Below are 42876 nucleotides of genomic sequence, written 5' to 3' on the forward strand. Positions count from 1 at the left end.
TGCCCTCGATCCGATCAAGATCATCGTCGGTGAGGTCACCCCACTGCTCTTTCGCCTTGCCTTTGAACTGCGTCCATTTTCCCTTGATTTGATCCCAGTTCATGTGTTCCTCCTTGCTTGCGCGCCAGCTCGCGTTGTTGAAAGCCACCTTTCAGGAGAAACCGCTCAGGCGATAGGCTCGGTTGATGCCAACAAAAACTGGGTTGCCAATGCCCTTGCTACAAGCCCGGAAGCCTACGCAACGCATCGAGGAGATCGGGAGGACAGCCCGGGGGCTTTGGAACTCGCCTTAATCCGGCAACAGAATCTGAAGCTTTACGTCCGCCGGCCGGGCTTCGACTGCGCGGTCGAAGGCGTTGATGGAATCTTCGAAGGGGAAGGTCGCCGAAATGAGTGGCTTTAGGTCGACCCGGCCCGACCCCATCAGCGCGATTGCCCGCTCATATTGGTGGGCATATCGGAACACAGTCTCGATGCGGACTTCCTTGGTCGAGGCGGTGGCGACATCGAATGCGATCGGCGCCACCGGCAGGCCGACGACCACTACCGCGCCACCGGGCCGCGGCAGATCGAGCAGGGTCTCCCATGCCTTGGACGAGCCCGAGCATTCAAACACCACGTCGGCGCCCCAGCCATCGGTCAGGCGCTTTACCTCCGCCGCCAGGTTCCTGTCGCGGACGTTGATCGGGATCACGCCTTGATAGCCGCCGGCGATGTCGAGCTTGGGTTGGGCGAGATCTGCAACAACGGCGCGGGCGCAGCCGCCGGCGAGCGCCGCGATCGCCACCATCGTGCCGATTGGCCCTGCGCCAATCACCACCGCCGTGTCGCCCGGCGCGATCTTTGCTTTGGCAGCCGCCTGCATGCCGACAGCGAAGGGCTCCACCATGGCGCCTTCGGCGAAGCTGACATTGTCGGGCAGTTTGAAAGTGTAGTTGGCGGGGTGGACGACATAGGGCGTCAGCACGCCGTGGATCGGCGGCGTTGCCCAGAACCTGACCGCTGGATCGATGTTGTAGAGGCCGAGCCGGCTCGCCCGCGAATTGGGATCGGGGATACCCGGCTCCATGCAGACGCGGTCGCCGACCTTCAGATGCTCGACGCGTTCCCCCGTTTCGACGACGGTGCCGGCGGCTTCATGGCCCAAGACCATCGGCGCTTCGACCACGAATGGGCCGATGCGGCCATGCGTATAGTAGTGCACGTCGGAGCCGCAGATGCCCACCGTATGGATCTTGATGCGAACTTCGCCCGGGCCGACGGTCTGTGGCAGATCGATGTCACGCAGCTTGAGTTCGTGCTGGCGTTCAAGGACAAGGGCGCGCACGTTCGTCATCGACGTAGTCTCCTCTAAAGCTTATTGTAGGGGCCTTCGTGACCTTACTTGCACTCGGCGCGTTCATCATAGCCGCTCATTCACAGCTTCAAAATCCAGCTCGGAAAACAGGGGGGTTGCCTGATTCCGACTATTCGTACGAACTTCCCGGCCAAAGGACTTTGAAGGCCGGCCATGCCGCTGCCGAATGCCCTCGGCGGAATGAAATAGTCGTTCGCCCCGAGACTCCCCACTCCCCAGCCTCCAAGCCAGAAGACCGGCATCGGCCAGTCATCAACAGGGGTCCAGCAGGTGCGCGACACCCGACGCTACATGCCATGGAACGCTTGCCCAATCCGCTTCTGGTCGATGCGGCCCACCAGGTGAACGCAAGAAGTTCCCGGTTCGCTTCCCGCCCATAATGCTGCCGGCGGCTATGCGCTTCATTAACGTCATTCTTCATTCGAAGCGCTCAGGCCGGAAGCTGCCGTGCGTAAGACGCCAGGTCATTGCCCGCCGGGGATAAGTTTGCAGCTGGACAATATTGGCCAGCCGGGCGATCCCGGCATTTGGCGTTGCTTCGGCGAGTCAATACTGAGCCTGCGCTTACGTGCCATCCTTCTCGACAAGACCAACGGCTGGACCCGATCGAGTGCAAACGGCTTCAGTTGGTGCTGGTTGTGGCGGTGAACCCGCACTGCTTCTGTTCCATATCGATCTGCTTCGTGATGCGGACGGCGTTCTGTGCGTAGGCCTCCGTCACGGAGCCACTATTCACAGTCTTGTCCTTCAGCGGGCTCACGCCTGCGCAGAGGTGGAAAACATGCGGCTCGCTGGACTTCGCGGCTCCGTTTTCGGGCGCGATCCAGTAGACGACATCCTGACCGGCGGGGTGGCTCGCGTCCCGCGTCGCCGCCGCCACGGCGGCGGTGTCCGTTGCAATCGCCTGCGCCTGAGCGGCGACATCGGGCGAACAGGCCGTGGTGGGCTGCCCCGACTTGATCTGGGCTGCGCATGCGTTCATATCCTGGGTGTACTGTTCGACCGACGGGGGTTTGAAACTGATCCCCATGACCGTCGCGAGCACGGCCAGCGCAGCGCCGACGCCGCCGGCAACCTTCTTGGTCCGCGGATCCATGTTTTTGTCGGTGAGGATCAGGAAAACCAGCGGGAGGAAGGCAATCAGCGTGATGATTGCGCCGAGCTGGTTTTGGAAGAAGAACCTGGCCGCGTCGGATGCACGAGCCGGATCGTGCCTGTTGGCCGCCTTCCATAGCAAGTTGCCGGCGATTGCGAAAATCGCGATGCCGACCAGAAGGCCGATGACCAGCGGCAGGTGTCCCTGGTCGAACTTGTTCTGGCGAAGCAGCATAATTCCGTAGATCTCGCCGCCAATGGCGACGACCCACGAGAGTGCGGCGAAAAGGCGAAGACGTGTGGCGGAGGACTTCTGGCCCTGCGTCGCTTGCCAATCCTTGGTAACGTCTGGCTTGTTGTCGGTCATTGACCAGATCCCCTGATATCGACACTTCTGCCGGCGGCGTTAGACCAGAAGGCCAACCCGCCCTGCGCAGCGTCATTGAACGAGCGTCACCTGCCTCAGCGACACGGCGAAAATGTGAGCGCCACGGCAGGCCTCATCTCCATTCATAATTCATATTGCGCATGAGTGAATCCGTCCATACCCACGCAGGCAGACGCCAATGCGGCGATGGCTTCGTTCTTGTTAATCTCTGGCTCGAACTTGACGCTGCCTTTCCTCGCTTCCCGGCGGCGGTCGCGCCATTCCCGACACCAGCCGAAGCGAAGTGACGAGCCATTTTTAACGAGACAGTTCTAACGAGACAAACATTGCGGCAAGATCGACGCGGATAGCGGCCGTGGTGTTGGCTTGCATGCTGACCTCCAGGTGATGTTTGGCGACTTCGCTCTGGCAGAGCGCTGGTCGCGATTCAGTCGCCGCATGGACGCCAAGCTTGGCCCCGACCATTTGCATTGATAATAATGCAGATTTGCATTGTCTTATCGCGATGAACAGGAATGTTTAACATGACAACGTTGACAGTGACGACAAGGGGACAGGTGACGTTCCGCAAGGACGTGCTGCAACATCTGGGCATCAAACCGGGCGAGAAGATCGAGCTTGATCTGCTGCCCGACGGTCGGGCGGAATTGAGGGCGGCACGGGCAAAGGGGTCGTTCCGGGACCTCCACGGGTTCCTCAGAGGCAAGACGAACGGCCGGGTGCTCAGCATCGAGGAGACCAACGAGGCAATGGCGGAAGCGGGCGCTGTGGCCGGGTCCGGCGAGGAATGAGGGTTACGGCCGACACGAATGTGCTGCTGCGCGCCTATGTCGTCGATGATGAGGGGCAGGCGGCCATTGCTGTCGACCTGCTGGCCAAAGCGGACATCGTGGCCGTGAGCGTGAAGGCCTTGTGCGAGTTCCCAGGGTTCTGGCCCGGCAGTACCAGACAGAGCGCGAAAATTTGCCGCAGCGATCCGGGCGTTGCTGAACACCGCGAATGGTTGTCGTCAACCGGCCGGCGGTTTCCGCGGGGCAAAAGTCGATCGGTGGGTTGCGAAACCGCCGCTGACCAGGTTTGGCAAGTACTGGACGTCAAGCCGCATTTGCGCAGGGCTCGGCGTCCCGGAAGCATCGCCGATGCCTGCGCAGTGACTGCGTCCTTGTTATAGCCAGCATCGCCAACAATCGCCCAGCCTGGCCCGTATGGCTTGCTGGCAACGCTGCGCCAGCGAGTGGCCTCTCGCGCCTTGCTGCGCCAAGACGGTCGGCGAAGGCAGGCCATCCCGGCTCCGATCAAGAGCCCCGCGCCAGCCAGCCCACCAAGGTTGCCGCGATCACCCTTGATGTCGTAGAGCCTACGGTCGGCGGTTAAAATTGGTGGAGAAGAATATATGCCAGAGCACCTGAAACTCGTCTCGACTGCCAAGTCGCATGGCGGCGCCCAGCACGTTTACTCGCATCTCTCCACGAACTGCTCATGCGAAATGACGTTTGCCATTTTCGTGCCTCCGCAGGCACGGGAAAGCCGTTGCCCCGTGGTCTGGTACCTCTCCGGGCTCACCTGCACCCATGCAAATGTGATGGAAAAAGGCGAATACAGACGTATTGCCGCCGAACTTGGCTTGATCGTTGTCTGTCCTGACACCAGTCCGCGTGGTGCCGACATTCCGGACGAAAAGGACAATTGGCAGTTCGGCAGCGGCGCCGGTTTCTACCTCGACGCGACGCAAGAGCCGTATGCCAAGAACTATCGCATGTATTCCTATATCGTCGAGGAGCTGCCAGCCTTGATCGGGCGCGAATTTCCCGCCGATATGGCGCGCCAGTCGATCTTCGGTCATTCAATGGGCGGGCATGGCGCGCTGACGATCGCACTGAACAATCCCGCGCGTTTCAGAAGTTGCTCGGCCTTTGCGCCGATCGTGCAGCCAAGCACAGCCGGCTGGTCGAAGCCGGCTTTCGAAAAATATCTCGGCCTGGATGAGGCCTCGTGGCGGCGCTACGACGCCACTTCGCTCATCGAGGATGGATACCGTTTCCCGGAATTCCTGGTCGATCAGGGAACGTCAGACGGTTTCCTCCAGGAGGGCCTCAGGCCTTGGCTGCTCGAAGACGCCTGCTCCAAGGCAGGCATTCCGTTGAAATTGCGGATGCAGGACGAATACGATCACTCCTATTTTTTCATTTCGACATTCATGCATGACCATATGACGTGGCATGCCGAACGGCTTTCACCAGGGTAGGCCGTAGGAATAGGTCGGCAGTCAGGCGGGCTCGGTGACGACGCCGATACGCCGGTAGACGAATGGTTCGTCATTCGAAGGAACCGTCGCAGCGCGCTGGGCTTCGTCGATCAGCATTGCCATACGCGCATGGATCGGCGATTTCGCGCAAGCCGGGTCGGTCGCGGCGGCATCGCCGGCGATTGCCATCGCCTGGCAGCGGCAGCCGCCCCAGTCGATCTCGCGCCGCTCACAGTTGCGGCAGGGCTCCTGCATCCAGTCCGTGCCTCGAAAGGCATTAAATGCCGGGGAATCGGCCCAGATATCGGCCAGGCTGCGTGATCCAAAACGCTCGAAGCCGAGCGACGGTATGGTCTGGGCGGCATGGCATGGCAGTACGGTGCCGTCCGGCGTCACCATGAAGGCGTCGCGCGCCCAGCCGCCCATGCACGGCTTGGGATAGACGGCGAAATAATCCGGCGTGACGAAATCTATGTTCATGATGCCGGTGAGCCGTTCGCGCGCCGCCGCGACGATCTCCGCCTGGCGGTCGACGGCCGCACGCTCGGGCATCAGTTGATCGCGATTGGTCAGCGCCCAGCCGGCGTACTGCACGTTGGCGATCTCGAGACGCTCCGCACCCAGCGAAAGGGCCAGATCGATGAATTCCGGTACCTCCTCGATATTGTGGCGATGGATCGGCGCGTTGATGGTAAGCGGCAAGCCGGCCGCGCGAGCGCGGCGTGCCGTTTCCAGCTTCTTTTCGTGGCTGCCCCTGTGATTGCCGATGCGCTCGGTGGTCGCCGGCCGTGCGCCTTGAAAGCTCAGTTGCAGATGGTCGAGCCCGGCTTCGGCAAATGCCTCGATGCGGCCATCCGCAATGCCGACGCCGGCGGTGATCAGGTTGGTGTAGACGCCCCGCGCCGAAAGCCCGGCGATCAATTGATCGAGATCGCGACGCAGCGTCGGTTCACCGCCGGACAGATGCACCTGGAGAACGCCAAGGTCGGCCGCCTGCGAGAACAAGTCGAGCCAGCTCTGCGTGTCGAGTTCGCGATTGGCCTTCAGCAACTCGAGCGGATTGGAGCAATAGGGGCATTGCAGCGGGCAGCGATGCGTCAGTTCCGCCAGCATGCCGATCGGGGGGAGAGGGGGCTCGCTCATAGCTTCACCAGCAGCTTGTCCGACCATTCCTGCAGGAAGGCGACGACATCGGCCGCCACAGCCTCCCGTTCGGCATCATAATCTGCGGCAAGGCCGGCAATGATGTCGCCGACCGTGGACCGTCCGTCGCAGCGGCGCAATATGTCGAGGCTGATCTCGTTTGGCCAGAACACCTTTTCGGGCGACAGCACGGCGAACGCCTGGCGCACGGGGTCATGCTGTATGCGCACGTGCTTCGGCAGCGATGGAACCGACTGCAGCGACACCATGGCTCTTTCGCGCAGTGCCATCATTGGGCTGCCTCCGGACGGAAGGCGCCGGGCGGGATATTGCCCGGCTCGCCATAGGCGTGTTGAAGCGCGTCGAGCATGGCCCAGAGTATATCGCATTTGAACACCAGTGCATCGATCGCCTGCTGCTGGCGTTCCGCCGCGTCGGCATGTTCGAGCACATAGGCGAGGGCGAAGTCGGCGTCGCGCGAGGCCTGTTCGGGCCGTCGGGTGAAATAGGCCAGCGTGTCCTCGGTGATATAATCGTATTTGGCCAGCATCGCGGGTACCCGCTCGCCGATGATGAGCGGCGAGAACATCTCGGTCAGCGACGACGCGACCGCCTCCAGCAGGGTCCGGTTCGTGCAAAAGGAGAGGTAAGCGCCAACCGCAAAACGTGTCGCCGGCAGGGCCAGCCTCTCGCTCTTCACCGCGTCGGCATCGAGACCGAGCGAGGTCGCCAGGTGCAACCAGCGCGCAATACCGCCGCTCCAGCCGTCCTCGCCGTCATGATCCTCGATGCGTTTGCGCCAGGCGGCGCGAAACGCCGGATCCTCGGCATGCGCGAGGATCATGGCGTCCTTGCGCGGAATGACCGCCTGATAGCAATAGCGGTTCAGCGCCCAGGCCTGCATCTCGGTCCTCGACAGCGCACCGCTGGTCATCCTGTGATGGAAAGGATGGCGGTTGTGATAGCGCTCGGCACCGACCTGCCGCAGCACGGCTTCGAGCTCTCTGGAGGACAGGCCGTTGCTGGCCGCGTCGTGGAAATCACTCAAAGTTCCATCTCCATCCCGTCGCAGGCCACTTCCCAGCCAGCCGCTTCGACGGCTGCATGCTCGGCAGAATTCTCGTCCAGAACAGGATTGGTGTTGTTGATGTGGACGAAGACACGGCGGCCGATCCTCACATCGGCCAAGCCGGCGATCGACCCCGCGTCTCCCGACATTGCCAGATGCCCCATGCGTGCACCGGTCTTTTGGCCGACGCCGGCAGCAATCATCTCGTCGTCGGTGAAGACCGTGCCGTCGAACAGAAGGCATGCGGCATCGGCCAGACGCGTGCGCAGGGTCGCATCGATGCGGGCGCAGCCGGGGATGTAGAAGACGGAGCCGCGACTGCCGGCACCGGCGATACGGACGCCGATCGTGTCGCCGGCATCGGAGCTGAAATTGGCATCCGGCTGGCCTCTTTCTTCGAGATAGAGGGCTATCTTCCCGGGCACGGGAAAGCTCTCGACAGCCACCCCGGTGTCGTGGCCGTCTGCGTCGCAGATCGACAGCTCTTGCGCCGGCGGCAAGATGCGTCGCGGCACGAGCGCCGGATCGAGGACATTGAAAATCGAATTCGCCTTCAGCGTCGCCAGAACCTGTGTCGTTGCATAGATAGCGAAAGGCTGCCGCTCACGCAGGCTGAGCAGGCCGGCGACATGATCGACATCGGCATTGGTCAGCACCACCGCGCGAATAGGCGTCGAGCGCAGCGGCGCATCGTGCGCGGGCTGCAATTCAGGCGTTGCCGCGATCTGCTGGCGAATGTCGGGCGAGGCGTTGAACAGAACCCACCCGAGGCCATCCGCCGACGCGGCGACACTCGATTGGGTTCGTGAATGCACACCAGCTACCCCGGTGCGAGCCGCACGGCTCAGACGATAATTGCAGTTCCATTGCGGAAAGCCGCCGCCGGCCGCCGATCCGATGATTCTCAAGCGCATGAAAACGCCCGCCCCGCGGCTTCTCTGACCAGCAGCCAATTTGCAGCCGCAAAAAACGGCCCGCCCGCTTTGCGCGCCTCAAACTCTTTCACGAAAATCCCATACGGCAAGGGGATGCGTGCCCCTGTTGCCAGGGACACGCACCTCTGCGGCCTACTTCTTGGGAGTAATTTCAGCAGGCAGATAGCGCGAAATTTCAAAGCCCGCAGCAACCTGGCACATGGTCGGTTTTGTCCAGCTCTTCTTCATAACATTTCTCCTCTTCTACCAGCCCGAAGGGGCCGATCCGGTGGTTAGCCAACCATTGCAGGGCACCGAAGCAATGGCTCGTCCATCACGTTCTCAAAATGGACAAATGAACACAAGGTTTTGAAAGACCGAAAACAAAACTATCGAAAGTAGCTGTAGTCTTCTCTTCAATTGTTCATCGCGTAGGTTTTTCTCCTCCTGACCCTTCCCAACTATTGCGTAATCGGATTGTCGTGCTCGTCGATCAGCGGCACATTGTAACCCAGCAGGAGCTTGGTGATCTCCGCCTGGTTTTCCCTGATCACCCGGTTTAGCGTCCGTTTCCATTCCTGGTCGGACGGACGTACACCCATGGTAATGCGGTAGGACATGCGCGAGCCGGTTTTTTCCTTCAACAGCGGAACAATGGTGACATCGGCTCCGAGTTCCCTGGCATAGTAGCCCGCCATCGGCCCCCACAGGACCGCCGCGTCGATCTTGCCGGCGAGCATGTCCTTGATCATGACCTCCCCCATGGAAGGCGTGACGCGCGTATCCACCGCCAGCGGGTAGATCTTGGCGGTCCGCAGAAGCTTGTTGGCGGCCATGTTGGCGGTTGGCGGCGTGCTTTCGACGACGCCGATTCTCTTGCCGGAAAGTTTCGGGTCTTCGATCGTCTCGATGCCTTCCATGCCGTTGCCTTTGGGGTAGACGAGCACATAGGCGGAGCGGTAGTAGGCGTTGGTGTTCTGCACCAGTTCATCGCCTTGGGCGTAGCCCATGATGATGTCGCATCGATTGGCCCCCAGCGTATTGCGCACAAAGCCGGTGACAGTGGGAAACCACGTGTAGGCGACTGATTTCCGCCCCGTCTTCTTGGCAACCAGTTCAGCCAGCTTGTTTTCGAAGCCTTGGCCGTTCTTGTCGGTAAAGGGCATGTTCGAGGGATCTGCGCAGACGCGCAGAATGTCGGGATCGACCAGTTCGCCCGCAGCGCCAAGCCCGGCATTTTGCGCCAGAACATTCGACGGCAGCAAGGCGAGCGCGCCGAGGATCGGCAGAACGACACGCAGCTTCGATGCAGTGCAGCCGGTCATATCATCCACCCATGCAGGATGCTTCGGCATCCTTGGCTGCCTGAGCCTTGTTTTCGTGCTTCGGCGGCCTGCCGCGGGGTGCCGCGCCATCGGCGCGCGCGCGCAGATAGACGTAGAGATCGTCCAGGTAACAATAGACGTTCTTGTTGTCGCCAAAGGCTGGCATGACGTTTTCCTTGCCGCCGCCGACATTCTTGCGGCCCTCGGCGACGATCGACAGGAACGTGGCGTAATCCATGGTCTTCAGGCTATTAGCCAGGGCAGGCGCATAGCTCGAACCTGTGGCGTCCTGTCCGTGACAGACATGGCAATCTGAGTGATACCGGCGGTACCCGCTGAAGGTGTACCAATCGACGGTTCCGTTTTCGATCTTGTAGGTCGGATTTCCGTCCGCATCTAAATATTTGCCTCCTTCTTGCTTCACCGCCTTGGCTTTCTCCATGCTGTCTTCGGCCCGTACCAGACTTGAGCTGGCCAGAGGCAGCAGGACCAGGGCGAGAGCGGAAACTGCAATGCGAACGATCATTCAGGCTCTTCCTTCGTTTGCCAGAAATCCTGGCTGCCGTCGTGCAGCGGCATTGATCGGAGTTGGGTGCGCGGCGCAATCGAGAGCCCGGTTCCCGGCTTCGGGGTGACCTGGGCTCTCATTTTCGAACCTAGCCGTAAGGCTCTTCCCGGTTATCAGTCCGGGAGGCCGAAGACGGTGAGCTGGCCGCCCAGCGTCGTATAGTCGGCAAGTGCCGCATAACCGCCGACGGCACCCAGACCGGCGGTTCCAACGACCGCGGCCTGATCGCCCTGCGCACGGCCCTGATCAACGGCGCCATGCCAGGCGGCGGCGTTATCGGGCGAAAGCAGCCCACCTGCCAGACCGATACCGGCCCATCCACCGACGCCGGACAGAACGGCGACGTACTGCTTGCCGTCATGCTCGTAGGTCGTGATGTTGCCGATGATGCCGGACGGGGTCTTGAACTTGTAGAGTTCCTTGCCGTCCTTATCGACTGCCTTGATGTAGCCTTCGAGGGTACCGTAGAAGACGACGTCGCCATCCGTCGCCAATGCGCCCGACCACACCGAGAACTGCTCGGGCTTCGACCAGACGATCTCACCCTTGGCTGCATCCCAGGCAATGAAGTTGCCCATGTTACCGTCACCGCCGGGCGCCGCATACATCGACACGGTGGCGCCCACATAGGGCTGACCGGCGGTGTAGCTCACTTTGTAAGGCTCATAGTCCATGCAGACATGGTTGGTCGGCACGTAGAACAACCCGGTCTTCGGCGAGTAGGCGGCCGGCTGCTGGTCCTTGGTTCCAAGCGCGGCCGGGCAGATACCGGTCGAGTTGTTGTCTTCGCCGTTCTGCTGGGTCGAATACTTGGCCACGACCTGCGGGCGGCCATACTGGTCGCTCTTGGGATCCATGTTGACTTCCGTCGCCCAGTTCACTGCCGGATCGTATTTCTTGGCGACGAGAAGTTCGCCGGTGGCGCGATCCATTGTGTAGGCAAAGCCGTTGCGGTCGAAATGCACCAGCACGTCGTGCTTGGCGCCGTTGACCTCCATGCCATCGACGAGAATCATCTCGTTGATGCCGTCATAGTCCCACTCATCATGCGGGGTCATTTGGTAGAGCCATTTGGCAACACCGGTATCCGCATCGCGAGCCATGATTGTCATGGACCAGCGATTGTCACCGGGGCGCTGGACCGGGTTCCAGGTCGAGGGATTGCCGGTGCCGTAATAGACCAGGTTCAGCTTGGGATCATAGGAATACCATCCCCATGTCGTGCCGCCGCCCGTCTTCCACTGTTCGCCTTCCCAGGTGTTCGTGCCGGAATCCTTTCCGACAGGCTTGCCGAGATGGGTCGTCTTCTCGGGATCGAGAAGGGTGTCTGCGTCAGGACCTTCCGAATAGGCTTTCCAGGCGAGCTTGCCGTCTTTCAGATTGTAGGCGGCCAGCCAGCCGCGAACACCGAATTCAGCACCGGAGACGCCGACGAGCACCTTGTCCTTGATGACTACGGGTGCCGACGTGCCGGATTCGCCCTTTCCGCCGTCGGTCTGGTCTCCGTTCTTGACAGACCAGACGACCTTGCCAGTCTTGGCATCGAGCGCGACGACGGTGGTGTCGGCCTGGTTGAGAATGATCTTGCCGTCGCCATAGGCAACACCGCGATTGACCGTGTCGCAGCACATGATCGGAATGACGTTCGTGTCCTGCTTGGGCTCGTATTTCCACAGGATCTTGCCGTCATTCTTGAGGTCCAGAGCATAGACGTTGTTTGGGAAAGGCGTGTGGACATACATCACGTCGCCGATGACCAGCGGCCCGCCTTCGTGACCGCGCAGCACGCCGGTGGAAAAGCTCCATTTGACCTGCAGGTTCTTCACATTGTCGGCAGTGATCTGGTTGAGTTTGGAATAGCGGGTGTTGGCGTAGTCACCCGTCTGCATCGCCCAGTTCTTCGCATCCGATGCGAGCTTTGCAAGGTCTTCATTGGCCGAAGCCGTATAGGCAGCGCCGAGCGATAAAAACGCCGCGGTCGTCAGAATGTAAGTAGTTTTCGCAAGTACACGCATCCAAAATCCTCCCGGGTTCGCAGTGAAGAATCGACCGTCAAGCCCCACAAGGGCTTGCCCAAGCAATTCATGTTGGGAAGTTATTTTCCGGCAGCTGTCACGACCTACCCCGAAGCAGAGGGCACCGTTACCGCCCGCCCCCCTTGGTCTTCGAAAGACTGCCGCCGCTCCCTGATGACGGTGGCGCTCTTGAAGCCGGAAACAGGAAAAAGCTATGTCATCGTAAAAGGCCAGGCAAGCAAAAACCTACGATGGGTCGCTGCGCTGCAATATCGATATGGTGCGATGCAATATTTAGAAACAATTAAAATAAGAACCGCGTGAAAAACTAATAAGAGGATGACCGCCAGCCGCGAGATATATAGCAAACATATTGTTCCCGTATTCTCGAGGTGATACACATTTGACTTTATTTCGGTATATTCTGCGGTGCACCTCCGAGTAAGTATGCGTGCTTATCGCTCGCTGCCGATAGTGAGCGAAGCATGAAATGAACGCATGAAGGAGGGTGCGCAGCGCGTCATGAAGCGGGCTCTTGTCGGTCCATAGGGCATTCCTCCTTTGGTCCTATACGCAGGCCATGGGAGCTTGACTGGCTTTGCGGCACGTCGCCAATTGGAGCGATGATCCCGTCTGGATGCATGGTGTCCAGGCCAACTGGAGGTTCCTCATGATAAGGTCTGTTGGATCTCTCACCTTGCCGGTGGCCTTTGCGACCACGCTGGCTTTTGCGAACTTGGCCAACGCCGCGGGAGACTACCCGACGGCAACGATTGCCGACTACGTGCTCGGCTGCATGCAAACAAATGGCCAGACACGTCAGGCGCTTGAAAGCTGTTCCTGCTCGATCGATGTTATCGCCTCGATCCTTCCTTACGATCACTATGAGAGGGCGGAGACCTTCAAAAGTATGTCGTTGACGACAGGGGAGGCGGCAGGGTTGTTTCGCGAAAGCGCGCCAGCGAAGGCGGCGCGCACGGAACTGAAACGCGCGCAGGCTGAAGCCGACGTACGTTGCTTTTAGTCAGGCGGAACAGGTACGCGTGGCCGTGCGCCTCACAGTCCCGCCGTTGCTATTGGCCATTGGCTGCGAAATACCTTGCAATCCGCATTCGAGCCGTAAGGCGATCAGGCCACACCCGGAAATTTTTGCTGGAACGACCGCAAAAGGTCGCTGATCACCTGTGGATTGCGATGTTGTCGCGGCACTCTTACGTCGAACATGCCGAGCACGTGGGCTGGGCGTTGCGCAAGCACGATGATGCGGTCCGACAGCATCAGTGCCTCGCGCAGATTGTGCGTTACCATCAAGGCGGTCGTAGGCCGCGCTGACCACACGGTCAAAAGCAATTGCCGAAGCCGCTCGGCGGTCTGTTCGTCGAGGGAGGCAAAGGGTTCGTCTAGGAAAAGCACCGCCGGTTCGGTGGCGAAAGCCCTGGCAAGCGCTGCCCTGCGCGCAAGGCCGAGCGAAAGCTCCGCCGGATAGAGCGAGCGCATGCCGGCGAGGCCGAGAGTGTCAAACAGCTCGTCGAGACTCTTCACTCTTAGGCTTTTCGGCAGCGCCAGCCTGACATTCTGCTCCACCGTCCGCCATGGCAGCAAAGTAGGCTCCTGGAACACGGCGGCGATGCGGTTCGAGCCGCCTTGCGGCAGTTGGAAAGAGCCGGAAAAGTCTTTGTCCAGTCCAAGCAGGATGCGCAACGTCGTGGTCTTGCCGCAGCCCGATGGCCCAAGCAGGCAAGCGAATTCGCCCTGCCGGACCTCGAAGGACAGACCCTGAAGCGCCGTGATCGAGACGCCTTGCGCGGACCTGAAGGTCTTTTGGCCGATATCGACCCTAAGCGGGACGACGGCGCCAACGGGTTGCATGTCGTTCAATGGGCTGCACCAGGAGAAGTTCGATGACAAGCATCACCGCCACGAAAGCCAGCGTGTACGCGAGAATGGCGGCGACGTCGAAGAGCTGGAAATAGAGATAGATCTGGAAACCGACACCATTGGAGCGGCCGAGCAGTTCGACCACCAGGACGATCTTCCATATGAGGGCGATGCCGGACCGCGAGGCCGCGGCAAAATAGGGCTGCAGTTGCGGCAACAGGACATGGCGGATGCGCTCGAGTGGGCCGAAGCGGTAGACGGCGGCCATTTCGGCATAACGCGGATCAAACGCCCTGGCGCCTTCGCGCATCGTCACCACGACATTCGGGATCTTGTTCACGGCAACCGCGCCAATCGCCGCCGCCTCGTTGAGGCCGAACCAGATATAGGCGAGCACGATGACCACCAGCGCGGGAATGTTGAGAAACAGGACCACCCATGGACTGAAGAACCGGTCCGCACCGCGGTAGCTGCCGAGGATGACGCCAATGACCGAGCCGATAATCATAGCGACGACGTACGCCGCAGCAACCCGTCCGAGCGTCGCGCCAAGGTGATAAAAAAGGTCGCCGCTCGCCGCTTCCCTGAGCAGCACCTGCCAGACCTGCCCTGGTGAGGGCAAAGCGCGGCTTTGCCACAGATTGGCCGCGAGGCTCCACAGCAGGCAAAGTCCCAGCAGGGAAACCGTTACCGTCAGCGCTGGCGTCAGCGCCGTCGCAAAGCCGGATCGACGCGACTTGTCTTCCGTTGCGGTCATTTCGCGAGTTCCGGCCAGAACGTGCCGGGCGCCATCTCGGGCGCCCTGCCAACCAGCTTCTCGCCGCCTATCGCGGCCAGCACGTGATAGAGTTTGCCCGCATCGGCCGCTTCTTCGGCGACCGGCCGTCTGGGGATGCCCTGGCGATAGCGGTCGCGCAGTTTTTCCAGCTCCTTGCCTTCTGCGCGAATGAGCGGCGCCAGGCGCAGCCATTCATCATCGGATTTGGCCAGCAAGTCCTTGGCCTGCTTGGATGCCTTCAAAAACCCCCGGGCGGCATCCGGATCGTCGCTCGCCCATTGGTCGTGGAAGACGTAGCCGAGTGCCGACACGGGGCCCGAGGCACCAAGCGCTTTCGTCGCGTCATCCGCACCGATCAACCGACGAAAGCCATTGGCCTCGAGCCGGGCGCAGAAATGCCAGAAATTGAGCACGGCATCGAGTTCGCCTTGCATCGCCTTTTCAGAAATCAGCGGCGGCGCGCCAAAGACGACGTCACAGGCTGTCGGCAGGTCGAGGCCGTGCTCGCGTCTGGCCAGCGCCTGGACCAGTAGCCAGCTCTTGTCGAGCGGGCCGCCGGCGACACCGATTTTCTTTCCCTCGAGGTCAGCGAGCCTCCGGATCGGCGATTCCTCCTTCACCATGATTGCCCCTACGGCGGTCGAATAAGGGGCCAATGTAAGGTCGCCGCCCTCGGAGCGCTGGCGCGAGACCCACAGCCAGTCGGTCACGATCATGTCGATCGCGCCGGCCAGCAGCGCGACGTTGGTCGCATCCTCCCCGGCGAAGTAGACAATTTCCAGATCGATCCTGTTGGCCTCGTCGAGCTTGTGGCGTTTCAGCGTATCGAGTTCCCAGCTCACGGTGCCGAACTTCAGGACACCAATTCGGACCTTAGCGGCCGCCAAGACGGCAACCGGCTTTGAGGCGAGGATGGCCCCCAGAGCCGCCAAGCGCAGCATCGTACGCCGCGAAATCATCATGGCGTCTCCTCTTTCAGGGCCGTCGACGAACCAGGAATGTCGATCAAATCGCTCGTTCCTTGCTCGGAACGGCACATTTCCAGCGCACGACCTTGAGACTCGGATGTTCCTGAGACCATTTTGCGATCTCGGCGGGCGCCAGGAACATGCATTGGAACAGAGAGCCGCGGCTCTCGAAATAGAGATGTTCATCTCGGCAATTGCCCGGATTGGCGCTAAGGCACACCGTTAATATGAGATCGACCATGTCCATTTGGCACTTATCATCGCCTGCGCGGCGAACTCTCCAGAGTTCGTGCTTTGGAGTTGCGCGGATTCCTGAAGGTGCCCAAACAGCAAACCGGTTGGAGTGAGGCTACGCGTTCGGCCAATAGGCGTCAATGATGTGGACCGCGTGTCGCTACACACTTCCCGTCGCGCAGTCGGGAAACGAAACAGGACCTTTGTACGATTGACTTCCCTCATCGGCAGTCTAGCTTTTCGAGGTGTGCAGGTCCTGCCAGTCCGGGGAGGAAGGACGAATGGTTCGCTCTCCCGCTTTAAAACGAATGCCGGCGATCAAGGCATCGACACGCGTAAAGTGTCCCGGGCACTCACACGATCAATGAGGAAATGCCATGCGCGCAGTCTTTTTTTTCGCCGCCGTGTCCGTCGCCACCTTTGTCACTGCCCAGTCTCAGGCACAGGATGCCGCGGCGGGTGAGAAGGTCTTCGCCAAATGCAAGGTCTGCCACGTCGCAGACAAGGACCAGAACAAGGTCGGCCCGTCCTTGAACGGCGTTATCGGCCGAACGGCCGGGACGCATCCGGGGTTCAGCTATTCCAAGGCCATGACCGAGGCCGGCAAGTCCGGCGTCAAATGGGACGAAGCCACGCTGACGACCTACCTTCGCGATCCCAGGGCGATGGTCAAAGGAACCAAGATGGCGTTTGTCGGTCTCAAGAAAGACGAGGACATCGCCAACGTCATTGCTTATCTGAAACAATTCTCAAAATAACGCGGTACTGCCGGCCGTTGGACTGCGCTCGGCCGGCGTTGGCTAGGCTTTGCGCATGGGGTCACGCAGCGTCTTGCAGCCTCTGCATCGCGGACGGCAGATCGAACAGGCTGTCGCAAACGAGGTCGGCGCCAAGCTCTTCAACGGGAATTTGGCTGTATCCGCCACGCAGCAGAATGACTGCCATGCCGGCGGCGCGGGCGGCGGCCACGTCGGCGCTGCTGTCTCCGACCATCAGCGTGTCACGAGGTTCGACCTGAAGCAGGTCGAGCGCCAGCAACAGCGCGTCTGGCGCCGGTTTCAAGTATGTCACCGCGTCTCCGCCGACGATCGCGCCGAGATATTCCGTCAGCCGAAAATGCAGCAGGATTTCGCGCGCCGCCAGCTGCGGCTTGTTGGTCACCACGGCCATGGCTATTCCGCTCAAATGCAAGTGCGTGAGAACCTCCCTGACGCCAGGCATCAGCCCCGTGCGGCCGGTCAGATGCCTGCGATACATCGGCGCCATGACGCGGTTGGCCTCATCGAGCGCGCTGCCGAGGAGCGGCGTGCCGGAAGCCGCGAAGGCGCGTTCGACCAGTTTCCTGATGCCGCCGCCGATCATGGCCTTGACCTGATCCAGCCGCAGCGGCGGCAGATCGTGGCCGGCCAGCAATTCGTTGACGGCGGCCGCTATATCAGGTGCCGAATCGACCAGTGTGCCGTCGAGGTCGAACAGGATCGCCTTGGGCGAGCGAAACGGCCTGCCTGCGCCGACGTTCATGCAGCATCCTTCCACTTGATCGAACAGCCGATCGAAGCGATCTGGTCAAGCGGTCCGTCGCCGGTTCGGGCAACCTGCTTCATCGCCTCGAACAGGTCGCGCCTCAGCCTGGGCGATTCGGCGTCGCGTCGCGACGCGTCCAGCCGGCCGCGGTATTGCAGCGTCAACTCGCTGTTGAGCCCGAAGAAATCCGGGGTGCAAACGGCTCCGTAGGCACGCGCCACCGTCTGGTGCTCGTCATGGAGATAGGGGAAAGTGAGACCGTTCGTCCTGGCAAAGAGCTTCATGTTGTCGAAGGAATCATCTGGATAGGCGTCGCTGTCATTGGAGTTGATCGCGACAAAGCCGATGCCTTCGGCCTTGAGGTCATTGGCGTCTCGCACCATGCGTGAAATCACCGCCTTCACATAGGGGCAGTGGTTGCAGATGAAGGCCACCACCAGCCCGTTCGGGCCGGCGTGGCTTAAGATCGAATGCGACGTGCCGTCGACGCCTGGCAAAACGGCGTCGATGGCTCGCCAGCCGAAATCGCAGACAGGTGGGATTGCCGCCAAGTTTTCCTCCGATGAAATGTTTGCCCTCCGATGAAACGGTTTACGCCGCTTTCCGGATCGCCCCGTCGGCCGCCTGCCTGATGGCGCCGATATTGGCGCGATAGGCCGCCTCGGTGCCGCCCTTAAAGATGGCCGAGCCGGCGACCAGCACATTGGCGCCGGCCGCGGTGACCAGCGGAGCGGTTTCGGGCGTGACGCCGCCGTCGATCTCTATGTCGATCGGACGATGGCCGACCAGCGCCTTGACCCGCCTGACCTTGTCGACGACCGCCGCAATGAAGGCCTGGCCGCCGAAGCCCGGATTGACCGTCATCAGAAGCACCAGATCGAGCCGGTCAAGTACATATTCGATGACGCTTTCCGGCGTTGACGGGTTCAGCGACACGCCGGCCTTCTTGCCGAGATTTCTGATTGCCTGCAGCGAACGGTCGAGATGCGGTCCGGCCTCGGCATGCACCGTAATGATGTCGCAGCCGGCATCGGCGAAGGCGCCGAGATAGGCGTCGGCCGGCGCGATCATCAGGTGGCAGTCGAAGACCTTGTCCGTTCGATTGCGGATCGCCTTGACCACCGGCGGACCGAAGGTGATGTTGGGCACGAAATGGCCATCCATCACGTCGAGATGGATCCAGTCGGCACCCGCCCGGACGACCGCTTCGACCTCGTCGCCGAGCCGCGAGAAGTCCGCGGAAAGCACCGAGGGCGCGATGATTGTCTTGCTATCCATGGTCGTCGGCTCCCATTCTGTCGTCCGTTTCCGGTCGCTGCACACCAACCGCCGTCATCTTGTCAGCGCGCCTTCGTCTCCGGTTCGCCTTCGAGCTTACCTTCCGCGAACACGCGGCTGCCGCGAATATCGGATTCCTCGATGGTGATAAGATCGATTTTCGTCAACGCCCGGTCGCGCGATGCGAAAAGCCGGCCGGCCTGGCGAAGCCGCGCCCGGTCGAGGCTATTGCGAACGGAGCGGGCGTTGGAGAAATGCGGCAGCCGCATGCGGATCGGGAGATACTCTTCGAGCGCCTTGGCCGCCGCTTCGCTGAGGCGGTAATTCTGTTCCGCCAGCATGATCTCGGCGATTGATTTGAGTTCGCTGACGCCGTAGTCCGGAAAATCGAGGTGATGGGCGATGCGCGAGCGCATGCCGGGATTGCTGTCGAAGAAGCGGTCCATCTTGTCCTTGTAGCCGGCAAGAATCACAACCAGATCGTCACGGTTGTTTTCCATGCATTGCAGCAGGATTTCGATCGATTCCTGGCCGTAGTCGCGTTCGTTCTCGGGCTTGTAGAGATAGTAGGCCTCGTCGATGAAAAGCACCCCGCCCATGGCGCGCTTGATCACTTCGCGGGTTTTGGGCGCGGTGTGGCCCACATACTGGCCGACGAGATCGTCGCGCGTCACCGCGACCATGTGGCCTTCGCGGACATAGCCGAGACGATGCAGGATTTCGGCCATTCTGAGCGCCACGGTGGTCTTTCCGGTACCGGGATTTCCCGTAAAGTTCATGTGCAGCGTCGGCGCGCCAGAGATCAGCCCGAACTTGCGGCGAAGCCGGTCGACTAGGAGCAGCGCCGCGATCTCGCGGATGCGGGTCTTGATGGGCTTCAGGCCGACGAGTTCGCGGTCGAGCTTGTCCATCACCTCGTCGATGTTGGAGGCCTCGAACTCGGCCTGTAGATCAACCGATTCGCCCTGCGCGGCAGCGCTCTTAGCTATCGCGTCCAGCATGGTTCGCCTAGCTCCGTTCGCCTTCGGGCCTGTCGGTCGCATAAGGCACGATCGAATAGCCCTGACTGCGGCCGTCACGCTCTTGGCGCAGCAGCCGGAACCCGGGTTCATTGGGTGGCCGGTTGACGATGAATGACATGCGCGGTGCTTCCCAGCCCTTGGTCGAATCGAAGGCGGTGACCCGGACATACATGTTGGGCATAGCTTTCCGGCAATTGTCGACTTCAAGCAGGATGCCCGCCGGGTCCCTCAGGTCGAACATCGGGTTGCCGTACATTTCCCAATAGGTGTTTCGCGGATGTGGATCGTCCGTGTACTCGACGCTGACCGCCCAGTGGTTTTTCAGTGCGTATTTGATCTGCGCCGAAATCTGCTCATCGGTTAGCTCGGGCAGGAACGAAAACTGTCCCTGCGTGACCTTGTTTCCGGGATTGGTCATCATGGCGACGGTTCCTTTCGTCTAGAAGCTCGGCGTTGCGGTTGGCACGAAGTCGGCCGTGTCGGTCGATTCGTAGTTGAAGGTGACGTCCTTCCACGTCTCCAGGGCCGCCTTGAGCGGCGTGCACCATCTGGCTGCCTGTTCGAGGATTTTGGTTCCTTCGCGCAGATAGTCGCGGCCCTCGTTGCGGGCGAGGATCATCGCCTCCAACGCGACGCGATTGGCCGTCGCGCCGGCCTGGATGCCGTCCGGATGGCCGATCGTGCCGCCGCCGAACTGCAGGATGACGTCCTCGCCGAGATAATGGATCAACTGGTGCATCTGGCCGGCATGGATGCCGCCGGAGGCGACGGGCATCACCTTGTTGAGCGAGGCCCAGTCCTGATCGAAGAACAGCCCGGTTTCGAGGTTCTGCGGCGTGCGCTCCTCGCGCAGCGTGTCATAAAACCCCTTGATCATAAGCGGGTCGCCTTCCAGCTTGCCGACCACCGTGCCGGCATGGATGTGATCGACGCCGGCCATCCGCATCCATTTGCAGATGACGCGAAAATTCATGCCGTGGTTCTTCTGGCGCGAATAGGTCGAGTTGCCGGCCCGGTGGAGGTGCAGGATCATGTCGTTGCGGCGTGCCCACTTGGCCATCGACTGGATCGCCGTGTAGCCAATGACGAGGTCGATCATGACGATGCAGGAGCCAAGCTGTTTTGCAAATTCGGCGCGCTCGTACATGTCCTCCATCGTGCCGGCGGTGACGTTGAGATAATGGCCCTTGACTTCGCCGGTGGCGGCCGACGCCTTGTTCACAGCCTCCATGCAGTAGAGAAAGCGGTCGCGCCAATGCATGAAGGGCTGTGAGTTGATGTTCTCGTCATCCTTGACGAAGTCGAGGCCACCTTTCAGCGCCTCGTAGACGACGCGGCCGTAGTTGCGGCCGGACAGGCCAAGCTTCGGCTTCGTTGTCGCGCCGAGCAGCGGCCGGCCGAACTTGTCGAGCCGCTCGCGTTCCACCACGATGCCGGTCGCCGGGCCCTGGAAGGTCTTGAGGTAAGCCACCGGGATGCGCATGTCCTCGAGCCGCAGGGCCTTGACGGCCTTGAAGCCGAACACGTTGCCGATGATCGATGCAGTCAGGTTGGCGATGGAGCCGGGCTCGAACAGGTCGAGGTCGTAGGCGATATAGGCGAAGTACTGTTGCTCGATCCTGGTGCCTGGACCTGTGTTCGGCACCGGCTCGGATTTGAATGCCTTGGCGCGGTAGAGCTCGCAGGCGGTCAGCCTGTCGGTCCACACCACGGTCCATGTCGCGGTAGAGGATTCACCGGCGATGGCGGCGGCCGCCTCCTCGTGGTCGACGCCGGGCTGCGGCGTGATCCGAAACATGGCGATCAGGTCGGTCTCCTTGGGCCGGTAGTCCGGCTCCCAGTAGCCCATCTTCTTGTAGGGGATGACGCCCGACCTGTAGCGTTCCTTGCCTTCCTTGAGCGTGCCTGCTGAGGGCATGTCGATCTTGTTCATGGCAGGTCTCCTGTTTGCCGCTCAGGCGGCTTTCGCGGTTGCGATTTGGGGGTCGAGCTTTCCTGCGGCGTAACGTTTCGCCATCTCATCCATGGCGATCACCCTGATCTTCGACGCGTGGCCTGCGGTGCCGAAGCGTTCGAAGCGATCGCGGCAAAGGTCGCGCAGGGCGTCCATGGCGGGTTTCAGGAATTTACGCGGATCGAATTCGCGCGGGTCCTCCGTCGCAACGCGGCGGAACTGCCCGGCCATGGCCATTCGGCAATCGGTGTCGATGTTGACCTTGCGCACGCCGTAGCGGATGCCGCGCTCGATTTCCTCGACCGGGACGCCAAAGGTCTGCGGCATCTCGCCGCCATAGTTGTTGATGATGTCCTGCAGTTCCTGCGGCACGGAGGAAGACCCGTGCATGACCAGATGCGTGTTGGGCAGCTTTTCGTGAATCGCCTCGATCACCTGCATGGCCAGGATGCCGCCGTCAGGCTTGCGGCTGAATTTATAGGCGCCGTGCGAGGTACCGCAGGCGATCGCCAGCGCGTCGACCCGGGTGGCGGTCACGAAGTCGACCGCCTGATCGGGATCGGTCAAAAGCTGGTCATGGGAAAGCGCACCTTCGGCGCCGTGCCCGTCCTCGGCCTCGCCCTGGCCGGTCTCCAGTGAGCCGAGCACGCCGAGCTCGCCTTCGACCGAAGCGCCGACCCAATGCGCCATGCGTGCGACACGTTCGGTGATGGCGACGTTGTAATCGAAGCTCGCCGGTGTCTTGGCATCCGCCATCAGCGATCCGTCCATCATCACCGAGGTGAAGCCGTGGCGGATCGCCGACAGGCAGGTGGCTTCGTTGTTGCCGTGATCCTGATGGATGCAGAGCGGAATGGCCGGATGGATTTCGGTCAACGCCTCCATCATTTTGGCCAGCATGATGTCATTGGCATAGGAACGGGCGCCGCGTGAGGCCTGGATGATAACCGGGGCATCGCAGGCCCTGGCGGCCTCCATGATGGCGAGGCCCTGTTCCATGTTGTTGATGTTGAAAGCCGGCACCCCGTAGCCGTGCTCGGCGGCATGGTCGAGAAGCTGGCGAAGGGTGATGCGGGCCATTGTCGGTTTCTCCTAGATGATGAGCTTCAGCGCCGCTGCCGCGACGGCTTCGGGCGTGATGTCGAAATGCCGGTAGAGGTCCGGGGCAGGGGCGCTGGCGCCGAAACCGGCCATGCCGACGAAAGTGCCGGTGTCGCCGATCCAGCGGTCCCAGCCGAGCCGTGCTGCGGCTTCGATGCCAATGCGGGGCGCCGAGCCGAGGACTACCTTGCGGGTGCCGGCGTCCTGCTCCTCGAAAAGCTCCCAGCACGGCATCGAGACAACCGCGGCGGCGACGCCGTGCCCGGTCTCCAGCCGTTCGGCGGCGGCAACCGCGATCTCGACCTCCGAGCCGGTGGCGATCAGCGTCACCGCGCGCTGCCCGACTGGCTCGCGCAGGATGTAGGCGCCCCGGCTCGACCGGTTCTCGTCGCTGTGTGGCTCGTCGCTAGGTGCTTGGCGCAGCATCGGCAGGTTCTGGCGCGAGAGCACCAGCACGCTCGGCCGCTTCTCGCTTCTCAGCGCCAGTTCCCAGCACTCCGCCGTTTCGATGATGTCGGCCGGGCGGAAGACGTTGAGGTTTGGCGTCGCCCGCAGCATCGCCAGGTGCTCGACCGGCTGGTGGGTCGGGCCGTCCTCGCCGAGACCGATGGAATCATGCGTCATCACATAGATGACACGCTGGCCCATGAGCGCCGAGAGCCGCATCGCGCCGCGCGCGTAGTCGGCGAAGCACAGGAACGTGCCGCCATAAGGCACGAAGCCGCCATGCAGTGCGATGCCGTTCATGGCTGCGGCCATGCCGTGCTCGCGGATTCCATAGTGGATGTAGCGGCCTGCGTAGTCGCCCGGCGCGATGCGGTTCATACCCTTGGTGATCGTCAGGTTCGAATGCGTCAGATCGGCGGAGCCGCCGACGGTCAGTTCGGTTGCGCCATTGATCGCAGCGAGTGCCATTTCCGAGGCTTTTCGCGTTGCAACCTTGGTTGCCTTCCCGACATGCTCCTTGCGGAAAGCGTCGAGTGCTTCGAAGACCGCGTCGGGCAGGGCGCCGGCGACCGCGCTCTCGAAGGCCTGCCGCCGTGGTGAGGCGGCAAGCCGATTCTCCCAGGCGCGGCGTGCCGCTTGACCGCGGCCGGCAATCTCGCGCCAGGCGAAAAGGATATCGTCCGGCACCTCGAACGGCGCGAAGGCCCAGCCGATGTTTTCGCGCGTCGCGGCGATCTCCGCATCGCCCAGCGGCGCGCCATGCGTCTTTTCCGAACCACCCAGATTGGGCGCGCCCTTGCCGATCACCGTGCGGCAGGCGATCAGAGACGGCTGGTCCGATTGCTGCGCCGCTTCGATTGCCGCCGCAACGGTTTCGGTATCGTGGCCGTTCACCGACTGGACATGCCATCCAGCGGCTTTGAACCGCGCCGGCTGGTCCATCGATGTCGACAGGGAAGTGGGCCCGTCGATCGAGATCGCATTGTCGTCCCAAAAGACGATCAGCCGGGAGAGCTTCAGGTGACCGGCAAGATCGATCGCCTCGTGGCTGATGCCTTCCTGCAGGCAGCCGTCGCCGGCGATTGCGTAGGTGAAATGGTCGACGAGATCGGCGCCGTGGCGGGCCGCCAGCATGCGCTCCGCCAGCGCCATGCCGACAGCGGTCGAAATGCCTTGTCCAAGCGGGCCGGTCGTCGTCTCGATGCCAAGCGCATGGCCATATTCCGGATGTCCGGCGGTGCGGCTGCCCAGCTGGCGAAACCGCTGCAATTCTTCGATAGGCATGTCTTCAAAGCCTAGCAGGTAATGCAGCGCATACTGCAGCATCGAGCCGTGCCCGGCTGAGAGCACGAAGCGGTCGCGATCGGGCCAGTTGGGGGCCGACGGATCGATGTTGATGAAGCGGCTGAACAGCACCGTCGCGACATCGGCCATGCCCATCGGCATGCCCGGATGACCGGAATTGGCCTTTTGGACGCTGTCCATCGCCAGTGCGCGAATGGCGTTGGCCATGTCGCGCTCCGAGACGGCGGCGACGGGCTTCAGTGCTGCTGCCTGGCTGTTCATGGCGTCCTCCTCACGACACACGGTTCTTGCGTTCGATCAATTGCAGGATGAGCGGCGTCAGGATCAGCTGCATGGCAAGGTCGAGCTTGTTGCCGGGCACCACTATGGAATTCGGCCGCGACATGAACGAGTCGTGGATCATCGAAAGCAGGTAGGGGAAATCGATGCCGCGGGGATTGGCGAAGCGGATAACCAGCATCGATTCGTCGGGCGTCGGAATCCAGCGCGCGATGAATGGATTGGATGTGTCGACGATCGGCACGCGCTGGAAGTTGATGGCGGTCTGCGAAAACTGCGGGACGATGTAGCGGACATAGTCCGGCATACGGCGCAGGATGACGTCCATCACCGCCTCGGTGGAATAGCCGCGCGTTGCGCGGTCGCGATGGATCTTCTGGATCCATTCGAGATTTATGACCGGCACCACGCCGATCTTGAGATCCGCGTGCCTGGCCAGGTTGATCTTGTCGGTGACGACGCAGCCATGCAGGCCCTCGTAGAAGAGCAGGTCGCTCGGCGGAAATTCGCGCCATTCGGTGAAATGTCCCGGCGGCGTGCCGTACTGCTTCTCCTCATCCTCATCATGGATGTATGTGCGGGTCTTCCCGGTTCCCCGGCGGCCATATTCCTCGAATACCTCTTCGAGGATTGCCAGTTCATTGGCCTCGGCGTGGAAGTGGGTGAAGTTCGGATTGCCCGCCTTTTCCTCCTCGGCCACCTTCGCCTTCATCGTGGCCCGGTCGTAGCGATGGAAAGCATCGCCTTCGATGAAGGCGGCCCCGATGTTCTCGCGCCGGAAGATCAGCTCGAAGATGCGCTTGACAGAGGTGGTGCCTGCGCCCGACGACCCGGTGATGGTAATGATGGGGTGCTTTGCCGACATGGTCTTCAGGCCCTGAAAAGGCCGCGGCGGCTGAACAGCGGCGCGCGCTCGCCGATGGCGCTCGGCTCGGTGTGGTAGCGGGTGATGCGCGCGACTTCCCGCGCCGATCCGAAAACCATGGGCACGCGCTGGTGCAGGCTCTCGGGTTCGATTTCGAGGATGCGGGTCATCGTATCGGTGGCCGCACCGCCCGCCTGTTCGACGAGATAGGCGATCGGGTTTGCCTCATAGACGAGGCGAAGTCGCCCCTGCATGTAGCCCTTGCGCTTGTCGCCTGGATACAGGAATACGCCGCCGCGCATCAATATGCGGTAGCAGTCCGCAACCAGAGAGGCGATCCAGCGCATGTTGAAGTCCTTCTCGCGTGGGCCTTCGGTGCCTTCAAGGCAGTCGTCGATGTAGAGCCGCACCGCCTCGTCCCAATGCCGGTAGTTGGCGGCGTTGATGGCGAACTCCTGGGTTCGCTGCGGGATGATCCGGCTCTCATAGGCCTGGACGAAGGTGCCGAGCCTGGTCGAGAGAACGAAGACATGGGTGCCGCTGCCGAGCGACAGAACCAGCGCCAGCTGCGGGCCGTAGATGAAGAAACCGGCGCCCAGCTGGTTCACGCCCGCTTGCAAAAACGAGGCGGCCGGATTCCTATCCGGCGCGCCAGTTGCAGGGAGGAGCGAGAAGACCGTTCCGATCGACACGTTGGTGTCGATGTTGGATGAGCCATCGAGCGGGTCGATGGCGATGGCAAGAGGCGCTTGCCTGTCGAGCAGCACCGGCTGCTCCAGTTCCTCGGAAGCGTAGAGCGCGACCGGAGCGTGGCGCATGGCGTCGAGGAAGATGTCATCGGCGAAGACATCGAGATCCTTCTGGATGTCTCCGTCAGCATTGGCGCCGCGGGTTCCCGCAAAGGCGGTGCCGAGCACCCCTTGATTGATGGTGTTGCGGATCGTGGTGGCCGCCTGCGTCAGCTGACGGATGGTCGCTACGACGGCGGAGCGCAGTTCGTCCGGCTCGCCAAGATAGGAGTTCAGAAAAGCGTCGAGCGTTGCCGCTGGCATCGTAACCTCCCGATCCAGCCGCCTCTCCTCGGGGTCGGCCGGATTGGGAAAGGAGAACAAACGACGCTGGATAAGTAAAATTCAATAACTTTACTCAGGCAGTAAAAAAATTTTAGTATGCCGTATGAGAAACCTCACGCTCAAGCAGTTCAAGACCGTTCAGGCAATCATCAGCCACGGAAAAATCGTCAGCGCGGCCAAGGTGTTAGGGCTGTCTCCTCCAGCGGTGACGATCCAGTTGCGGCAAGTGGAGGAGGAGTTCCAACTGGCCTTGTTCGACCGGACGTCGGACGGCATGCGTCCCACTGCCGCAGGTCTGGCCTTCGTCGAGACGGCACAGGCCATCGAGGAGCGGCTTCGTCTGCTCGAAGACAAGATGGATGCAATCAAGGGCGTGCGCGCCGGCAGCTTGCGGCTCGGCGTCGTTTCCACGGCCAAATATTTCGCGCCGCGGCTGATGGCCGCCTTCATGAAGGAACATCCAGATATCGACATGCGCCTTGCCATCGGCAACCGCGCCGAGACGATCGACAATCTGAAGAACCACGATATCGATATCGCGCTGATGGGACGCCCGGCCAAGGAAGTCCCGGTGCGTGCTTCGGTCTTCGGCGATCATCCGCTGGTCATCATCGCACCGCCCGACCACCCGCTGGCGTCGGCACGCGACATTTCCAAGGAGCGGATCGCCGAGGAGCATTTCCTCATTCGCGAGCCCGGCTCCGGAACGCGCATCTCACTGGAAATATTCCTGAGCGACGTGCCCGGCCGCATCGACGATCTCGGCGTCGAGATGGACTCGAACGAGACCATCAAGCAGGCGGTGATGGCCGGGCTCGGCATCGCCTTCATCTCTGCCCACACCATCGCTGCCGAAACCGAAGCCGGCCGGCTGGTTATCCTCGACGTTGTCGGCATGCCGATCCGCCGGCAATGGTTTTCGGTGATGCGCAGCGACCACGCGATCTCGCCGGCGATGGCGACCTTCCACGATTTTCTGATGCGCAAGGGCGCGATGTACCTGCCCCTGTTCGGCAAGCTCTATCCGCACGAGGAACTGAACAGTAGAGGTCGCGCGAGTTAGCCTAGTTCAACAAGTTTCGGTCGTAGTAGGGACGTGGCGTGCAAATACAGGAGAACGGCGGTGGCGCTGAGCGGCAGCTTCGACTCGACTAACCCCTAAGGCTCGAATCATTTAGGATGGAAGTCCGAATGGAGCGACGCAACCGCTTGTCCGTATGGCTTAGCTGCGCGTGAGCGGTCGCTAAAGCGATCAAGGCCGAGCGGCCGGAGTCGACCCCTAAGCCGACCGTCGGAAGGCGGGCTGCAAGGTCCGCATCCGGCTGGTCAGCGGGCATCGCCCGAAATGGCTGCCTTTGGAGAGCTGTCTCGGACGAGGGACGGCTTTGCACCTCTTCCGGCACATGGTTCGGCAACCGTTGCTGTTCGTGTGTCAAGTTCCTCCGTCGAGTCCTCGTGGATGTCATCAGCGGCGGCTTGATCCTGCATACGGCAGGCTGGTCAATCCGACTTGCCGAGAGCTTTCAGGATGAATCGGATCTGCTCGCGCAGGCCCGCTTCGGTGTCTTCGCCGTATTGGACGCAGTGCTCGATCAGGATCGGATGGAGGAACTGCGTGAACGCGGTGTGGACGGCACGCGCCGCCGTAGCGGAATCGTCGACATTGAATTCGCCCGATTCGATGCCCTCGCGGATAATGACCCCTAAGGTAGTTACCACGTGCTCGATATGCGCCTTGATGGTCGCCCAGTTCTCCTGCATGGCGGCGACAATCAGGTCGTGCATGCGCCTTTCCTTGACCAGCGTCATCTTCTTGTGATGGTGAACGGCGGTCAGTAGCTGACCCAATTTCTCCCCGGCCGACGCGTTCGTGCGCGCGATTGCGAGGGCGATGTCAGCTACCTCGTTCAAAGCTTTCCCGCAGATGGATTCTTTGATTGCGTCCCTTGAGGGGAAGAAGCGGTAGATGTTTGCCGTGCTCATGCTGAGTTCGGAGGCGATGTCGGCCACCGACGTTTTGTTGTAGCCGATGCGGCGAAAGTGCCCCTCCGCCACCTCCAGGATGCGCGCGCGCACCTCGTCGGGATCAGTTCGCATTCGGAGCGGACGATTCATGGATGTCTCCAGGACTGATGAAACGGATCTGGCGGGCTCGCCCTGGGCGATCATCTGTAAGCGGCAAGATCGTCCGGCTGGCCCTGCATATGTTCAGGCAAAACCGGCGGGCGAGAACTTGAACCGTCTTTTCCGACAACAGTGCCCTATTCGGCAGCCATCGCTGTTTGCAATTCCGGTTCCTCGGTCGAAGCCTCATGGGCCACATCTGCGGTCGGCTTGATCCGGAACCACGCGGCATAGAGAGCGGGAAGGAAGAGCAGGATCAGCACCGTGCCGGCCGCCGTGCCGCCGATCAGCGTATAGGCCATCGATCCCCAGAACACGGAGTGCGTAAGGGGGATGAAAGCCAGCACGGCGGCAAGCGCCGTCAGGATCACCGGCCTCGTGCGTTGCACGGTGGCCTCAATGACGGCGTGATAGTCGTCAAGGCCGGCAGCACGGTTCTCCTTGATTTGTTCGGTCAGGATCAGGGTGTTGCGCATCAGGATGCCGGCCAGCCCTATCAGGCCCAGAATGGCGTTGAACCCGAAGGGCTGGTTGAAGGTGAGCAACATCGGCACGACGCCGACGAGCCCAAGCGGTGCGGTCAGCACGACCATGGCCATCGTCGAGAAGGATCGTACCTGCAGCATGATGACGATCAGCATGGCGGCGATCATGGCCGGGAAGATCTTGCCCAAAGCAGTGTTGGCCTTCTCAGCCTCCTCGATCGATCCCCCCATTTCAATGTTATAGCCGGCCGGAAGGGACGCGATCAGCGGCTGAAGGGCTTTCATGATCTGCTTTGAGACCTCCGGAGGCTGAGTCGCTTCGTTGATATCCGACCGGATCGTGACGACGGGCGTCCGGTCGCGGCGCTTCAGGATCGGCTCTTCAAGACGGATCTCCGAATGACCGATCTGGTCGAGCGGAATCTGGCGGCCGTCCCGGCTCATCAGCGAGAAATCCGCCAGACGCGCCGGATCCAGCCGCTCAGCCCCAGCGCTGCGCGCCACGATGGGGACATTGCGAATGTCCTCGCGGACCTGCGTGACAGGGATGCCGGTGAGGAGGAACTGGAGCTGCTGGCCTACTTCCGCCGGCGAGAGGCCGATGAGGTTCAGTCGATCCTGGTCAGGGATGAAGCGCAGTACGGGCGTGCGGTTGCCCCAGTCGCGGTTGGCCTGCCGCACGTCCGGGACGCCCCGCATGATATCGAGGGCCTTCTCGGAAATGCTATAGAGTTGCGCGGGATCAGGCCCCGTGACCCGGAACTCGACAGGGAACGGCGTATAGGGTCCGAACACAAGCTGCGTGACGCGGACATCGGCTTCCGGCGCGAGCCCCTGCGATACCGCCTCCCGGAGCCGGTGCTTCAGCGCCTCGCGCGCCTCCGCGTCCGGTGTCAGCACGACGATCTTGGCAAAGGCAGGATCAGGCAGTTCCGGTGCCATCGCGAAGAAGAAGCGCGGAGCGCCCTGACCGACGTAGCTCGTCACGATCTTGGCTTCGGGCTGGCCGTCCAGCCAGTGCTCCAGCTTCTCCACTGTGGCGGTCGTCGTCTCGATGCTGGTGCCTTCCGGCAGACGAACCTCGACCAGCACTTCGGGGCGATCGGATGTCGGGAAGAACTGCTGTTTCAGGCTGCCCATGCCGACAACCGAAAGTGCGAAGACGATGCCGACGACACCGCAGGTTACGAACTTGTGGCGCACGGCAAAGATGATGAGCCGGCGAAGGCGCCGATAGTTCGGTGTGTCGTATATGGCGTGAACGCCGCCTTCGACCGGTTTGATCGCGGGCAGCATCTTGACGCCAAGGTAGGGCGTGAAAACCACGGCGACGATCCAGGAGACGACGAGAGCGAACCCTACGACCCAGAAGATATTGCCGGCGTACTCGCCGGCCGTCGAGCGTGCGAAGCCCACGGGCAGGAATCCAGCGATCGTCACGAGCGTTCCCGACAGCATCGGCGCCGCGGTATGGCTCCAGGCATAGGCCGCCGCCTTGATGCGATCCATGCCCTCTTCCATCTTCACCACCATCACCTCGATGGCGATGATGGCGTCGTCCACGAGAAGACCGAGCGCCAGGATGAGGGCGCCGAGCGTGATGCGATCGAAGAACCGGCCGGTCTCCAGCATGATGAGGAACACGGCGGCAAGCGTCAGCGGGACGGCGGCCGCCACGACGATGCCGACGCGCCAGCCCATGCTGAGCAGGCTGATCAGCAGCACGACACCGAGCGCCATCGCGAACTTCAACATGAACTCGTCGACCGCCGAGGTGATGTTGACGGCCTGGTCGGACACCTTGTCGAGCGTTATCCCAAGCGGCAATGTTCGTGCGATGGCCGCCGTCCGGTCCTCCAGCGCCTTGCCGAGCGCGCGACCGTCCCAACCCTCCTGCATAACGGCCGCGAGCATGATGGTGGGCTCGCCCTGGCGTCGGATGAGATAGGTGGGAGGGTCCTCGTAGCCGCGGCGGACCTCGGCAAGGTCGGAAAGCTTCAGCGTCCGCCCCCCGGCAACGATCGGCGTGTCGGCGATAGCCTGGACACTGTCATAAGCGCCGTTGAGCCTGATGAAGACCTGCGGCCCCTGAGTATCGATCGAGCCCGCCGGTGTGACGGTGTTCTGCCGCTGCAATGCGACGATGATATCCTGTGCCGACACGCCCAGCGTTGCCAGCTTGGCATAGGAGAACTCGACGAATATCTGTTCGGGGCGCTCACCGAGGATGTTGATCTTCTTGACGCCGGGCACGTGCAGGAGGTCCTGTCGAATTGCCTCGGCCTGCCTGGCCAGCTCACGCATCGGCATGCCTCTGGCCTTCAGCGCATAAAGGGCGAAGCTCACATCCGAATATTCGTCGTTGACGAAGGGGCCGTAGACGCCGGGCGGCAGGTTGCGGGCTTCATCCCCCAGCTTCTTGCGGGCCTGGTAAAACTCTTCCTGCACGACGGATGGCGGCGTGCTGTCCTTCAGCGTGACCGTCATATAGGCGTAGCCCGGCCGCGTGGTGGTCTCGACCCGATCGTACCAGGTGAGCTCCTGAAGCCGCTTCTCCAACGGCTCGGCGACAAGGTCCTGCATCTCGCGGGCCGTCGCGCCCGGCCATGCCGTCGTGACCGTCAGGGTCTTAATGGTGAAGTTGGGATCCTCCGCCCGCCCGAGCATAAGGAACGCGTAGGCGCCAGCCGCCACGAGCAGGAGGATGAAGAAGAGGGTGACGGCCCGTTCGCGAACGGCGATCGCTGAAAAATTGAGGTTCATCGTCAATTGCTCCCGCTTTCGGAAGCAGACCTGACGCGAGCGCCCTCCTGCAGAAGATGAGCGCCGAGCGAAACGACCGGATCTCCCATGTTCAGCCCGGAGACCACGGCGCTTTCGCTTGTCACACGAACAAGGCCGACAGGTCGGAAGTGTACGGTCGAGGTGGCGCGATCCAGGGCCCAAACGCCTGTCTTGCCGCCATCATCGAGCACGGCTCCGAGCGGCACCTGGACTTCCGGCTGGCTCGCCTGGCTTGTGATCCGGATAGTCACGGTCGCGCCAAGCGGTGCTGCCGCGGCCTCCCCGTCGAGCACATAGCGGGCCTCATAGGTACGGGTCTGGGGATCGGCGGCATCCGACAACTGCCGCAGATGCGCCGTATGGCGCCCATCGGCTGCATAAACGGCGGCCTCGGCCACAGAGCCGATCGCCGGCCGGATCGTTTCGGGAAGCGCGACCACCGCTTCACGAGGGCCGGCCTGGGCGATCCGAACCACTGTCTGACCGGCGGAGACGACCTGTCCCGGCTCGCCGATGGTTTCGACCACAGTTCCATCCGCGTCCGCCACCAGGACGGAATAGGCCGCTTCGTTTTCCGCGACTTTCGCTTCCGCTTCGGCGGCGGCGAGTTGTGCGGTCGCGGTGTCCAACGCGGCCTTCGCCTGCTCGTAGCGCTGCGGAGTTGCTGCCAATTCCTTCTTGACCAGAACGGCATAGCGCTTTTCGTCCGCGCTCGCCTGAACCAGCACAGCGCGTGCCGCGGCGACCGCATTGCGCTTGGCGGTGAGCGCGAGAGCCAGATCGGTGTCGTCGATCCGCAGAAGCGGTTGGCCCGCCTTGACCCGTTCACCGACGTTCACCAGGCGCTCGATGATCTTGCCGGGTACGCGAAAACCAAGATTGCTCTGCACCCGCGCGGCAATCGTGCCCGTGAAACCGCGTTCGGATCCAGCCACTGGCGCCGCCGTCACTAATCTGACGATCGGCGCTTCCTGCCTCGGATCCGCCACTGCGGTTGCCTGCGTGCGAATGGGCAGCGTGACGAATGCGGCCACCCCTAACCCCGCGGCCAGGACGCTGCCCAGCCCAATGACAAGTCGCTTTTTCATGCCCATCGCCTCATGCCGAAATAGAATGCGTTCATTCTCTATGCTGTGTCCTGCGTCGACCGGCAGCGGCCGGCTGCGACCTGCGCGGCGAGTCAGTCCGGTAGCGCGTCGGCGCGCGGATGCTTGTCGGTCCCAGTCGCGACTGTCACCTCCTCGCCGGACCTCGAGAACGCGTAGATAGAGCCCCGGTAGCCCGGCATGGAGAAGGCAACGGAGTCGCGGTCGGCGAGGCCCATGACGACGCGCAGCGGATCGCCTCCGCCCTTGGGCGCGAAGGTGGCGGTGACCTCCAGGAGGTCGCCGTCGATTGGGACGTAATAGACCACCATGTCGAGGTGTCCGTTGTGCAGGATGCCGGCTTCGATTGGGCGTCCGACGGTAGCTTCCTCGGCAAACGCTGGGGTCGCCAGAAACAGCGCGGTCAGGAGCGAAGCGCTCAGGATCTTGCGGATCATTTCGTGTCTCCTTTTTTAGATTGCATTCGCCATCTATATAGCAGATAGATTACGAATGCAATCTAAAAAAAGAGATCGACGATGCGTGTGAGTCGCATACAGGCCGCGGAAAACCGCGAAGCCGCAATCAACGTGGCAAGCCGCCTTTTGCGGGAGCGTGGCTTTGACGGCATCGGCCTCAAGGATCTGATGAAGGGTGCCGGGCTGACCCAAGGCGCCTTTTACAAGCATCGCATCAAAGGAGGACTTGGTGGCACAGGCGTCCAAGCGGGCGATGGAGAGTGCCAACCACCGATGGTCGGCCGCGACCGCGGCAAAATCCGAGGATCGGCTTGGCGCGGTGATCGCGTTCTACCGGGTAGATTCTGACATCTTGATCCGGTGAAACCTTAGTGGTTTTCTGTCCGCTGGTCGGATCCGTGGCGCTGTCGGGAAGACCACCGAGCAGGACGCCCGCCAGAACAACGCGGGTCTCGTTTTCATGCCCATCTGAGTGCGGCCAAGAGCGGAGCGGTTTCTGCGGATCATCTCTCATCTTCTCTTGATAGATTGCGTTCGCCCTCTATATAAGATATAGATTACGAACACACGCTAAAAGGGAGATTACCGATGCGCGTAAGTCGCATTCAGGCTGCGGAAAACCGTGAAACCGTTATCAATGTGGCAAGCCGCCTTTTTCGGGAGCGCGGTTTTGACGGCATCGGCCTTAAGGATCTGATGAAGGGTGCCGGGCTGACCCAAGGCGCTTTTTACAAGCAGTTCGCGTCAAAGGAGGACCTGGCGGCGCAGGCGTCCAAACGGGCGATGGAGAGCGCCACCCACCGATGGTCGGCCGCGACTACGGCAAAACCCGAGGATCCGCTTGGCGCGGTGATCGCGTTCTACCTCAGCATGGACCATCGCGAAGAAAGGATGGACGGCTGCCCGATCGTGGCGCTCGGTTCGGATGCCGCCAGACAGGGCGTGGAAGTGAGAGCGTCGTTCGAAGCCGGGATCAGGGAATATCTTGAGATGTTTGGTAGTTGGGTTGGCGAGGCCGACGGCGAGCGGCCCGGCGACAAGGCCATGGCCATTCTCTCGACAATGGTCGGTGCGGTGCTCCTTTCGCGCGTCGTCAACGACCCCGACCTCGCGCAGGCATTTCTGGATGCGGCGACAGAACAGGTTCGCGAAGCAGCCGGCGCTTGAACGGCGTGCGCAGCGCTGGCGGCGCACCCAAATTGATAGGAAAATAGATGCGACGGATTGTTGTCACAGGCATGGGAGCGGTCACGCCCCTTGCTGCCGATGTCGAAGCGTCCTGGTCGCGTCTCCTGGTCGGCCGCTCGGGCATCCGCAGGCTTGCGGATGATGTGGTGTGCGACCTGCCGGCGAAGGTCGGCGGGGTGGTGCCCTCCACAGAAGAAGATCCGGACGCTGGTTTCGATCCGGAAGCCATCCTTCCGCCGAAGGACCAGCGCAAGGTAGACCGGTTCATTCTCTTTGCGCTGGCCGCGGCACAAGAGGCGCTCGCCCAAGCAAGATGGGTCCCCGTCTCGGAAGCGGATCGCTTGCGCACGGCCACGATCATCGCCTCGGGCGTCGGCGGGTTCCCGGCCATAACCGAGGCGGTGCGCACGGTCGACCGCCGCGGCGTCCGCCGTCTATCACCTTTTACGGTGCCGTCCTTCCTGGTGAACCTCGCGGCAGGCCACGTCTCGATCCGCTATGGCTTCAAAGGTCCGCTCGGTGCACCCGTGACGGCGTGCGCGGCCGGCATTCAGGCGATCGGCGATGCGGCTCGCCTAATCCGCGCCGACGAGGCCGATATTGCCGTGTGCGGCGGGACGGAAGCATGCATGAATCTTGTCAGCCTCGGTGGGTTTGCCGCGGCACGCTCTCTTTCGACGTCCTTCAATCACCGTCCTGATGAGGCCTCCCGACCGTTCGACAAGTCGCGGGACGGCTTCGTCATGGGCGAAGGAGCCGGCATGCTGGTCATCGAGGAATTGAGCCACGCGCTGGCGCGCGGCGCAAGACCGCTGGCCGAGCTTGTCGGCTACGGCACGACGGCGGATGCTCATCACGTCACCTCCGGTCCCGAGGACGGCGACGGTGCGCGCCGGGCCATGGAGATCGCAATCGCCCAAGCAGGGATTTCGCCCCGCGAGGTTCGTCATCTCAACGCCCATGCGACCTCCACGCCGGTGGGCGACCTGGGTGAGATCGAAGCGATCAAGAGCGTGTTCGGGCGCGATTTCGCGATAGCTGTCAGTGCAACGAAATCGGCGACCGGACACCTGCTCGGAGCCGCCGGCGGGCTCGGAGCAATCTTCGCAATCCTGGCGCTCAGGGATCAGATCGCACCGCCGACCCTCAATCTGAGCGCTCCCGATCCGGCCGGCGACGGGATCGACTTCGTCGCAAACCGGGCCCGGCCGATGGCGATGGGCTATGCAATCTCCAATGGCTTCGGCTTCGGAGGCGTTAATGCCAGCGCGCTGTTCCGGCGCTGGACGGATGATCTGGCCGGCGCGAGTGCCGGAGACGCTCATGATTGACGCCTTTCGCTCCGACCTGTCGTGCTTCTCCCACGCCAATCCAAAACGAAGAAAGAAGTGACCTCCATGAACAAGACCAATCTAGGCGTCGCCCTGGTGACGGGGGCATCCAGCGGTATCGGGCACACAACGGCCAAAGCCTTGCAGAACGCGGGCTTTCGCGTGTTCGGAACCAGCCGTCGCGCGGTCGTCGACCGATCCGATGGCGTTACCATGCTGGCCTGTGACGTGACCGATGACACGTCCGTGGCGAAACTTGTCCAGGACGTGCTGGCCGAGACCGGGCGCATCGACCTGCTTGTCAATAATGCCGGCGTTGGCCTGCTTGGTGGCGCGGAGGAGTCCTCGATGGCCCAGGCCAAGTCGTTGTTTGATGTGAACGTCTTTGGCGTTATGCGGGTAACCAAAGCGGTGTTGCCGACAATGCGCCGCCAAGGCAAGGGCAGAATCGTCAATTTGAGCTCGGTGCAGGGGTTCATTCCAGCTCCCTATTTCGCGCTTTATTCGTCGACCAAGCATGCCGTTGAGGGCTACTCCGAATCGCTCGACCACGAACTGCGTCCTTTCGGAATTCGCGTCGTGCTGGTGGAGCCCGCCTATACCCGCACCTCATTTGAAGAAAATCTCGCCAGGCCGGATCAGTTGCTCGATATCTATGACTCTGCGCGCGCCGGCATGAATGCAGCTGTGCGGAAAGCGATGGAAAAAGGCGATGCGCCGGAAGTGGTGGCCAGGACCGTTTTGGCGGCTGCGACCGATCCCGCTCCGAAGGGGCGCTATGCGGCTGGAAAAATGGCGCGCCAGGTCAGTTTCCTGCGCCGTTTCGTCCCCGCATCCGCATTTGACAAGAGCCTGCGAAAGCAACTCGGGCTCCCGGTTTGATGACATCGACGAACACCCGTGAAGATCGGAATCATCGACGCTGGAAACGTCGGCACCACATTGGCGCGGCGCAACCTGACGCGATTGCTCTGCAGAACGCCCTGCGGTCGTTGGCGTTAGATTAGCGCCATGTTATGTTGCGGCGCGAAAGAGCGGGGGCCACGTCCTTTCACACCCGTAAGCGATCTGTATGTGCGACCCCTGCAGACTGGTCGGAATCACGGAAACCTCCCGGGCATGGGGTTCGGGATCGATGGGGACAAGGGGTAATGCTTTACACGCTCGTTATGATGGTCTGTCTGACGGCTGTGCCGCAGACCTGTGAACAACGCGAACAGATGGTGGACGGCCTGGCGATGAATCCCGGGACCGCCTTCATGCAGGCGCAATCGCTGGTCGCCCAGTGGATCGAGACGCATCCCGGTTATTTCGTTCAGCGCTGGCGCGTGCTGCCCGGCCGTGGATCGTGATATCCGCCGCGAGGATCGAATGAGGTTCTATTTCTTCGCGGCGAGCGTTTCCGAGACGGCCTTGGACAATTGATAAAGCCGCTGCTCGATTATCGTCGGCACTTCACAGACGTAGGTCAGTGATTGGACGCGTTCATTGAAAATTCGCGTTGCGAATTTCAGCTGTTCGGTTCGCCGATCGATCTCTTCGGGATCCGCATCGGGCTTTGTCCGCAATGCATCGACCTCGGACGCTTCCTTGCGCAACGCGGCGGCCATTTCGAGCTGCTTGTGGGCGTAGCGGGAAATGCCGGAGATCACCTGCGAGCGCTCGGCGTCCAGGTGGTCGAACATGCCTTGCACCATCATCGCCATTTTGGGTGCACGTTGCTCGGCCGACAAGGAGGCCGCGAAATCCCTGATCTTCTTTTGAGCTTCCGCAATCGGCATCCGGCGAGCCGACACTTCCTCGATCAGGGCGGAGATGGTGGGGTCCTTCGACCAGTCCTTCGCAGCTGAAGGAAGGTCCGGTCCGCTCCAGATCTGGCCGAGCGAGAGTTGCGGCACCTTGCGCTGCATGCAGGGCCAGTCCGGATCGGGGTTGGCTGCCATGGCGTTGACGCCCGGCGCGAGCATGGCAATCACAGCCAGGCTCCGAACATGGATCATTCGCGCCATCAGGCATTTCCTCCCGTGTCCTGTTTGCGGGTCATCAGGCCGCGCGAAGGGTCGTAGGCGATTATGGCGGCGGCAAGGAACAGCAGCGTGCAGCCGGCAACGACGCCCAGCGACAGCCAGTCAACCTGGCCGTAGAAGGCGAAGCGGATCAGTTCGACGGCGTAAGTAAATGGATTGGCGAGGCAGATTTTGTAGAGCAGGGGGCTAGCCTCCTGGATACGCCACAAGGGATAGAGTGCCGGAGAAGCGAAATAGCCGGGAAAGATGACGAAGTTCATGATGCCAGCGAAGTTTTCGAGCTGCTTGATCATTGAGGACAGAAGCATGCCGAGCGCACACAGCATCATGCCTGACAGGAACAGCGCCGGCAGCACGGTGAGATAGCCAAGCGGCGGCGCCTTGACGCCCCAGAACCAGGCAACGATCAGGAACGCGTAAACCTGCGCGATCGACACGGCGACACCGGCGAGCATCTTCGAGATCAGTAAAAACCATCGCGGGAAGGGGCTGACCAGCAGGGTGCGCATGTTGCCCATTTCGCGATCATAGACCATCGACAGCGAAGACTGCATGCCCGAAAACAGCAGAATCATGCCGCACAGGCCGGGCGTGATGTAGACCTCGTAGAGCACGTAGGTCTTGTAGGGCGGGATGATCGATACGCCGAGCACCTGCCGGAATCCGGCGGCAAAAATGAACAGCCAGACGAGCGGCCGAACCAGCGAGGATATAAAGCGCTCGCGCTGATGCAGGAAGCGCAGGCACTCCCGCACGACGATCCCTTTGAGGCAAACGAGGTAGTGGCGGAGCCCAAACTGTTCGAACTTCACCGGCGTGAGGGCGGCGACTTTTGCGGGCATTGCGGGAGCGCTCATGGCGACATCTCCGCGATGCCGCTTGTCTCGATGCGGTTGAGCCTGGAAAAGGCGTCGCGGATCGAACTGGCACCGCTCGTCGCAACGACATCGGCCACCTTACCCTTGGCAACCAGGTCGCCCTGCCGCAGCACGACGACATGGTCGCCGTCTTCGACCTCATCGATCAGATGCGTCGCCCACAGCACACCGATGCCCTCGGTTTCGACGAGTTTGCGGATGGTGGCCAGAATGCCCGCACGCGACTGGATGTCGAGACCGACCGTCGCCTCGTCGAGCAGCAGCAGGGAAGGGCGGTGGAGCAGCGCCCGCGCGATCTCGATGCGCCGCATTTGGCCGCCGGAAAGACTGCGTGCCTTGTCATGCTGACGGCCCTGCATGTTGACTGTATCGAGCAGCGCGGCAATGCGCTGCCGGGCTTGGTGTCCGCCAATGCCATGCAGCGAGGCGTGGTAGGAGAGGTTCTGGTGGACGCTGAGGTCGAGGTCGAGCGTGCGTGCCTGGAATACGATGCCGACACGCCTGAGCGCTTCGCCCGAAGCGCGGCTGACGTCATAGCCGAAGATGCGAATCGATCCGCGGCGGGTGCCGTAAAGATGGCTGATCAGTGAGAACAAAGTTGTCTTGCCGGCCCCATTGAGGCCGAGCAGAACGGTGAAAGTTCCCGGCGCGATCGAGAATGAGACGTCCTGGAGCGCTCGCTTCGGACCATAGGAATGGCTGATGCCGGCAACATCGAGCGCTGGCACCTCCTCTCCAGCTCCGCTTGTCCTCACATGCTGCATGCCGCTGGCTCCTTCGGGGCGCGCTGGTCATCTAGTGCACTTGCAACATCCCCGCGGCAAATATTCATCACGTCGGTCTCCCTGATCATTGCTGCGGTCTAGTGGGGCGATATGGCCACGCCCCAAGGCTGCTGGCCCACCGTGACCGATTGAACCGGCTCGTCCGTCGCCGTGTCGATGAAGGTGATGTCGTTGGAATTGCCGTTGGTGGTGATCAGCGTCTTCTGATCGGGGGTGAAGTCGAGATGCCAGACGCGCTGGCCGACCAGGATGTATTTTTCCACCTCGTAGGTTTCGGTGTTGATGACAGCGACGTGGTTCGCTGGGCCGAGCGCGACATAGGCTTTCTTGCCGTCCGCGCTGATTGCGATGCCGACCGGCTGGATGGTTTCGGGCCGCAGTCCCGCAATCGCGAACTGGATCTTCTTCACCACCTCGCGTTTGAGACTGTCGATGACGCTCACGGTGCCGCCGATTTCGGCACTGACCCAGATCTGGGATCCGTCGGGCTTGAATTGCGCAAAGCGCGGACGCGTGTCGACCAGGACGTTGTCGGTCACCTCATGGCTGCCGGTGTCGATGAAATGCGCCATGCTGGTGGTTTCGGAGGTGTTGACCATGGTTTTGCCATCGGGACTGACGGCCATGCCTTCAGGCTCCACCCCAACGGGAATCTCGGTCATGACCTGCTTGCTCTCGACGTTGATCGCGGTGACGAGATTGTCGTCCTCGTTGGCGACGTAGAGCGTCTTGCCGTCGGGCGAAAGCACGAACAGTTCGGGATCGGGGCCTGATGGCAGCGTGCCAACGATCTGCAGCGTCGCGGTATCGATGATTTCGATCGTATCGTCATCGCTGGCGCACAAATAGATGAACTTGCCGTCATGCGAGATGGTGATACCGCGCGGCCTCTGGCCGACTTCGACGGTCTTCACCACTTGCATCGTCGCCGTGTCGACGACCGTTATCGTATTGTCTTTCTCGTTGGAGACATACACGGTGTAAGCCCACGCCGGATTGGCCATGAAGCCGAGAATGGCGAGTGCGCAAGCTCGTCTCTGCACGAAAATTCCTCCCGATTGGTTCTACTTAAGGACGCATTTCGTTTCCGGCTGATCGACGCCGAGCGTATCGAGCTCGGAGATCTGGTGGAGATAACCCTCCTGTGGCGATGTCGAGACCACGGATTTGGTGTCGCCGAGCAGGATTGGCTGGCGAAGCTGATGGTTCCACTTGCGGAAGGTCAGCTTCTGTCCCTTGAAGGCGGCGACCGAGAAATCGTCCGAGCGGATGTAGTCGCTGATCTTCTTCGGATCGTCGCCATTGGTCCGTGTGCTGGCTTCGCCCACCGCCCGCACCGCCGTCCAGGCCGACATATCCTTGGACAGCATTCGCCGGCCGGTCGTCCTCAGGAAACGGCTTTGCATTTGAATGCCACCCCATTGCTCGCTCGCGGGATGCCAGGACGATGCGACAAGACCGGCCGTGCCAGCGACCAGCCGCGGTGTCCAGGTGCGGTAGGGCACATAGGTTCCGAACACCTCGCTCTCATCGGCGACAAGCACCACGTCATGCTCCGGCAGATCCTGCGTGAACACGGAAATCTGCTGCTGTATCTGCGTGGCGCCGGTGTCGGTGCGGCGCGCCGTGCCAGTGTCTTTGAACTCCTTCTCGGCGACGATCTGACCGCCGAAGCGAGCCGCCGCGCGGCGCAACGCGGCCGCATAGAGATGATCCCGCTCATGCGAACCATAGAGCAGCGCCCAATTCGGCCATTTCTTTACCACGAGATACTGCGCCAGCGCGTCAGCCAGCATGCTTCGTGTCGGCGCCACATGGAAGATGTTTATGCGGCAGTCTTCCTCGCGCAGGCTGTCGTCTGTGGCACCGACATTGAAGACCAGAACGCCCTTGTCGCGGGCGATGTCGGCGATCGACAGCAATTGCCTGGCCGAGAGGTCAGCGACAACATAGCGGTCACCTTTGGCAATCAGATCGTTGAACGCCTGAACCGCGTCGGCGTCCGGCTTGACCTCGGCTATGTCGAGGCTGAATTTCTGGCTGAGGAACTTTCCTGTCGTGTTGTTGTCGCCGATCGCCACATTGGCGCCGGCGACACCTTCGTCGCGTGGCGGCAGGTCCAGCAGGGAAAGCGCCAGTTGCGGCGCGTAGGCCCGCAAATAACCTATTCTGATTTCGGTTATCTTTCTTTCCGGCCTGTCGGCTGCGACCGGTTGCTTGCCCGTCACTTCCTGGGCCATCACGCCTGTAACGTTGGCGGTCTGGAAAAAAAAGCACAAAAAGGCCGCGAGAGTGCCTGGCACCGCGCTCGTCATCGATAAAACTGCCCATTCTTGCACTAAAGTCCGATTGTTCCCGGACCAGCGCGAATTCAAGGTGCCCACAATGAGCTTAGCGGACGCCACAAGATTTATCAAAGCCCCGCAAGTGGACTTACGTGTCTGCTTTAGTCCTATTCCTTTTCGCGGGGTACGGCGATGAATGAGCGTATTGCGGTCTCATCCGCAGCAATGGCGGAATGAGAAACTCTATGGGTCGTCATGGGAGGATTGCCTGATGAAAACGCGCGCCGCTGTCGCCGTTGCCGCCGGAAAGCCGCTGCAGATCATGGAGGTCGACCTCGAAGGTCCCCGCGATGGCGAGGTGCTGGTCGAGATCAAGGCAACCGGCATCTGCCACACTGACGAGTTCACGCTGTCGGGCGCCGACCCGGAAGGCCTGTTTCCGGCGATCCTCGGCCATGAGGGCGCCGGCATCGTCGTCGACGTCGGCAAGGGCGTCTCCTCGGTCAGGAAGGGCGACCATGTCATCCCGCTCTATACGCCGGAATGCCGGCAGTGCCCGTCCTGCCTGTCGCGCAAGACCAATCTGTGCACCGCCATCCG

General features: G+C 61.6%; 46 protein-coding genes and 1 pseudogene. 13 read left to right on the forward strand and 34 right to left on the reverse strand.

What is annotated here, in order from left to right:
• From NKH28_RS30255 to NKH28_RS30265, 3 genes are all read right to left on the reverse strand, one after another.
• Positions 1-103 (reverse strand): CsbD family protein (locus tag NKH28_RS30255; RefSeq protein WP_352981078.1); only part of this gene is annotated, 103 nt, incomplete at its 3' end.
• 186 nt (positions 104-289) lie between these two features.
• Positions 290-1336 carry an NAD(P)-dependent alcohol dehydrogenase gene (locus tag NKH28_RS30260; RefSeq protein WP_352981058.1) on the reverse strand — a complete coding sequence of 349 codons (1047 nt, stop codon included), beginning with the start codon at positions 1334-1336 and terminating at the stop codon, positions 290-292.
• Between the two features lie 643 nt (positions 1337-1979).
• Positions 1980-2819 carry a succinate dehydrogenase/fumarate reductase transmembrane subunit gene (locus NKH28_RS30265; RefSeq protein ID WP_352686130.1) on the reverse strand — a complete coding sequence of 280 codons (840 nt, stop codon included), beginning with the start codon at positions 2817-2819 and terminating at the stop codon, positions 1980-1982.
• A gap of 545 nt (positions 2820-3364) precedes the next feature.
• Between NKH28_RS30265 and NKH28_RS30270 the strand changes: the two genes are divergently transcribed.
• The 3 genes from NKH28_RS30270 (at position 3365) to fghA (ending at position 5085) form a co-directional block, all read left to right on the forward strand.
• On the forward strand, positions 3365-3631 hold the full coding sequence (locus tag NKH28_RS30270; RefSeq protein WP_352981059.1) for an AbrB/MazE/SpoVT family DNA-binding domain-containing protein: 267 nt from the start codon (positions 3365-3367) through the stop codon (positions 3629-3631).
• Positions 3628-4011 (forward strand): PIN domain-containing protein, encoded by a 384-nt coding sequence (locus NKH28_RS30275; protein ID WP_352981060.1) that lies wholly within the window; start codon positions 3628-3630, stop codon positions 4009-4011. The genes NKH28_RS30270 and NKH28_RS30275 overlap by 4 nt, the downstream gene beginning before the upstream one ends.
• A gap of 222 nt (positions 4012-4233) precedes the next feature.
• Positions 4234-5085, forward strand: coding sequence for an S-formylglutathione hydrolase (gene fghA / locus NKH28_RS30280; RefSeq protein WP_352981061.1), 852 nt, complete (start codon positions 4234-4236; stop codon positions 5083-5085).
• Between the two features lie 21 nt (positions 5086-5106).
• On the opposite strand, the gene pqqE is transcribed toward fghA, so the two are convergent.
• From pqqE to NKH28_RS30320, 8 genes are all read right to left on the reverse strand, one after another.
• Complete coding sequence (gene pqqE / locus NKH28_RS30285) at positions 5107-6228, reverse strand: pyrroloquinoline quinone biosynthesis protein PqqE (protein WP_352981062.1); 1122 nt, start codon at positions 6226-6228, stop codon at positions 5107-5109.
• Complete coding sequence (pqqD, locus tag NKH28_RS30290; RefSeq protein ID WP_352474923.1) at positions 6225-6521, reverse strand: pyrroloquinoline quinone biosynthesis peptide chaperone PqqD; 297 nt, start codon at positions 6519-6521, stop codon at positions 6225-6227. Before pqqD ends, pqqE begins: the two co-directional genes overlap by 4 nt.
• On the reverse strand, positions 6518-7276 hold the full coding sequence (pqqC, locus tag NKH28_RS30295; RefSeq protein ID WP_352771226.1) for a pyrroloquinoline-quinone synthase PqqC: 759 nt from the start codon (positions 7274-7276) through the stop codon (positions 6518-6520). Before pqqC ends, pqqD begins: the two co-directional genes overlap by 4 nt.
• Positions 7273-8211: a pyrroloquinoline quinone biosynthesis protein PqqB gene (gene pqqB, locus NKH28_RS30300; RefSeq protein ID WP_352981063.1), complete on the reverse strand. Its 939-nt coding sequence runs from the start codon at positions 8209-8211 to the stop codon at positions 7273-7275. The genes pqqC and pqqB overlap by 4 nt, the downstream gene beginning before the upstream one ends.
• A 153-nt stretch (positions 8212-8364) precedes the next feature.
• Positions 8365-8460: a pyrroloquinoline quinone precursor peptide PqqA gene (locus NKH28_RS30305; RefSeq protein ID WP_101918690.1), complete on the reverse strand. Its 96-nt coding sequence runs from the start codon at positions 8458-8460 to the stop codon at positions 8365-8367.
• 212 nt (positions 8461-8672) lie between these two features.
• Positions 8673-9536 (reverse strand): substrate-binding domain-containing protein, encoded by an 864-nt coding sequence (locus NKH28_RS30310; protein WP_352450664.1) that lies wholly within the window; start codon positions 9534-9536, stop codon positions 8673-8675.
• Between the two features lies 1 nt (position 9537).
• On the reverse strand, positions 9538-10062 hold the full coding sequence (locus NKH28_RS30315; RefSeq protein ID WP_352474919.1) for a c-type cytochrome, methanol metabolism-related: 525 nt from the start codon (positions 10060-10062) through the stop codon (positions 9538-9540).
• Between the two features lie 155 nt (positions 10063-10217).
• The gene (locus NKH28_RS30320) at positions 10218-11993 is read right to left on the reverse strand and encodes a methanol/ethanol family PQQ-dependent dehydrogenase (protein WP_502895714.1); all 1776 of its coding nucleotides are present in this window, start codon (positions 11991-11993) and stop codon (positions 10218-10220) included.
• A 195-nt stretch (positions 11994-12188) separates the two neighbouring features.
• Here NKH28_RS30320 and NKH28_RS30325 point away from each other — a divergent pair, with 195 nt between their 5' ends.
• On the forward strand, positions 12189-12443 hold the full coding sequence (locus NKH28_RS30325) for a hypothetical protein (protein WP_352981064.1): 255 nt from the start codon (positions 12189-12191) through the stop codon (positions 12441-12443).
• 346 nt (positions 12444-12789) lie between these two features.
• Complete coding sequence (locus NKH28_RS30330) at positions 12790-13143, forward strand: hypothetical protein (RefSeq protein ID WP_352775561.1); 354 nt, start codon at positions 12790-12792, stop codon at positions 13141-13143.
• 104 nt (positions 13144-13247) lie between these two features.
• Here the strand turns inward: NKH28_RS30330 and NKH28_RS30335 are convergent, their stop codons facing one another.
• Genes NKH28_RS30335 through NKH28_RS30350 form a run of 4 tightly spaced genes read right to left on the reverse strand, consistent with a single transcriptional unit; the run spans position 13248 to position 15990 of the window.
• The gene (locus NKH28_RS30335) at positions 13248-13988 is read right to left on the reverse strand and encodes an ABC transporter ATP-binding protein (protein WP_352981065.1); all 741 of its coding nucleotides are present in this window, start codon (positions 13986-13988) and stop codon (positions 13248-13250) included.
• On the reverse strand, positions 13957-14754 hold the full coding sequence (locus NKH28_RS30340) for an ABC transporter permease (RefSeq protein ID WP_352981066.1): 798 nt from the start codon (positions 14752-14754) through the stop codon (positions 13957-13959). Before NKH28_RS30340 ends, NKH28_RS30335 begins: the two co-directional genes overlap by 32 nt.
• On the reverse strand, positions 14751-15737 hold the full coding sequence (locus tag NKH28_RS30345; protein WP_352981067.1) for an ABC transporter substrate-binding protein: 987 nt from the start codon (positions 15735-15737) through the stop codon (positions 14751-14753). Before NKH28_RS30345 ends, NKH28_RS30340 begins: the two co-directional genes overlap by 4 nt.
• A 43-nt stretch (positions 15738-15780) precedes the next feature.
• On the reverse strand, positions 15781-15990 hold the full coding sequence (locus NKH28_RS30350) for a hypothetical protein (protein WP_023678830.1): 210 nt from the start codon (positions 15988-15990) through the stop codon (positions 15781-15783).
• 364 nt (positions 15991-16354) lie between these two features.
• On the opposite strand from NKH28_RS30350, the gene NKH28_RS30355 reads away from it, so the two are divergent.
• The gene (locus tag NKH28_RS30355) at positions 16355-16735 is read left to right on the forward strand and encodes a c-type cytochrome (protein ID WP_352981068.1); all 381 of its coding nucleotides are present in this window, start codon (positions 16355-16357) and stop codon (positions 16733-16735) included.
• A gap of 61 nt (positions 16736-16796) precedes the next feature.
• On the opposite strand, the gene gph is transcribed toward NKH28_RS30355, so the two are convergent.
• The 10 genes from gph to NKH28_RS30405 all read right to left on the reverse strand — a co-directional run bounded on the left by gph (position 16797) and on the right by NKH28_RS30405 (position 26804).
• Positions 16797-17498 carry a phosphoglycolate phosphatase gene (gene gph, locus NKH28_RS30360; RefSeq protein ID WP_352981069.1) on the reverse strand — a complete coding sequence of 234 codons (702 nt, stop codon included), beginning with the start codon at positions 17496-17498 and terminating at the stop codon, positions 16797-16799.
• Positions 17495-18052, reverse strand: a complete 558-nt coding sequence (locus tag NKH28_RS30365; RefSeq protein WP_352617338.1) for a thioredoxin family protein — start codon at positions 18050-18052, stop codon at positions 17495-17497. Before NKH28_RS30365 ends, gph begins: the two co-directional genes overlap by 4 nt.
• 40 nt (positions 18053-18092) lie before the next feature.
• Positions 18093-18779, reverse strand: coding sequence for a ribulose-phosphate 3-epimerase (rpe, locus tag NKH28_RS30370; RefSeq protein ID WP_352541879.1), 687 nt, complete (start codon positions 18777-18779; stop codon positions 18093-18095).
• Positions 18780-18841: 62 nt separating this feature from the next.
• Positions 18842-19780, reverse strand: a complete 939-nt coding sequence (cbbX, locus tag NKH28_RS30375) for a CbbX protein (RefSeq protein ID WP_352617335.1) — start codon at positions 19778-19780, stop codon at positions 18842-18844.
• A 7-nt stretch (positions 19781-19787) separates the two neighbouring features.
• On the reverse strand, positions 19788-20222 hold the full coding sequence (locus tag NKH28_RS30380; RefSeq protein WP_352474618.1) for a ribulose bisphosphate carboxylase small subunit: 435 nt from the start codon (positions 20220-20222) through the stop codon (positions 19788-19790).
• Between the two features lie 18 nt (positions 20223-20240).
• Positions 20241-21734, reverse strand: a complete 1494-nt coding sequence (locus tag NKH28_RS30385) for a ribulose-bisphosphate carboxylase large subunit (RefSeq protein WP_084641467.1) — start codon at positions 21732-21734, stop codon at positions 20241-20243.
• A 21-nt stretch (positions 21735-21755) separates the two neighbouring features.
• Positions 21756-22835, reverse strand: coding sequence for a class II fructose-bisphosphate aldolase (gene fba, locus NKH28_RS30390; RefSeq protein ID WP_352771211.1), 1080 nt, complete (start codon positions 22833-22835; stop codon positions 21756-21758).
• A 12-nt stretch (positions 22836-22847) separates the two neighbouring features.
• Positions 22848-24869, reverse strand: a complete 2022-nt coding sequence (tkt, locus tag NKH28_RS30395; protein ID WP_352981070.1) for a transketolase — start codon at positions 24867-24869, stop codon at positions 22848-22850.
• A gap of 10 nt (positions 24870-24879) precedes the next feature.
• Positions 24880-25752 (reverse strand): phosphoribulokinase, encoded by an 873-nt coding sequence (locus NKH28_RS30400; protein WP_023678839.1) that lies wholly within the window; start codon positions 25750-25752, stop codon positions 24880-24882.
• A gap of 5 nt (positions 25753-25757) precedes the next feature.
• Positions 25758-26804, reverse strand: a complete 1047-nt coding sequence (locus NKH28_RS30405) for a class 1 fructose-bisphosphatase (RefSeq protein WP_352981071.1) — start codon at positions 26802-26804, stop codon at positions 25758-25760.
• 124 nt (positions 26805-26928) lie between these two features.
• Between NKH28_RS30405 and NKH28_RS30410 the strand changes: the two genes are divergently transcribed.
• A complete protein-coding gene (locus NKH28_RS30410) occupies positions 26929-27888 on the forward strand; it encodes a LysR family transcriptional regulator (RefSeq protein ID WP_352795826.1) in 960 nt (319 codons plus the stop codon).
• Positions 27889-28325: 437 nt separating this feature from the next.
• On the opposite strand, the gene NKH28_RS30415 is transcribed toward NKH28_RS30410, so the two are convergent.
• The 4 genes from NKH28_RS30415 to NKH28_RS30430 form a co-directional block, all read right to left on the reverse strand.
• On the reverse strand, positions 28326-28940 hold the full coding sequence (locus tag NKH28_RS30415; protein WP_352981072.1) for a TetR/AcrR family transcriptional regulator: 615 nt from the start codon (positions 28938-28940) through the stop codon (positions 28326-28328).
• 146 nt (positions 28941-29086) lie between these two features.
• Complete coding sequence (locus NKH28_RS30420; protein WP_352981073.1) at positions 29087-32197, reverse strand: efflux RND transporter permease subunit; 3111 nt, start codon at positions 32195-32197, stop codon at positions 29087-29089.
• 2 nt (positions 32198-32199) lie between these two features.
• Positions 32200-33306: an efflux RND transporter periplasmic adaptor subunit gene (locus NKH28_RS30425; protein ID WP_352779693.1), complete on the reverse strand. Its 1107-nt coding sequence runs from the start codon at positions 33304-33306 to the stop codon at positions 32200-32202.
• A 92-nt stretch (positions 33307-33398) separates the two neighbouring features.
• Positions 33399-33761, reverse strand: coding sequence for a hypothetical protein (locus NKH28_RS30430; protein ID WP_352981074.1), 363 nt, complete (start codon positions 33759-33761; stop codon positions 33399-33401).
• Between the two features lie 81 nt (positions 33762-33842).
• Between NKH28_RS30430 and NKH28_RS30435 the strand changes: the two are divergent.
• From NKH28_RS30435 to NKH28_RS30455, 5 genes and pseudogenes are all read left to right on the forward strand, one after another.
• Positions 33843-34116: pseudogene (locus tag NKH28_RS30435) on the forward strand (TetR/AcrR family transcriptional regulator); the annotation flags it as partial.
• Between the two features lie 254 nt (positions 34117-34370).
• Positions 34371-34949 (forward strand): TetR/AcrR family transcriptional regulator, encoded by a 579-nt coding sequence (locus NKH28_RS30440; protein ID WP_352503293.1) that lies wholly within the window; start codon positions 34371-34373, stop codon positions 34947-34949.
• Positions 34950-34996: 47 nt separating this feature from the next.
• A complete protein-coding gene (fabF, locus tag NKH28_RS30445; RefSeq protein ID WP_352981075.1) occupies positions 34997-36301 on the forward strand; it encodes a beta-ketoacyl-ACP synthase II in 1305 nt (434 codons plus the stop codon).
• A gap of 66 nt (positions 36302-36367) precedes the next feature.
• Complete coding sequence (locus tag NKH28_RS30450; RefSeq protein WP_352503295.1) at positions 36368-37183, forward strand: oxidoreductase; 816 nt, start codon at positions 36368-36370, stop codon at positions 37181-37183.
• A 269-nt stretch (positions 37184-37452) separates the two neighbouring features.
• Positions 37453-37653 (forward strand): hypothetical protein, encoded by a 201-nt coding sequence (locus NKH28_RS30455; protein WP_352474601.1) that lies wholly within the window; start codon positions 37453-37455, stop codon positions 37651-37653.
• Between the two features lie 27 nt (positions 37654-37680).
• Here the strand turns inward: NKH28_RS30455 and NKH28_RS30460 are convergent, their stop codons facing one another.
• From NKH28_RS30460 to NKH28_RS30480, 5 genes are all read right to left on the reverse strand, one after another.
• Positions 37681-38310 carry a hypothetical protein gene (locus tag NKH28_RS30460; RefSeq protein ID WP_352981076.1) on the reverse strand — a complete coding sequence of 210 codons (630 nt, stop codon included), beginning with the start codon at positions 38308-38310 and terminating at the stop codon, positions 37681-37683.
• Positions 38310-39170, reverse strand: coding sequence for a lanthanide ABC transporter permease protein PedC (locus tag NKH28_RS30465; RefSeq protein WP_352503305.1), 861 nt, complete (start codon positions 39168-39170; stop codon positions 38310-38312). Before NKH28_RS30465 ends, NKH28_RS30460 begins: the two co-directional genes overlap by 1 nt.
• Positions 39171-39181: 11 nt before the next feature.
• Positions 39182-39970 carry a lanthanide ABC transporter ATP-binding protein PedB/LutE gene (locus NKH28_RS30470; protein ID WP_352503297.1) on the reverse strand — a complete coding sequence of 263 codons (789 nt, stop codon included), beginning with the start codon at positions 39968-39970 and terminating at the stop codon, positions 39182-39184.
• Between the two features lie 98 nt (positions 39971-40068).
• Positions 40069-41034 carry a YVTN family beta-propeller repeat protein gene (locus NKH28_RS30475; RefSeq protein ID WP_352474598.1) on the reverse strand — a complete coding sequence of 322 codons (966 nt, stop codon included), beginning with the start codon at positions 41032-41034 and terminating at the stop codon, positions 40069-40071.
• A gap of 21 nt (positions 41035-41055) precedes the next feature.
• Positions 41056-42231 carry a lanthanide ABC transporter ABC transporter substrate-binding protein PedA1 gene (locus tag NKH28_RS30480; RefSeq protein ID WP_352503306.1) on the reverse strand — a complete coding sequence of 392 codons (1176 nt, stop codon included), beginning with the start codon at positions 42229-42231 and terminating at the stop codon, positions 41056-41058.
• 316 nt (positions 42232-42547) lie between these two features.
• On the opposite strand from NKH28_RS30480, the gene NKH28_RS30485 reads away from it, so the two are divergent.
• Positions 42548-42876: alcohol dehydrogenase catalytic domain-containing protein (locus NKH28_RS30485; protein ID WP_352981077.1), on the forward strand; the 329-nt coding region annotated here is incomplete at its 3' end.

It is taken from the genome of Mesorhizobium sp. M1227, from assembly GCF_040318315.1.
Taxonomy (GTDB): Bacteria; Pseudomonadota; Alphaproteobacteria; order Rhizobiales; family Rhizobiaceae; genus Mesorhizobium.

Coding starts and splice junctions, on each gene's coding strand:
- NKH28_RS30260 (WP_352981058.1), bottom strand. CDS start 1,336: ATGACGAACGTGCGCGCCCTTGTCCTTGAACGCCAGCACGAACTCAAG.
- NKH28_RS30265 (WP_352686130.1), bottom strand. CDS start 2,819: ATGACCGACAACAAGCCAGACGTTACCAAGGATTGGCAAGCGACGCAG.
- NKH28_RS30270 (WP_352981059.1), top strand. CDS start 3,365: ATGACAACGTTGACAGTGACGACAAGGGGACAGGTGACGTTCCGCAAG.
- NKH28_RS30275 (WP_352981060.1), top strand. CDS start 3,628: ATGAGGGTTACGGCCGACACGAATGTGCTGCTGCGCGCCTATGTCGTC.
- fghA (WP_352981061.1), top strand. CDS start 4,234: ATGCCAGAGCACCTGAAACTCGTCTCGACTGCCAAGTCGCATGGCGGC.
- pqqE (WP_352981062.1), bottom strand. CDS start 6,228: ATGAGCGAGCCCCCTCTCCCCCCGATCGGCATGCTGGCGGAACTGACG.
- pqqD (WP_352474923.1), bottom strand. CDS start 6,521: ATGATGGCACTGCGCGAAAGAGCCATGGTGTCGCTGCAGTCGGTTCCA.
- pqqB (WP_352981063.1), bottom strand. CDS start 8,211: ATGCGCTTGAGAATCATCGGATCGGCGGCCGGCGGCGGCTTTCCGCAA.
- NKH28_RS30305 (WP_101918690.1), bottom strand. CDS start 8,460: ATGAAGAAGAGCTGGACAAAACCGACCATGTGCCAGGTTGCTGCGGGC.
- NKH28_RS30310 (WP_352450664.1), bottom strand. CDS start 9,536: ATGACCGGCTGCACTGCATCGAAGCTGCGTGTCGTTCTGCCGATCCTC.
- NKH28_RS30315 (WP_352474919.1), bottom strand. CDS start 10,062: ATGATCGTTCGCATTGCAGTTTCCGCTCTCGCCCTGGTCCTGCTGCCT.
- NKH28_RS30320 (WP_502895714.1), bottom strand. CDS start 11,993: ATGCAGACGGGTGACTACGCCAACACCCGCTATTCCAAACTCAACCAG.
- NKH28_RS30325 (WP_352981064.1), top strand. CDS start 12,189: ATGTTGGGAAGTTATTTTCCGGCAGCTGTCACGACCTACCCCGAAGCA.
- NKH28_RS30330 (WP_352775561.1), top strand. CDS start 12,790: ATGATAAGGTCTGTTGGATCTCTCACCTTGCCGGTGGCCTTTGCGACC.
- NKH28_RS30335 (WP_352981065.1), bottom strand. CDS start 13,988: ATGCAACCCGTTGGCGCCGTCGTCCCGCTTAGGGTCGATATCGGCCAA.
- NKH28_RS30340 (WP_352981066.1), bottom strand. CDS start 14,754: ATGACCGCAACGGAAGACAAGTCGCGTCGATCCGGCTTTGCGACGGCG.
- NKH28_RS30345 (WP_352981067.1), bottom strand. CDS start 15,737: ATGATGATTTCGCGGCGTACGATGCTGCGCTTGGCGGCTCTGGGGGCC.
- NKH28_RS30350 (WP_023678830.1), bottom strand. CDS start 15,990: ATGGACATGGTCGATCTCATATTAACGGTGTGCCTTAGCGCCAATCCG.
- NKH28_RS30355 (WP_352981068.1), top strand. CDS start 16,355: ATGCGCGCAGTCTTTTTTTTCGCCGCCGTGTCCGTCGCCACCTTTGTC.
- gph (WP_352981069.1), bottom strand. CDS start 17,498: ATGAACGTCGGCGCAGGCAGGCCGTTTCGCTCGCCCAAGGCGATCCTG.
- rpe (WP_352541879.1), bottom strand. CDS start 18,779: ATGGATAGCAAGACAATCATCGCGCCCTCGGTGCTTTCCGCGGACTTC.
- cbbX (WP_352617335.1), bottom strand. CDS start 19,780: ATGCTGGACGCGATAGCTAAGAGCGCTGCCGCGCAGGGCGAATCGGTT.
- NKH28_RS30380 (WP_352474618.1), bottom strand. CDS start 20,222: ATGATGACCAATCCCGGAAACAAGGTCACGCAGGGACAGTTTTCGTTC.
- NKH28_RS30385 (WP_084641467.1), bottom strand. CDS start 21,734: ATGAACAAGATCGACATGCCCTCAGCAGGCACGCTCAAGGAAGGCAAG.
- fba (WP_352771211.1), bottom strand. CDS start 22,835: ATGGCCCGCATCACCCTTCGCCAGCTTCTCGACCATGCCGCCGAGCAC.
- tkt (WP_352981070.1), bottom strand. CDS start 24,869: ATGAACAGCCAGGCAGCAGCACTGAAGCCCGTCGCCGCCGTCTCGGAG.
- NKH28_RS30400 (WP_023678839.1), bottom strand. CDS start 25,752: ATGTCGGCAAAGCACCCCATCATTACCATCACCGGGTCGTCGGGCGCA.
- NKH28_RS30405 (WP_352981071.1), bottom strand. CDS start 26,804: ATGCCAGCGGCAACGCTCGACGCTTTTCTGAACTCCTATCTTGGCGAG.
- NKH28_RS30410 (WP_352795826.1), top strand. CDS start 26,929: ATGAGAAACCTCACGCTCAAGCAGTTCAAGACCGTTCAGGCAATCATC.
- NKH28_RS30415 (WP_352981072.1), bottom strand. CDS start 28,940: ATGAATCGTCCGCTCCGAATGCGAACTGATCCCGACGAGGTGCGCGCG.
- NKH28_RS30420 (WP_352981073.1), bottom strand. CDS start 32,197: ATGAACCTCAATTTTTCAGCGATCGCCGTTCGCGAACGGGCCGTCACC.
- NKH28_RS30425 (WP_352779693.1), bottom strand. CDS start 33,306: ATGAAAAAGCGACTTGTCATTGGGCTGGGCAGCGTCCTGGCCGCGGGG.
- NKH28_RS30430 (WP_352981074.1), bottom strand. CDS start 33,761: ATGATCCGCAAGATCCTGAGCGCTTCGCTCCTGACCGCGCTGTTTCTG.
- NKH28_RS30440 (WP_352503293.1), top strand. CDS start 34,371: ATGCGCGTAAGTCGCATTCAGGCTGCGGAAAACCGTGAAACCGTTATC.
- fabF (WP_352981075.1), top strand. CDS start 34,997: ATGCGACGGATTGTTGTCACAGGCATGGGAGCGGTCACGCCCCTTGCT.
- NKH28_RS30450 (WP_352503295.1), top strand. CDS start 36,368: ATGAACAAGACCAATCTAGGCGTCGCCCTGGTGACGGGGGCATCCAGC.
- NKH28_RS30455 (WP_352474601.1), top strand. CDS start 37,453: ATGCTTTACACGCTCGTTATGATGGTCTGTCTGACGGCTGTGCCGCAG.
- NKH28_RS30460 (WP_352981076.1), bottom strand. CDS start 38,310: ATGGCGCGAATGATCCATGTTCGGAGCCTGGCTGTGATTGCCATGCTC.
- NKH28_RS30465 (WP_352503305.1), bottom strand. CDS start 39,170: ATGCCCGCAAAAGTCGCCGCCCTCACGCCGGTGAAGTTCGAACAGTTT.
- NKH28_RS30470 (WP_352503297.1), bottom strand. CDS start 39,970: ATGCAGCATGTGAGGACAAGCGGAGCTGGAGAGGAGGTGCCAGCGCTC.
- NKH28_RS30480 (WP_352503306.1), bottom strand. CDS start 42,231: ATGGCCCAGGAAGTGACGGGCAAGCAACCGGTCGCAGCCGACAGGCCG.